This window comes from Tractidigestivibacter scatoligenes (assembly GCF_001494635.1).
GTDB lineage: Bacteria > Actinomycetota > Coriobacteriia > Coriobacteriales > Atopobiaceae > Tractidigestivibacter > Tractidigestivibacter scatoligenes.
In genome coordinates, this window is sequence record NZ_LOJF01000010.1 from 57672 (window position 1) to 114993 (window position 57322).

The 57322-nt window shown below is 61.9% G+C and carries 49 protein-coding genes (2 of these 49 only partly in view); 25 read left to right on the forward strand and 24 right to left on the reverse strand.

Annotated features, from left to right (window positions below; genetic code table 11):
- Nucleotides 1-190 carry the 5' portion of a diphosphate--fructose-6-phosphate 1-phosphotransferase gene (locus AUL39_RS07395; RefSeq protein ID WP_059054960.1) on the reverse strand. It extends 1043 nt beyond the left edge of the window, so the window shows 190 of its 1233 coding nt (coding positions 1-190); the start codon lies at nucleotides 188-190; the stop codon falls past the left edge of the window.
- A 193-nt stretch (nucleotides 191-383) separates the two neighbouring features.
- On the opposite strand from AUL39_RS07395, the gene AUL39_RS07400 reads away from it, so the two are divergent.
- The 3 genes from AUL39_RS07400 to AUL39_RS07410 all read left to right on the forward strand — a co-directional run bounded on the left by AUL39_RS07400 (nucleotide 384) and on the right by AUL39_RS07410 (nucleotide 5415).
- A complete protein-coding gene (locus AUL39_RS07400; protein ID WP_059054961.1) occupies nucleotides 384-2330 on the forward strand; it encodes a YidC/Oxa1 family membrane protein insertase in 1947 nt (648 codons plus the stop codon).
- Nucleotides 2331-2394: 64 nt separating this feature from the next.
- Nucleotides 2395-4455 (forward strand): alkaline phosphatase family protein, encoded by a 2061-nt coding sequence (locus AUL39_RS07405; protein WP_160327049.1) that lies wholly within the window; start codon nucleotides 2395-2397, stop codon nucleotides 4453-4455.
- A gap of 135 nt (nucleotides 4456-4590) precedes the next feature.
- Nucleotides 4591-5415, forward strand: coding sequence for an HAD hydrolase family protein (locus AUL39_RS07410; protein ID WP_059054963.1), 825 nt, complete (start codon nucleotides 4591-4593; stop codon nucleotides 5413-5415).
- 178 nt (nucleotides 5416-5593) lie between these two features.
- On the opposite strand, the gene AUL39_RS07415 is transcribed toward AUL39_RS07410, so the two are convergent.
- On the reverse strand, nucleotides 5594-6802 hold the full coding sequence (locus tag AUL39_RS07415; protein ID WP_059054964.1) for an NADP-dependent isocitrate dehydrogenase: 1209 nt from the start codon (nucleotides 6800-6802) through the stop codon (nucleotides 5594-5596).
- 68 nt (nucleotides 6803-6870) lie between these two features.
- Nucleotides 6871-9000 (reverse strand): DUF3825 domain-containing protein, encoded by a 2130-nt coding sequence (locus AUL39_RS11555; RefSeq protein WP_059054965.1) that lies wholly within the window; start codon nucleotides 8998-9000, stop codon nucleotides 6871-6873.
- A gap of 394 nt (nucleotides 9001-9394) precedes the next feature.
- Here AUL39_RS11555 and AUL39_RS07425 point away from each other — a divergent pair, with 394 nt between their 5' ends.
- Entirely contained in the window at nucleotides 9395-10726 is a 1332-nt protein-coding gene (locus AUL39_RS07425) for an MFS transporter (protein ID WP_059054966.1), read from the forward strand.
- 55 nt (nucleotides 10727-10781) lie between these two features.
- Nucleotides 10782-11708 (forward strand): glycerophosphodiester phosphodiesterase family protein, encoded by a 927-nt coding sequence (locus tag AUL39_RS07430; RefSeq protein ID WP_059054967.1) that lies wholly within the window; start codon nucleotides 10782-10784, stop codon nucleotides 11706-11708.
- Nucleotides 11709-11772: 64 nt separating this feature from the next.
- Here AUL39_RS07430 and trmB read toward each other — a convergent pair whose 3' ends face one another.
- Genes trmB through AUL39_RS07445 form a run of 3 tightly spaced genes read right to left on the reverse strand, consistent with a single transcriptional unit; the run spans nucleotide 11773 to nucleotide 13919 of the window.
- The gene (gene trmB / locus AUL39_RS07435; protein ID WP_059054968.1) at nucleotides 11773-12651 is read right to left on the reverse strand and encodes a tRNA (guanine(46)-N(7))-methyltransferase TrmB; all 879 of its coding nucleotides are present in this window, start codon (nucleotides 12649-12651) and stop codon (nucleotides 11773-11775) included.
- Nucleotides 12652-12661: 10 nt separating this feature from the next.
- Entirely contained in the window at nucleotides 12662-12967 is a 306-nt protein-coding gene (locus tag AUL39_RS07440) for an NADH-ubiquinone oxidoreductase-F iron-sulfur binding region domain-containing protein (protein ID WP_235810799.1), read from the reverse strand.
- Nucleotides 12954-13919 carry a 3-hydroxyacyl-CoA dehydrogenase family protein gene (locus tag AUL39_RS07445; protein ID WP_059054969.1) on the reverse strand — a complete coding sequence of 322 codons (966 nt, stop codon included), beginning with the start codon at nucleotides 13917-13919 and terminating at the stop codon, nucleotides 12954-12956. Before AUL39_RS07445 ends, AUL39_RS07440 begins: the two co-directional genes overlap by 14 nt.
- 121 nt (nucleotides 13920-14040) lie before the next feature.
- On the opposite strand from AUL39_RS07445, the gene AUL39_RS07450 reads away from it, so the two are divergent.
- Entirely contained in the window at nucleotides 14041-15219 is a 1179-nt protein-coding gene (locus tag AUL39_RS07450; RefSeq protein ID WP_059054970.1) for an NAD(P)-dependent malic enzyme, read from the forward strand.
- 393 nt (nucleotides 15220-15612) lie between these two features.
- On the opposite strand, the gene AUL39_RS07455 is transcribed toward AUL39_RS07450, so the two are convergent.
- Together AUL39_RS07455 and AUL39_RS07460 are read right to left on the reverse strand one after the other, a co-directional pair.
- Entirely contained in the window at nucleotides 15613-15870 is a 258-nt protein-coding gene (locus tag AUL39_RS07455) for an HPr family phosphocarrier protein (RefSeq protein ID WP_059054971.1), read from the reverse strand.
- A complete protein-coding gene (locus AUL39_RS07460) occupies nucleotides 15867-16898 on the reverse strand; it encodes a LacI family DNA-binding transcriptional regulator (RefSeq protein ID WP_059054972.1) in 1032 nt (343 codons plus the stop codon). The genes AUL39_RS07455 and AUL39_RS07460 overlap by 4 nt, the downstream gene beginning before the upstream one ends.
- Nucleotides 16899-17095: 197 nt before the next feature.
- On the opposite strand from AUL39_RS07460, the gene AUL39_RS07465 reads away from it, so the two are divergent.
- The 5 genes from AUL39_RS07465 to AUL39_RS07485 all read left to right on the forward strand — a co-directional run bounded on the left by AUL39_RS07465 (nucleotide 17096) and on the right by AUL39_RS07485 (nucleotide 23817).
- Nucleotides 17096-18511, forward strand: a complete 1416-nt coding sequence (locus tag AUL39_RS07465) for an L-fucose/L-arabinose isomerase family protein (RefSeq protein ID WP_059054973.1) — start codon at nucleotides 17096-17098, stop codon at nucleotides 18509-18511.
- Between the two features lies 1 nt (nucleotide 18512).
- On the forward strand, nucleotides 18513-19352 hold the full coding sequence (locus tag AUL39_RS07470) for a transketolase (RefSeq protein ID WP_059054974.1): 840 nt from the start codon (nucleotides 18513-18515) through the stop codon (nucleotides 19350-19352).
- Nucleotides 19345-20322, forward strand: coding sequence for a transketolase family protein (locus AUL39_RS07475; protein ID WP_082667313.1), 978 nt, complete (start codon nucleotides 19345-19347; stop codon nucleotides 20320-20322). The genes AUL39_RS07470 and AUL39_RS07475 overlap by 8 nt, the downstream gene beginning before the upstream one ends.
- Nucleotides 20323-20379: 57 nt before the next feature.
- Complete coding sequence (locus AUL39_RS07480) at nucleotides 20380-22263, forward strand: alpha/beta hydrolase (RefSeq protein WP_059054975.1); 1884 nt, start codon at nucleotides 20380-20382, stop codon at nucleotides 22261-22263.
- Between the two features lie 69 nt (nucleotides 22264-22332).
- Nucleotides 22333-23817: an FGGY-family carbohydrate kinase gene (locus tag AUL39_RS07485; RefSeq protein WP_059054976.1), complete on the forward strand. Its 1485-nt coding sequence runs from the start codon at nucleotides 22333-22335 to the stop codon at nucleotides 23815-23817.
- A gap of 41 nt (nucleotides 23818-23858) precedes the next feature.
- Here the strand turns inward: AUL39_RS07485 and AUL39_RS07490 are convergent, their stop codons facing one another.
- The 4 genes from AUL39_RS07490 to AUL39_RS07505 form a co-directional block, all read right to left on the reverse strand.
- Entirely contained in the window at nucleotides 23859-25199 is a 1341-nt protein-coding gene (locus tag AUL39_RS07490) for a serpin family protein (protein ID WP_059054977.1), read from the reverse strand.
- A 106-nt stretch (nucleotides 25200-25305) separates the two neighbouring features.
- On the reverse strand, nucleotides 25306-26316 hold the full coding sequence (locus AUL39_RS07495) for a DMT family transporter (protein ID WP_201783937.1): 1011 nt from the start codon (nucleotides 26314-26316) through the stop codon (nucleotides 25306-25308).
- A 297-nt stretch (nucleotides 26317-26613) separates the two neighbouring features.
- The gene (locus AUL39_RS07500) at nucleotides 26614-30360 is read right to left on the reverse strand and encodes a phosphoribosylformylglycinamidine synthase (RefSeq protein WP_059054978.1); all 3747 of its coding nucleotides are present in this window, start codon (nucleotides 30358-30360) and stop codon (nucleotides 26614-26616) included.
- Between the two features lie 528 nt (nucleotides 30361-30888).
- Complete coding sequence (locus AUL39_RS07505) at nucleotides 30889-32550, reverse strand: putative manganese-dependent inorganic diphosphatase (protein WP_059054979.1); 1662 nt, start codon at nucleotides 32548-32550, stop codon at nucleotides 30889-30891.
- Nucleotides 32551-32868: 318 nt separating this feature from the next.
- Between AUL39_RS07505 and ettA the strand changes: the two genes are divergently transcribed.
- Together ettA and AUL39_RS07515 are read left to right on the forward strand one after the other, a co-directional pair.
- Nucleotides 32869-34548, forward strand: a complete 1680-nt coding sequence (gene ettA / locus AUL39_RS07510) for an energy-dependent translational throttle protein EttA (RefSeq protein WP_059054980.1) — start codon at nucleotides 32869-32871, stop codon at nucleotides 34546-34548.
- Between the two features lie 181 nt (nucleotides 34549-34729).
- Nucleotides 34730-35710, forward strand: a complete 981-nt coding sequence (locus tag AUL39_RS07515) for an L-lactate dehydrogenase (protein ID WP_059054981.1) — start codon at nucleotides 34730-34732, stop codon at nucleotides 35708-35710.
- 303 nt (nucleotides 35711-36013) lie between these two features.
- Here the strand turns inward: AUL39_RS07515 and AUL39_RS07520 are convergent, their stop codons facing one another.
- A complete protein-coding gene (locus tag AUL39_RS07520) occupies nucleotides 36014-37390 on the reverse strand; it encodes a glycosyltransferase family 2 protein (protein ID WP_059054982.1) in 1377 nt (458 codons plus the stop codon).
- Nucleotides 37391-37531: 141 nt separating this feature from the next.
- Between AUL39_RS07520 and AUL39_RS07525 the strand changes: the two genes are divergently transcribed.
- A complete protein-coding gene (locus AUL39_RS07525) occupies nucleotides 37532-38959 on the forward strand; it encodes an immunoglobulin-like domain-containing protein (RefSeq protein WP_082667315.1) in 1428 nt (475 codons plus the stop codon).
- A 325-nt stretch (nucleotides 38960-39284) separates the two neighbouring features.
- Complete coding sequence (locus AUL39_RS11100; protein WP_143190034.1) at nucleotides 39285-39530, forward strand: hypothetical protein; 246 nt, start codon at nucleotides 39285-39287, stop codon at nucleotides 39528-39530.
- Between the two features lie 28 nt (nucleotides 39531-39558).
- Here the strand turns inward: AUL39_RS11100 and AUL39_RS07530 are convergent, their stop codons facing one another.
- The gene (locus tag AUL39_RS07530) at nucleotides 39559-39807 is read right to left on the reverse strand and encodes a hypothetical protein (protein WP_059054983.1); all 249 of its coding nucleotides are present in this window, start codon (nucleotides 39805-39807) and stop codon (nucleotides 39559-39561) included.
- 318 nt (nucleotides 39808-40125) lie between these two features.
- Complete coding sequence (locus tag AUL39_RS07535) at nucleotides 40126-41049, reverse strand: DMT family transporter (protein ID WP_059054984.1); 924 nt, start codon at nucleotides 41047-41049, stop codon at nucleotides 40126-40128.
- A 154-nt stretch (nucleotides 41050-41203) separates the two neighbouring features.
- Here AUL39_RS07535 and AUL39_RS07540 point away from each other — a divergent pair, with 154 nt between their 5' ends.
- On the forward strand, nucleotides 41204-42061 hold the full coding sequence (locus AUL39_RS07540; protein ID WP_059054985.1) for a LysR family transcriptional regulator: 858 nt from the start codon (nucleotides 41204-41206) through the stop codon (nucleotides 42059-42061).
- 47 nt (nucleotides 42062-42108) lie between these two features.
- Here AUL39_RS07540 and AUL39_RS07545 read toward each other — a convergent pair whose 3' ends face one another.
- From AUL39_RS07545 to AUL39_RS07570, 6 genes are all read right to left on the reverse strand, one after another.
- Nucleotides 42109-42906, reverse strand: a complete 798-nt coding sequence (locus AUL39_RS07545) for a metal ABC transporter permease (RefSeq protein ID WP_059054986.1) — start codon at nucleotides 42904-42906, stop codon at nucleotides 42109-42111.
- Nucleotides 42907-42909: 3 nt separating this feature from the next.
- The gene (locus tag AUL39_RS07550) at nucleotides 42910-43614 is read right to left on the reverse strand and encodes a metal ABC transporter ATP-binding protein (protein ID WP_059054987.1); all 705 of its coding nucleotides are present in this window, start codon (nucleotides 43612-43614) and stop codon (nucleotides 42910-42912) included.
- Nucleotides 43614-44570 carry a metal ABC transporter substrate-binding protein gene (locus AUL39_RS07555; RefSeq protein WP_059054988.1) on the reverse strand — a complete coding sequence of 319 codons (957 nt, stop codon included), beginning with the start codon at nucleotides 44568-44570 and terminating at the stop codon, nucleotides 43614-43616. The genes AUL39_RS07550 and AUL39_RS07555 overlap by 1 nt, the downstream gene beginning before the upstream one ends.
- A 65-nt stretch (nucleotides 44571-44635) precedes the next feature.
- Entirely contained in the window at nucleotides 44636-44962 is a 327-nt protein-coding gene (locus AUL39_RS07560; protein ID WP_059054989.1) for a hypothetical protein, read from the reverse strand.
- Nucleotides 44955-45380, reverse strand: a complete 426-nt coding sequence (locus AUL39_RS07565) for a Fur family transcriptional regulator (RefSeq protein WP_059054990.1) — start codon at nucleotides 45378-45380, stop codon at nucleotides 44955-44957. Before AUL39_RS07565 ends, AUL39_RS07560 begins: the two co-directional genes overlap by 8 nt.
- 167 nt (nucleotides 45381-45547) lie before the next feature.
- A complete protein-coding gene (locus AUL39_RS07570) occupies nucleotides 45548-46357 on the reverse strand; it encodes a MurR/RpiR family transcriptional regulator (RefSeq protein ID WP_059054991.1) in 810 nt (269 codons plus the stop codon).
- Between the two features lie 251 nt (nucleotides 46358-46608).
- Between AUL39_RS07570 and AUL39_RS07575 the strand changes: the two genes are divergently transcribed.
- From AUL39_RS07575 to AUL39_RS07585, 3 genes are read left to right on the forward strand one after another with little or no spacing between them, the layout of a single operon-like run.
- Nucleotides 46609-47091, forward strand: coding sequence for a PTS sugar transporter subunit IIB (locus tag AUL39_RS07575; RefSeq protein WP_059054992.1), 483 nt, complete (start codon nucleotides 46609-46611; stop codon nucleotides 47089-47091).
- 33 nt (nucleotides 47092-47124) lie between these two features.
- Nucleotides 47125-48747, forward strand: a complete 1623-nt coding sequence (locus AUL39_RS07580) for a PTS system mannose/fructose/sorbose family transporter subunit IID (RefSeq protein WP_059054993.1) — start codon at nucleotides 47125-47127, stop codon at nucleotides 48745-48747.
- A 46-nt stretch (nucleotides 48748-48793) separates the two neighbouring features.
- Complete coding sequence (locus tag AUL39_RS07585) at nucleotides 48794-49603, forward strand: BtpA/SgcQ family protein (protein ID WP_059054994.1); 810 nt, start codon at nucleotides 48794-48796, stop codon at nucleotides 49601-49603.
- A gap of 99 nt (nucleotides 49604-49702) precedes the next feature.
- Here the strand turns inward: AUL39_RS07585 and AUL39_RS07590 are convergent, their stop codons facing one another.
- On the reverse strand, nucleotides 49703-50578 hold the full coding sequence (locus tag AUL39_RS07590; RefSeq protein ID WP_059054995.1) for a hypothetical protein: 876 nt from the start codon (nucleotides 50576-50578) through the stop codon (nucleotides 49703-49705).
- 111 nt (nucleotides 50579-50689) lie between these two features.
- Between AUL39_RS07590 and AUL39_RS07595 the strand changes: the two genes are divergently transcribed.
- From AUL39_RS07595 to AUL39_RS07615, 5 genes are all read left to right on the forward strand, one after another.
- Nucleotides 50690-51034, forward strand: coding sequence for a hypothetical protein (locus AUL39_RS07595; RefSeq protein WP_059054996.1), 345 nt, complete (start codon nucleotides 50690-50692; stop codon nucleotides 51032-51034).
- Nucleotides 51035-51271: 237 nt separating this feature from the next.
- On the forward strand, nucleotides 51272-52036 hold the full coding sequence (locus AUL39_RS07600; RefSeq protein ID WP_059054997.1) for a DeoR/GlpR family DNA-binding transcription regulator: 765 nt from the start codon (nucleotides 51272-51274) through the stop codon (nucleotides 52034-52036).
- Entirely contained in the window at nucleotides 52033-52938 is a 906-nt protein-coding gene (gene pfkB, locus AUL39_RS07605; RefSeq protein ID WP_059054998.1) for a 1-phosphofructokinase, read from the forward strand. Before AUL39_RS07600 ends, pfkB begins: the two co-directional genes overlap by 4 nt.
- Before the next feature lie 18 nt (nucleotides 52939-52956).
- Nucleotides 52957-53355 carry a PaaI family thioesterase gene (locus tag AUL39_RS07610; RefSeq protein WP_059054999.1) on the forward strand — a complete coding sequence of 133 codons (399 nt, stop codon included), beginning with the start codon at nucleotides 52957-52959 and terminating at the stop codon, nucleotides 53353-53355.
- 438 nt (nucleotides 53356-53793) lie between these two features.
- The gene (locus tag AUL39_RS07615; protein ID WP_059055000.1) at nucleotides 53794-55170 is read left to right on the forward strand and encodes an FAD-dependent oxidoreductase; all 1377 of its coding nucleotides are present in this window, start codon (nucleotides 53794-53796) and stop codon (nucleotides 55168-55170) included.
- 235 nt (nucleotides 55171-55405) lie between these two features.
- Here AUL39_RS07615 and AUL39_RS07620 read toward each other — a convergent pair whose 3' ends face one another.
- Complete coding sequence (locus AUL39_RS07620; protein WP_235810801.1) at nucleotides 55406-56146, reverse strand: PTS transporter subunit EIIC; 741 nt, start codon at nucleotides 56144-56146, stop codon at nucleotides 55406-55408.
- On the reverse strand, nucleotides 56131-56565 hold the full coding sequence (locus tag AUL39_RS11245; protein WP_160327051.1) for a PTS transporter subunit: 435 nt from the start codon (nucleotides 56563-56565) through the stop codon (nucleotides 56131-56133). Before AUL39_RS11245 ends, AUL39_RS07620 begins: the two co-directional genes overlap by 16 nt.
- Nucleotides 56566-56694: 129 nt before the next feature.
- Between AUL39_RS11245 and AUL39_RS07630 the strand changes: the two genes are divergently transcribed.
- Nucleotides 56695-57322 carry the beginning of an excinuclease ABC subunit UvrA gene (locus AUL39_RS07630; RefSeq protein ID WP_153001592.1) on the forward strand. The gene runs 1916 nt beyond the window's last position, so only the first 628 of its 2544 coding nucleotides appear in the window; its start codon is at nucleotides 56695-56697; the stop codon falls past the right edge of the window.

Consider the following 57322-nt stretch of genomic DNA (forward strand, 5'->3'; position numbering starts at 1 on the left):
GGGCGGGGCTTGCCACATGCTCGTCAAGATTCACGGTACGCCCATCGAGCAGTCCTTGGATGCCATAGCGCATGCCTACCGTGTGCAGGCCGGCTGCGCGCGCGGCGCCCACCACGCCCGCAAGGCTTGCGTTGATTGCGGCCGTGGGTCCGCCGGACTGCCCCACCAGCACGTTGTTGCCCAAAGCCATATATGCCCCTCTCGCAGTGAGTTTTTCCTGCCTCGAGGATACCGCACGACGCCTTCTGGCGGTACAGCTCAGCCTTGCCTGCCGACGGCCGCAACGACTCTATAAGTATGTAATGGAATAGTAATTGTGTCGTTCTCGCGTGGTAAGGTAGCACGGTCCCAATGTCAGCTGAATAAACTGGGAGTCACACATAATGTTCGAGGCGCTTGCAAGCTTCTTCTCGCTTATCGTGCAGCCGGCCTATGACCTTACCGGCAGTTGGTGGGCGGCAATCTTTCTCTTCACCCTGTTCTCCAAGGTCATCCTTATGCCCCTCTCGGTGTGGTGTCAGAAGAACAGCATCGTGATGGTCCAGCTCATGCCCGAGCTCTTCCGCATCAAGTGCCGCTACTACGGCGACCGCGAGACCATCGAGGAAAAGCAGAACGAGCTCTATCACGAGAAGCACTACCATGCGCTGCTCTCGCTCATCCCCCTGGCCATCCAGGTGATCATCCTCTTTGGCCTGGTGGACGTCATCCACTCCATCACAGACTCCGGCGCGCCCGGCACCGAGTTCCTGGGGCTGGTGCCCATCGAGAGCGGTGGTGCATCGCTCATCATGCCGCTTCTTGCCGGACTCTCCGCCGTGATCATGGGCTGGGCCTCCAACCACATCAACCCCCTCCAGCGTGAGCAGTCCCGCGCCGAGAAGAACATGACCAACGGCCTCTCCATCGCGCTTTCGCTCTTCCTGGGCTTCTACGTGGTGTGCGGCATGGCGTTCTACTGGGTGTGCTCCAACCTGCTCTCTATTGCGGTGCAGGCGCTGTGCAACGTGATCGTGAAGCCGCGCGACTACATCGACTATGAGGACCTCAACAAGGCTCGTGACGAGTTCAACGCCATCGAGGAGGCCACCAAGGGCGACCGCAAGTGGTACCAGCCAGATCCGCTGGCCCGTCGCGCCAAGGCAGACTACAAGCGCTTCTTCAAGGTGGACGGCAAGCACCTGGTGTTCTACTCGGAGAGTTCGGGCTTCTACAAGTACTTCCAGGGCGCCATCGAGTGGCTGCTTAACAACTCCGACGTGCGCATCCACTACCTCACAAGCGATCCCGACGACCAGGTCTTTGACATCGCCAAGCGAGAGCCGCGCCTCATCCCGTACTTCCTTGACCAGAAGCGACTCATCACGCTCATGATGAAGATGGATGCGGACGTGGTGGTGAGCTCGCTTGGCGCGCTCGACGTGTACTACATCAAGCGCTCCTACGTGCGCAAGGACATCGAGTACATCTACATGTGCCACCATATGACCTCAATGCACCTTACCTCGACCAAAGAGGAGTACGACAACTTCGACACAGTCATGTGCGTGGGGCCGCACCAGCGTCGCGAGCTTCGACGCATGGAGGAGGTCTATCACACACCAAGGAAGAAGCTCCCCAAGATTGGCTACGACCTTCTCGACCGCGAGATTGCCGACTACGAGGCCATGCCCAAGGTGGCACACGAGAAGCCCGTCATTCTCATTGCCCCGTCCTGGAACCAGGACAACATCCTCGATACCTGCATTGATGACATGCTGGGAAGGCTTCTGGGCCATGGGTACCGCGTGATTGTTCGTCCGCACCCGGAGTATGTGAAGCGCTACCGTCCGCGCTGGGATGCGCTGGTCGAGCGCTATGCCAAGGTGCCCAAGGACGAGCTGGTCTTTGAGGGCGACTTCTCGGGCCACTCCTCCATCCTTGAGTCCGACGTCTTGGTTACCGACTGGTCCTCCATCGCGGAGGAGTTCTCGTTCACCACGCTCAAGCCATCGCTCTTCATCGACACGCCAATGAAGGTCACGAACCCAGACTGGGAGCAGGTTGGGATAGAACCCACCGACATTAGCCTGCGCAACCAGATTGGCCGCTCGCTCGACCCGGCGGATCTCTCTGAGCTCGAGGGCGTCATTGATGACATGGTTTCGAACCCCGCGTCTTGGCATGACAGGATTCGCCAAATTCGCGATAGCTTCATCTACAACCTTGGCCACGGCGGCGAGGCTGCGGGCGAGTACATCCTGAGGGAGGTTCTCGCCAAGCAGGAGGGTAAGGACATTACGGCTGCCGGTGCTATGGCAGAGAATGGCGGTGTGCGTGATGGTCGCTAGGCATGCGTGTGATGGACGCGTTGCGCGTTGCTTCTCGAGGGGAGTCATCGTTGTCTGGGATGTCTTGAGCATTTCTGCGATAAGCGCCTGCCTGCTCACGGCCATGGCGACGCCGGCGCTTGCCTACGTGGACCCCTCGGTCATGACTTATACGATTCAAGCGCTGGCCGCGGTTGCTGTTGCGCTCTCCGCGGTCCTGGGCGTGGCCTTCAGGCGCACCCGCAAGGCGCTCATGAGGATCCTGCACATTGATGAGGGCGCCAAGCGCGTGGCGGAGCCGGCCGTATCGCGCATCGACCCAGCCGGGAAGCCCGCGGCAGACGCGTCGGCACGCGAGGATCTTGCCGCCATGGGCGGGTCCGCACTTGGCGGCTCCAAGCGCCGCACGACCAGTTTGCCGTGGGGGCGTCGCCTTGTGCTTGCGCTTCTCGCCTGCGCGCTTCTCGTCCTTACGGTGCTCGTGGTGGCGCCGCTTGAGCTTGTTGCCGGCAGCTCCGACAGCCTCCTTTTTGGCATAAAGCAAGTATGGCAGGTTGTGGTGGTGGCGGGTCTCGTCGTTTCCGTTGTTTCCGGCCTTGCCATTTCGGCAGTTCGTGGGCGCGCCTTTGACGTGGTTGTTGCCATAGTCGTGGCGTTTGGCGTGGGCGCCTACGTGCAGGTGCTCTTTATGAACTCGAGCCTGCCAGTTGCCGATGGCAACCTTGTAGACTGGACCCAGTACAACAAAATCACTGCTATCAGCCTGCTCGTGTGGGCAACCATTCTTGTTGCATTTTTGGTGTTTGCGGTCAAGCGTCCACGTATCGAGAGGGCTGTTTCCGCAGTGTTGAGCGTTGCCCTCATCATTGTGCAGGTGACTGGCGTCGTGGGCATCGTGACCAAGGCGGCATCCGAGCCAGAGTCCATCACCATTACCGAGAAAGGCCTCTTTGACGTCTCTGGCAAGAAGAACGTGGTGTGCTTTGTGCTGGACATGACCGACACCGCGGATGCCAAGCAAGCCTATGCCGACAACCCCAACATGCTTGACGGTTTGGATGGCTTTACCTGGTACCAGAACAGCACGGGGTCGATGATTCCCACGCGCTATGGCATTCCGTCTCTGCTCACGGGCGCGCGGCCGCAGAAGGGCGAGGATGCGGCGGATTTTCTCTCGTCCATGTACACAAACAGCCACTTCTTGGATGATGTGGCGGCTCAGGGCTACACCACGGACATCTACTCTGACTCTGCGGATTGGATCGATGGCTGGAGTGAGTACCTGGGACAGCATGCTGAGAACTTCGAGAGTACCTCGGACGTTGCCAAAGGTGCCCTTGATCGGCAAGGTACGCTTCGCATTCTGTACCAGTGCGCGCTTTATCGCGACATGCCGTGGATTGCCAAGCCATTCTTCTGGTTCTACACGGACCAGATCAATCAGGGCATGACCGCAAGTACGAGCGGGACATCTCCTGACCTGACGCCCTATATCATGGATGACCCTGCCTACTACCAGGCGCTCAAGGAGAATGGCCTTTCCATCAACGACGAGGATGCCTCGTTCCGCTTCATTCACCTTGTTGGTACCCACTGGCCCTATACCATGGATGCCGACGGCAACAAGGTTGCGGAGTCTAGCGACTGGGAGTCGCAGATGGTTGGTGCCTTCAAGATCGTGCGCACCTACCTTGACGAACTCAAGCGTTTGGGCTTGTATGACAGCACAACGGTGATTATTACAGCAGACCATGGTGTGTGGTATCTCACACCAGACGTGTTGGACGGCGTTTCGACGCCAATCATCTTTGTGAAGCCTGCACAGTCTGCCGAGGCGGACACCGTGCCGTGCCAGATTTCCCAACAGCCAGTGAGCCACTACGATCTTCAGGCAACCATGCTTAAGGGTATGGGTGCCTCGCAGGATGTGCTTAATCACTACGGCGAGTACAACCAGGCAATTGAGGATCGTAGGGACCCTGCAGATCGCCTGCGCTATTACCTCATGACGACGAGTAACGGCAAGTTCGACACCGGTTGGCGTGAGTACCAGATATCCGGCGACTCTCAGGACTTCGCGAACTGGCACCTCGACGGGAACGATTGGACTATCACAGACGATGACGCCAAGCGCATCTGGCACTAATTGTCTTCTGAGGTGACGTTTCTATGCTGCAAGTGGCGCCACCGCTCATCTTGGGCGGTGGCGCCCTTGCTTTTCAACGGCGCCTGAGCCGGCCGCGGTATGATGGCAGGGTTGCGTTATTGAAGGGAGCTGTTGATGACGGGTGCTGGCTTTGCGGGAAGGGCGATGGCGAGCGACTTTGACGGAACACTCTTCTTTGGCATTGGCGGCAGGGCGCATCCGCTTCATCGGTTCCTCCCGCGCGACATTGAAGCTATCCGGACGTTTCGCGCTGGGGGTGGACTCTTTGGCGTGTGCACCGGGCGTCCGCTTGGCGCCGTTCTTGCGGATGCGGGAAGAGACCTGAGCTTTGACTTTGCCATCACGAGCAGTGGAGCGTGCGTGAGCGACGGGGCGGGGAACACGCTGTTCTCGCGAGAGATTCCCGATGACGATGTGCGTGCGCTTCTCGATGCGACGCGTGGGCAAACCGCTCGCCCGCCGTTTATAGCGTTGGAATCTGGATACCTGGTGCTGGGTGGTGCCAGCATTCCCGGGCTGCCAAAGGGGTTTCTCAAGCGTCTTAGGGTTGTGAGCTCGGTTGACGAGGCCTTGTCCATGGGCCATGGCGGTGACGGCGTGCAGGTTATCTCGCTGGGGTTTGGTACCCAGGAGCGCGCCGCGCGTTTTGTGGCTGGAGTGGGGGAGTTGCTTGGGGGCAGGGGTTCCGCTTTCCAGAATCTCGATTCTGTAGACGTGGTGCCCACAGGGTGCTCAAAGGGCGCCGGTCTTGCCGTCGCGCGTCAGCAGCTGGGGCTTGGCTTGGTTGGCGGTATTGGCGATTCCTTCAATGATCTACCGCTCCTTGACGAAGCTGATGTTGCATACACCTTTAATCGCGCGCCCGAGGCGGTGCGCGAGGGCGCCGATGTGCTAGTGGACGACGTTGCTGGAGCACTTGCGGATCTTGAGCAGCGATAGGCGGGTTCGAGAGGCAGTGGCTTAGCCGTTTCCGCCCCTGGTCCTGGCACAAAAACCGTAGCCCAACCGTCGAATTGCGCCAGGTCACGCATGCAGGCGCTTGTGGAATTCCCAAAGAGCAGAGGAGGGGGCGAGACTATGGCCTCGCCCCCTCCTGCCTTGATTCGATGCGGCGTCTCTACACGCCGGCTTCAAGCTCGTCGCGAATGGCAAGGATGAAGTCACGCGTGTTGAGCTTGGTGGGGTTCTCTAGCGTGGTGATGCGCGCAAGGTCGCCCGTCATGCGGCCGTCCTCGATAGTCTTGACGGTCGCGTGCTCCAGGCGCTTGGCAAAGTCCACAAGCTCCGGCGTGCCGTCCAGCTCGCCGCGCTTGGCGAGTGCCCCGGTCCACGCAAAGATCGTGGCCACCGAGTTGGTCGAGGTCTCCTCCCCGCGCAGGTACTTGTAATAGTGGCGCTGTACGGTGCCATGTGCCGCCTCGTACTCGTACTGGCCGTGGGGTGATACCAGCACCGAGGTCATCATGGCAAGCGACCCAAACGCCGACGAGAGCATGTCGCTCATCACGTCGCCATCGTAGTTCTTGCATGCCCAGATGAAGCCGCCCTCGCTCTTCATGATGCGTGCCACAGCGTCATCGATGAGGGTGTAGAAGTACGTGATGCCCGCCGCCTCAAAGCGCTCGCGGTACTCGTTCTCGTACATGTCCGCGAAGATGTCCTTGAAGCGGTGGTCGTAGATCTTCGAGATGGTGTCCTTCGAGGCGAACCACAGGTCCTGATGGGTGGAGAGCGCGTACTCGAAGCAGCTGTGCGCGAACCCCTCGATGGAGGAGTCCACGTTGTGCATGCCCTGGATCACGCCCGGCTGGTCAAAGTCGTGAATCAGGCGACGCTCCTCGTGGCCCTCCGTGTCGGTGAAGACCAGCTCGGCCTTGCCGGCGCCGGGTACGCGATACTCGACGTTCTTGTACACGTCGCCATACCCGTGACGCGCGATGGTGATGGGGCGCTTCCAGCACTTCACCACGGGCTCAATGCCCTTGACCACGATGGGCGCGCGGAAGATGGTGCCGTCGAGCATCGAACGGATGGTGCCGTTGGGGCTCTTCCACATCTGGTGCAGGTGGTACTCCTCGACGCGCTGCGCGTTGGGGGTGATGGTCGCGCACTTGACAGCCACGCCCAGGCGCTTGGTGGCCTCGGCGGAGTCGATGGTCACCTGGTCGCCCGTCTCGTCTCGGTGCGTAAGGCCCAGGTCATAGTACTCGGTCTTAAGATCGAGGTACGGGCAGATAAGCTCATCCTTGATGATCTGCCAGATGATGCGGGTCATCTCGTCGCCGTCCATCTCGACGAGTGGGGTCTTCATTTCGATCTTCGACATGCATGCCTCCAGCGCGGTCTAGTTGCGGCCCTTCGTTGCCTTTGTGGTTCAAGTCTACCCGAGCAAGGCTACAGGACGATTTCCGGCGAGAGCCATGTGGGCTGGTCTCGGCTCACGACGCGCGCGCAGGCATAAGCGCGCGGCAGCGAGAGGATCGCTGCGCCACGGTATGCACCGGACGGCATGAGCTCAAGCGACATGGCGCAGTCGGCCACACCATCGTCTACCAGGCAGAGCGGCAGCAGGAGCCGCATGGTACTGGTGGCGGGGTCAAATGCCGGCGCTGCCATGCGATAGCTTGCCTGCGCTAGGCGTAGCGAGAGGGTCGTGGCATCCTGGAGCGCGCGACCCATGCGGCGGTAGAGGCTGGGGTCTCCCTTGATGGTGCGCGCCAGCTCCCGGCATGCACTGCGCCCCAGGCGACCGTTGCCGGCATCCATGCCGTCACGCAGCAGGCGCGATGCCTCGGGGCTTCCGGCCAGCTGATCGGCGAGGAAGGCGCGCGGCAGGCGGCCGACCTTCTCGCCCAGAAGCGCTTCGGTGTCAAGGATGAGCATGTGCCCCGGCTGGCAGACAACGTCCTCGACGCGCTCGAGGTAGCTTGCCGGCTGCGGCAGCTCGGGAAGCGTCGCCACAAGGCGGGCGCCCAACTCCCCCGAGCCCGCAGTGGCAAAGCCGTCGAGCTTCCAGGGAATGTCGCCGAAGTTGGGCGAGAAGACTGCGTAGACGTCCTCGCCAAAGGGGGTGAGCAACCCCGTGTTATAAGCAGCGAGTGAGCTGTCCGTCGCCGTGGCAATGCGTCCCTGCTCAACGGCACGATGGAAGGTCACAGTGAGGTACTCGCGCAGGATGCCATAGCGAGAGGGACCGCCCACGCCCTCGCCGGGGAAGTTCCAGCGCTCCGGCGTCGCCATGGTGGCAAGCGTCCCAAGCGTGCGCTCCCAGGAGCCGATGACTGCGAACTGCGCAAACTCGCGAAGCGGGCTTACGGCCGGAGAGCCCGTATCCTGCTGCGGCGCACCGGCTAGGTCGCTCCACGCGCCCTCGTCAGCCGCGGGAAGGCCCTCAAGGCCAACCTGCTCGTGAACCGCACCGGTTCCGTCGTCGCCATCCACCAGCGCGAGACTCCACTGCTTGCCGGACGTTGGCCGTGACGTGCGACGGATTGTGACCTCAACTGGACCAGAACCGTCCTCGTGGAGGTAGCGGAGCGGGAACGTGACGCGGCTCCTTGTGCCCGAGAGGGTCCCGGTCGAGCGGGCCACGCGCCAGTCCTCGTCGAGCGTGCGAGTGACGTCGGCGTCGATGGGGAGCTTCTGGTAGAGCACACGGAGAAGCTCGTCCTTGCAGTGGACCTCTTCCGAGAAGCGCTCGGGGAGGTTCTGATGGGGGAGCTGCTGCGAGTTTGGCGCGGGGGTGGGTGCGGCCGCCGGCGCAGGTGCCGAGACGGGCGTAGGTGCTGGGGCGACGGGCGCCGGGGCTGCAGCCGGTGTTGGCGCCGTGGGCTGTGCCTGGGCAGCGGCTGCGAGGTCTGCCTCCATGTCCTCGTAGGGGTCGTAGGTGATGGTGAGGTTGATGCCAGAGCTGGCGGGCGTCTCGGGCGCCGGCTGCTCGCGGGTCTCGGCTCCAGTGGCTTCTACCTGCGGCCCGTTTGGCTCTTTGGGGGTCTCGTCGGCCGGGGAGGGCTGCGGCGCCGGCGCAGGTGCTGGCACCGGTTCGGGTTCCGGCACGGTTACGGTTTCAGGCCCCGGCTCCGGCGCGGATGCCGGCTCTGGCTCGGCCGCAGCTTCCGGCTCCGGCGCGGGCTCCGGCTTGGCCTCGGCCTTCTCGACGTGGCGCGGCTTTGTCGGCTTGGGGTCGTGCGAGCCCTTGCGACGCTTCCACGGCTTGCTCTTGCTTCCCTTCTCGCCTGCGCTGTCGGAACCAGACTGTCCCGCGCGCTCGAGGTAGCCGTCGTACTCCTCGTTGGGCACGATCGTTGCGTAGACGCGTCCCTTTTTGAAGACGGTGAGCCGAACGAACTCGGGAAGCGCCTCCATAAGCGATTGAATGTCCTCCTGCCCAAGGTCCTGCGGCGCAATGCCGTCCTCCAGAAGCACCTCCTCGACGCGCGAGAGAAGCGCCTGGCGGTTGGTCCCAAGGGTGGACGAGAGAAGCTTGTACAGGTAAAGCCTGTTTCCTGGTGTGATTCTAGGCATCGTTTGCGGCCTTCCTTCAAGGGCTCCCGAGAGCGGGGGCTGAGTTTGCAAGTTTCTACAGTATCACCCGCGGGTGTCGGCGCACAGCGGATTCGGCGCGGATGGGGCTTGCGCCGACGAGAGTGGTTGCTTGTCGCCGGAGCACGCAATTTGATGCACTGTGCACCATTTGGCCACTTCCGGCGACATTTTGTCGCCGGAGCGGGGGGTTATGTTGCAAATGGCGAAAATATAGCTCTTCCGGCGACGGGCGAGAAGGGCGCCGACGGGCGAGGGGCGCGCCGCCGGGCGAGGAGCGCGCCGCCTGCCAGACCGCCGGCGGCCGACGGCACCTCCGTCCCTCGCGCCAGCTAGCATCAAAGATGTGCGGCAACCCCGGCGTTAGGAGGAACCCGTGAAACTCAACGTGCGCAGGACCGTCCTTATCGGCTTTGCGTTCTTCTCCATCTGCGCATTCTGGCAGATGTACAACAGCGTGATTCCGCTCATGCTCACGAACACGTTCCACTTGGACGAGACGTTCTCGGGCATGATCATGGCCGCCGACAACGTCCTCGCCCTCTTCCTCCTGCCGTTCTTTGGCTCGCTCTCGGACCGGTGCCACAGCCGCCTAGGCCGCCGCATGCCCTTCATCCTCGTGGGTACGGCGCTTGCCGTGGTTGGCATGATCTTCCTGCCCATCATCGACAACGCGTACTATGCGGACGGCTCGGGTGCCCTTCTCGCCGCGTTCATTGGCGTGCTGCTCTTTGTGCTTGTTGCCATGGGAACCTACCGCAGTCCAGCCGTGGCGCTTATGCCAGACTGCACGCCCAAGCCGCTGCGCTCGCCCGCAAACGCGATCATCAACCTCATGGGCGCCGTGGGCGGCATCATCTACCTGGGGATTGCCTCCGTGCTCTACAACAAGGGCCGCACTGCTGGTCTCGATCACGTGGACTACCTGCCGCTCTTTGTGATTGTGGCTGCCATCATGGTGGTCTCGGTAGCTATCGTGTTTCTCACCGTAAAGGAGCCCAAGCTCGAGGCCGAGGTCGCGGCATACGAGGCCAAGCACCCCGAGGAGAACCTTGTCGAGAAGGACGCCGCCACGGGCAAGGAGGTGCTTCCCGCGCCGGTCAGGCGCTCGCTGGGCTTCCTTCTCGCATCCATTGCCCTGTGGTTCATTGGCTACAACGCCATGGAGACCTGGTTTACCACGTATGCGCAGGCAGAGTGGGGCATGGCGCTGGGCGAGGCAAGCCGCTGCCTCATCGTGGCCAACGTTGGCGCCATTGTCTCGTACATTCCCGTGGGCGCCATCGCCAGCCGCGTTGGCCGCAAGCGCACCATCCAGGGCGGCATTGTGCTTCTCGGCGGAGGCTTTGCGTTTTGCGCCGCCTGGACCTTTGCCGGCATGGGCTTCTCGCCCGTGCTCTACGTGGTGATGATCGTCCTTGGCATGGGCTGGGCCGGCATCAACGTGAACTCGCTGCCCATGGTGGTCGAGATGTGCAAGGGCTCCGACACCGGCAAGTTCACGGGGCTCTACTACACCTTCTCGATGGCCGCGCAGACGGTGACGCCCATCGCCGCGGGTTGGCTCATGCACAACGTGAGCTATCGGTCGCTCTTCATCTACGCCACGGTGTTTGTTGCCGCGAGCTTCGTTACAATGCTGTTCGTGCACCACGGAGACTCGAAATTGGTCGAGAAAAGAGGGCTCGAATCGTTCGACGTCGACTAGCGCGCCGCCGGCTCGGCGTGCCTGGCGTTGTCGACGCCTGGATGGAGGATTGTCGATGGCAAACTGCATCATTCGCAAGCATCCGGCGCTCTTCGCTGCCGGCATTGCCGCAGGTCTTGGGGCTGCTGCCGTGTATGGCATGGCACCCCGTACGGGCAACAAGACGGTTGACGAGCGCTGGGACGAGTTTGCACGCTACCGCTATGCACACCGCGGTCTCCACGACGACTCCCTTGACGCTCCCGAGAACTCGCTTGCCGCCTTTAGGCGCGCCCGCGAGTACGGCTTTGGCGTTGAGCTTGACGTGCACCTCACCGCGGACGACCGCCTGGTTGTCATCCACGACTCCGACCTCAAGCGCATGACGGGCAAGGAGGGCACCGTCGAGGAGCTTACGCGCCCGCAGCTCGAGGAGTACCGCCTCAACGGCACCGACCAGGGCATTCCCACGCTTGCCGAGGTCCTGCGCATCTTCGAGTGGGACGGCGAGGGCCCCATGCCCGCGCCGCTCATCATCGAGATCAAGACCTACTGCGAGAACGCTGACCTTCTCACCAGCCGCGTCATGGAGTGTCTGGACACCTTCGACGTGCGCTACTGCATCGAGAGCTTCGACCCCGCCGTGCTGGTGTGGCTGCGCCGTAACCGCCCCGAGGTCATCCGCGGACAGCTCTCGATGGACTTTCTCGCCGAAGATGCCGGTGCAAGCGCCAAGGCCCTGCCGCTGCCGCTGCGCGTGGGGGCAACCGCGCTTCTCGGCAACGTGGCCACCAAGCCGGACTTCATTGCGTACCGCTTTGACGACCGCGAGCAACCCGCAGTGCGCCTAGTGTGCGGGACTCTCGGCGGCAAGCTGGTCACGTGGACCATTCGCAGCGAGCGAGACATGCTGGCCTCCGAGGCCGAGGGCGCACCGGTGATCTTTGAGGGCTTTGTGCCTGCGCCGCAGTCCTGCGTAGCCGCACACTGGGCCACGGCATAAAGGCGCCAAGGATACGGACTTCTAGCTGCGCCGCCTTGCTTGCTGCAGGGCGGCGCGCTTCTCGTTAGTTGGCCTTTTCGACACCGCCAGCAGTCCCGCTGCCCTTGTGGCCCTTTGCCCAGAGCTTTGCCTCGCGGTTGCGCATGTTCCACACCGTGGCCTCCATGCCCAGCGGCACGTAGTCGAGCTTCTCGAGGTCCTGGGGGAGGTACTCCACCAGACCGCGCTGGGGCGTGGGCGAGAAGTGCGCGGGCTCTGGTCCGGGCGTCGCCTCCAGCGCGAAGACCTTGGCGCCGTTGGCAGCAAGGCGTTCCTCGTAGCCGCTTGTGGGCTCGTTGGGGAAGTCTGCCCGGGCGTCCTCGCTTGTCCAGAGAACCTGATAGCCTGCGGCGTCAAGCTCCTCGAGCGTGAAGAGGTAGAGGGGGCGGCTGTCCGTCTTGAGCCGCAGCGTGCCGTCCGGTGCAAGGATGCGGCGGTACTCCATGAGGCAGGTGGCATCCGTGAGGCGGCGGCGCGCCTGTCGCTTGCGCGGGAACGGCGTGGGGAAGTTGAGGTAGATGCGCGAGAGTTCACCGGGGGCGAAGGCCTCGGTTACGCGATGGCCGTCCCAGGCGAGAAAGACGACGTTCTCAAGGCCGCTCTTCGCGGCGAGGCCACCGGCGTAGGCCATGCAGAGCGGCTCGCCGTCCATGCCGAGGAAGAGCACGTCTGGCTCGCGACGGGCGGACTCCACCGTGAAGGCGCCCTTGCCGCAGCCCAGGTCAAGGTGGACCTCGCGAAAGCGCCCGGCGCCCGCTGCGCCGCCAGCGGCGGTGGTGCCGCCCAAGGGGTAGCAGGCCTCGGCCCAGCGACCGGCGTAGTCCTGCGGCGCAGGCTCGATGAAGTCCGCGTAGCGCTCAAGGCGCTCCTCGAGGACAAAGTGCTTGGGTGTGCGTGCGTGCATGGGGCCTCGGCTATTCTTTGCTCGTCTCGGCGCTAGATGCGGATGCGATGTCTGCGTTTCTCCCGCCACCCAGCGTGAACGTGGTGGCGGCGTGCAGCATGTTGACCTCTGCCAGCTCGAGTTTGCCGTCGATGTAGGGCTGGTACATAGCGTCAATCGAGCCCACGCCCATCGAGCAGCCGCTGCACTGCTCGCACGAGCCGTCGCCGCAAAAGCTCAGCCCGCGGCGCACGATCTCCTCGCGCTCCTCTCGCGTGGTGTCCTTGATGAGGACGCTCTGTGTTGTCATGCGTGTGCGCTCCCTAGAGCTTGCCATGGAGCTTGAGCTCCTCGATGAGCATGTGGTCACGGTATGCTGCGAGGGTCTCCGGAGTGTTGCCCGTCTCGGGGGTACGGTGCGAGAGCTCCTCGTCAACGCCCCTTTGGGCGATGTCAGACCACTCGGCTGGGAACTCCTTCCAGTCTGCCATGTCCTGGAGCCAAAGCGTCGTGGAGTCGTGCAGGTGGTTCATGAGTCCGGAGACGCCTCCCTTGCCGCCGCCAAGCTCGAACACAAGAGACGGTCCCATGATGCCCCAGCGGATTCCAGGTCCAAAGGTCACTGCCTTGTCTGCGTCCTCGACCGAGCACACGCCGTTCATCACGAGATCCGCTACCTCGCGGTAGAGTGCCATCTGGAGTCGGTTGCAGATAAAGCCCAGAGCCTCTTTTTGGAGCACGACGGGCTCCATGCCAATGCGCTGGTAGAAGTCCTTGGCGCACGCGACAGTCTCCTCTGCGGTCTTCTCGCCGCGCGTTATTTCAACGAGGGGGATGAGGTGAGGCGGATTGTAGGGGTGCCCGCCGCAGAAGCGCTCGGGATGCTTGGCGTTCTTTGCGATTTCGGTCACGAGGAGACCCGAAGTGGAGCTCGCAATGATTGCGTCGGGGGCTGCGGCGGCCTCGATCTGCTCAACAATCTTCCACTTGACCTCATAGTGCTCTGCCGAGCTCTCCTGGATGAACTGCGCGTTCTTCACTGCCTCGGAGACGGAATTGGTGTAGTGGATGCGGGACGCGATTTCCTGCGCTTGATCCTCAGTGTAGACGTTGTTGGTAACAAGGGAGTTCAAGCTCTCGTGTACACGCTGCTGTGCAAGCTTGCTGGACTCCGGCGTGCGGTTTTGTGCCCAAACCTCAAGACCTGCCATTGCGAACTTGAGTGCGTAGCTGTAACCGATGACACCCGCGCAGATAGACGCAGCTACCTTGATGTCGTTTGCTTTCATGCCAATCCTTCCGACACGTGTTTGCCAAGAAGTATAGGCCGCAGAGGTCGGGCAGGCACGCCGCGTGAAGGCTTAAGATAGACAGGTCGTGTAAGTGTCCTCAAATGTCAAAGGAGCCAAGATGGCTGACGATGCAAAGCAGCACGCGCTTGACGCACACAAGGAGTGGCACGGTAAGATCGAGGTCGTGAGCAGGGCCAAGATCAGCACGCCGGAGGAGCTTGCCGTTGCCTACACGCCAGGCGTCGCCGTTCCCTGCCTGGAGATTCAGAAGGACCCGAGCCTCTCGTACGAGTACACCCGTCGCTGGAACCTGGTTGCCGTTGTGACCGATGGCTCCGCGGTTCTCGGCCTGGGCAACATTGGCCCCGAGGCGGGCATGCCCGTCATGGAGGGCAAGTGTGCCCTCTTCAAGACCTTTGCCGACGTGGACGCCTTCCCCCTGTGCATCCGCTCCAACGACGTGGATGAGATCGTGCGCACCGTGCAGCTGCTCGCCGGCAGCTTTGGCGGCGTGAACCTCGAGGACATCTCCGCGCCGCGCTGCTTCGAGATCGAGCGCCGCCTCAAGGAGACCTGCGACATTCCCGTCTTCCATGACGACCAGCATGGCACCGCGGTCGTGACCTGCGCCGCGCTGATCAACGCGTGCCGTCTCACCGGTCGTGATCTCGGCGACGTCAAGGTGGTCTTCTCGGGCGCCGGCGCCGCGGGCATCTCCATCGCTCGCCTCATGAAGCGCATGGGCGTGAAGGACATCATCATCTGCGACCACACGGGTGCCATCTATGAGGGCCGCGACGGCCTGAACCCGGTGAAGCAGGAGGTCGCCACCTGGACCAACACCGAGAAGGTCCAGGGTTCGCTCGCCGACGCCCTCAAGGGTGCGGACGTCTTTGTGGGCGTCTCCAAGCCCAACCTGGTCTCGCAGGATATGGTGCGCTCGATGGCAAAGGACCCCATCATCTTTGCCTGCGCGAACCCCGTGCCCGAGATCATGCCCGACGAGGCGCTGGCAGCCGGCGCGGCCGTGGCGGCAACGGGCCGCTCGGACTTCCCCAACCAGATCAACAACGTGCTGGCGTTCCCCGGCATCTTCCGCGGTGCGCTTGACGTGCGCGCGAGCGACATCAATGACGACATGATGGAGGCCGCTGCCTACGCTATTGCCGGCCTGGTGGACGACGAGCACCGTGCGGCGGACTACATCATCCCTGGTGCCTTCGACAAGCGTGTTGCGCCCGCCGTTGCTGCAGCCGTGGCCGACGCTGCGCGCAAGAGCGGGGTTGCGAGGATTTAGCTTCGGGCGTTCGAGTACTTGAACGAACGGATTTGAGAGGGCGGGCCTTTGGTCCGCCCTCTTTTCGTGACGAAGCTGCACGTTATCCTGGCGGAGGTGTCTCTCCTTGGGTTGCGGGGTCGCCATTTTCGTCTGATGGCTGCATCGAACTGCCCTACGTTACACATCGAGAGGATTTCGTGCGCCGAACTGTCCTTCGTTGCACGCCATTTCGCGGACCCCTTGAGTAGTCGTCTGCTGCGCTGCATGAAAATCCGCAAGTAGAGCCATGTATAAACTATCAAAGTGAATTGCCAGACGGGCATTTCCTCAGAATTGGCGTGCAACGAAGGCTAGTTCGATGCAATCGCGGACCAATTCATGTAACGAAGGCGAGTTCGATGCAGGGCGCGTCTACACAGACATCCCTGCTACGCGAGCCACCGCGGTGCAGGCCATGTCCTCGTCTGGCCCCTCCGCCTCAATGCGCACCAGGTCATCCTCGCGTATGTCGAGAGCCATGAGCCCCAGCATGTCATCTGCCTGGGCACTGTTGCCCCCAAAGACAATGCGCACCGAGCTCTGATAGTCGCTCGCGGTCTTGGAGATCTGGCTCGCAAGACGAGCGTGCAATCCAAGCGGATCGGTGATGCGCTGGGTAAGGCATTTCACTTCGAGTCCTCCTTGCGTGCAACGCTGTCGCGTTCAACTACGGTGGGCAGCACTGCCGTGCGAATGACTTCGCCCTGCGTCTCCCCGCGAATGAGCTCGACCAGCCGCTTCACAGCCAGCTCTCCCATCGCACTCTTGGGAACAACCATCGTGGAGAGCCTGGGGGTCACGAGCTCGCAGTAGGAAGTGTCGTCAAACCCAATGATCGAAACCTCCTCCGGCATGCGAACCCCGTGCTCCGCGAGTGCCTTCATACAGCCTACGGCCACGATATCGTTGTCAGCAAAGTATGCGGTGCAAAGCTCGGGGTTGGTGTCGAGATAAGCGCACATGTCATCGTAGGCGCTCTGAACCGTGGATCCAACGCGTACGATGTGGGCGTTCGCTGCCTCGTCCGGCTCGATTTCGCGCATGGCAGACATGAAGCCGGACTGTCGCTCGAGAAAGTTCCTGATGTTGACCCCGGCATGCAGGTACCCAATGCGCTTGTGTCCCGCCTTCGCAAGGTAGTGAACCGCCTCGAACGACGCGCGCGAGTTGTCAATCACGATGCTGTCGAGCCGCTTCGAGGGAAACCAAGAGTCGAGAAGAACGACAGGCACACCTAAGCGCTCGAACTGCGCAATGTCGCCCGCAAGTGCCTCGGTTGCAAGAAGAATGATGCCTGCGCACTTAATTGAGCGAATGGCCTTTAGTTGCTCGGTTCGGCTCTCGGTTGCATAGAAGTACGAGACGGAAAGCCTGTGGTAGCCGTGCCGGTAGGTGGCGTCGGACACACCCTTGATCAGCTCCTCGAAGAAGGGGGTGTCTCCAACCACCCGCCCGTGCCGCTTGTAGACAACCAGGAGAATCGTGCTGGTAGGACGCTTCTCAGGGGAGGACGTGTACTCGAAGCCAAGCTTTTTCGCACACTCCAGGACCCGCTCACGCGTTTCCTGTCCAACCCCTGGTTTTCCTCTGAGCACAAGCGAAACGGTGGCGGGAGAGACATTCGCCTCTCGTGCCACGTCGCGGGCGGTAATTGACATTTGGCTCCTTCCCACAGCGATGACAGGATACCCCAGGTACTAAATGAAGATATGAACAGACTAAATTGTTTAGTAAATCTCTAAGTCAGTTCAGTAGGTGTCACCACCCCCATATGATTAGCCCCGGAAGACAGGGGAGGTTGGCTGCGCTTGGAAGCAGACCGCTTGGCGCAGTACGGTAATGGAGGGGAGCAGGGATGGACACTATCAAGCTGGGATATGCACCAACGCGCCGCAGCATCTTCAGCGCACCGGATGCCCGCAAGTATCGCGCAATCATTGCGGACAAGCTTCGCGAGCTCGGCGTCGAGTTCGTGGACATCGATGACATCAACGAGGAGGGGCTTCTCTACGACGAGGAGAGCCGCCTTCGCGTGCTGGAGAAGTTCCGTGCCGAGAAGGTCGACGGCCTCTTTCTGCCGCACTGTAACTTTGGCACCGAGTTCATCTGCGCGCGTCTTGCGCGTGACCTGGGCAAGCCGGTTCTCCTCTGGGGTCCGCTGGACGAGCGTCCGCTTCCCGACGGAACCCGCCTGCGCGACACGCAGTGCGGCCTCTTTGCCACTGGCAAGGTCCTGCGCCGGTTCCAGGTGCCCTTCACGTACATGACCAACTGCCGTGTGGACGATCCCGTCTTCGAGCGTGGCATTCGCGACTTCCTCGCCGTCTGCAACGTCGTGAAGGTCTTCCGCTCCACGCGCATCCTGCAGATTGGTCCGCGTCCCTACGAGTTCTACTCGACCATGTGCAACGAGGGCGAGCTTCTCGAGCGCTTTGGCATCGAGTGCGTGCCCGTACCGCTTCCCGAGCTCACCCGCGGTGTTAAGGCGGCAAAGGCGGAGGTCACCGGCGACGGCAACTCTGACGTTGAGCGTCAGCTGGCGTGGATGGAGGAGCACTTCCGTAAGAACTGCACCACTGAGCAGGAGCTTACGGTTGCCGCCATGGCGGTTGCCATGCGCCGCCTGCTCAAGAAGTACGGTTGCAACGCCGGCTGCATCCAGTGCTGGAACGAGCTCCAGCACGAGCTTGGCATCATGCCCTGCGCCGCGAACTCGATCCTCAACGAGGAGGGCACGCCCATCACGTGCGAGACCGATGTCCATGGCGCCATCACGAGCCTCATGGTCGAGGCCGCGGACATGGGTCGCAAGCGCTCGTTCTTTGCTGACTGGACCATCCGTCATCCCGATGACCCCAACGGCGAGTTGCTGCAGCACTGCGGTCCCTGGCCCTGCTCCGTGGCACGTGAGAAGCCCACGATCACCACGCCGCTTGCCTTTGACCACAACGGCGCCCTTACCGCCGAGGCCAAGCACGGCGAGGTGACCCTTGCCCGCTTCGATGGCGACAACGGCAGGTACTCGCTTCTGCTGGGCAACGCCGAGGGCATTGACGGCCCGCGTGGCATGGGCACCTACCTGTGGGTTCGTGTTCAGAACATCAAGCGCATGGAGGCCAAGATCGTCGAGGGCCCCTACATCCACCACTGCGCCGGTATCCACGACAACGTTGTTCCCGTCCTCTATGAGTCGTGCAAGTACCTGGGCATCGAGCCCGACCTGTACGACCCGATCGAGGAGGACGTCAAGGCCTATCTGAGGGGAGAGTAACATGGCGACCGTCTCTGAGCTCAAGGCTCTGCGCTGGGACCTTCGCCAGCGCTGCGTCGACATCATCATGGCTGGTGGCGGCGGTCACATTGGCGGTGACATGTCCGTGATCGATGCGCTGATGGTGCTCTATAAGAATCATCTCAACATCACCCCCGAGACCCAGAACGATCCCAACCGCGATCGCTTTGTCCTCTCCAAGGGCCATGCCATGGAGGCCTACTACGCCATTCTCTGCGAGCAGGGCTTTCTCGATTTTGATGACGTCAAGGCCCGCTTCTCGAAGTTTGATAGCCCCTATATCGGCCACCCCAACAACAAGCTTCCTGGCATCGAGATGAACTCCGGCTCACTTGGCCACGGGCTACCCGTGGCAGTGGGGATGGCGCTGGCGGCGCGCATGGACGGCCGCAGTTATCGCACCTATGTCGCGATGGGCGACGGCGAGCTTGCCGAGGGCTCCGTGTGGGAGGGGGCTATGGCCGGGTCCAACTTTGGCCTGGACAACCTCTGTGCGCTCATCGATCGCAACCGTCTGCAGATCTCTGGCTCGACGGAGAGCGTGATGAAGCAGGACAGCCAGGAGGAGCGTTGGGCGTCCTTTGGCTGGAACGTCCTCTCCATTCCCGGCAACGACATCGAGGCAATAGACGCGGCGCTCACGCTTGCCTCCGAGACTAAGGGCAAGCCTACGGCAATCATCCTGAACACCACAAAGGGCTTTGGCTCCCCACTCATGGAGAACAAGGCAAGCTGGCATCACCACCTGCCCACTCAAGAGGAATACGAGCAGATCTCGGCAGACTTTGCGGCACACAAGGAGGCCGATATCCGTGGCTAACACAATTGCGAACAAGAAGGTCATCTGCGACGTTCTCATGCAGGCCGCAAAGACGGACCGCGACCTTGTCGTTCTTTGCTCGGACTCCAGGGGCTCGGCATCCCTTACCCCGTTCTTCGAGGCATACCCCGAGCAGTCCGTCGAGGTTGGTATTGCCGAGCAGGACTTGGTCGGCATCGCCGCAGGTCTTGCCAGCTGTGGAAAGAGGGCTTTTGCCGCAAGCCCTGCGTCTTTCATCACCACGCGGTCCTACGAGCAGTGCAAGGTCGACTGCGCATATTCCGATACTAACGTCAAGCTCATTGGTATCTCCGGTGGCGTCTCGTATGGGGCCCTTGGCATGAGCCACCACTCTTGCCAGGACATTGCGGCGATGAGCGCCATTCCCAATATGCGTGTCTATCTGCCCAGCGACCGATTCCAGACCGCCCGTCTGGTGCAGGCGCTGCTTCAGGACGAGAAGACTGCCTATGTGCGTGTGGGCAGAAACGCGGTGGATGACGTCTATACCGAGGAGAACTGTCCATTCGAGATGGACCACGCTACCTGGGTGCGTGGGAACGCCGACCAAGAAGTGGACGTTGCCCTTATTGCCTGCGGCGAACTTGTGAGGCCTGCGGCTGACGCGGCGGACATGCTGACGGAAGCCGGGGTCAAGGCGAGCGTTCTCGACATGTACTGCGTGAAGCCCCTAGACGCCAACGGTGTGCTCGCTGCCGCGAGTCACGCGAGGGTGGTTCTAAGCGTGGAGGAGGCAAGCCCCTACGGTGGCCTTGGCTCCCAGATTGCCCAGGTTGTGGGGGAGGGCTGCCCGCGCCCCGTGCGCACCCTGAGCCTGCCTGACGCCCCCGTGGTCACGGGCACCTCGAAGGAGGTCTTTGCGCACTATGGGCTCGACGCGCAGGGCATTGCGGCATCTGCCAGGGAGTTTCTAACAGCGGCAGAGAATCAGCGGGGGAGGGCGAACTAGTAACAACCAGTCAAGGACAAGCGTCGACTACGCAAGGTACTAGGAAGGGGAAGTGCAATGGAAGCGGTAAGGAAGAAGGCCAAGGTGTTTCTTGTCATCGCAATTGCGATGATGCTCGTGAGTGGCATTGTGGTCTCTCTCGTCCAGACGTCCTTTGGGCACGTCACGGTGAAGCACGTCTACTGGGAGGCCGACAACGGCATTGGCATCAGCGGTAACCTCTACATTCCGGATACTGCCACTGCCGATAATCCTGCTCCCGCGGTGGTAACGAGCCACGGTTACCTGAACAACAAGGAGATGCAGGACATCAACGGCGTCGAGCTGTCTCGTCGTGGCTATGTAGTTCTTGCCATCGACCAGCCGGGGTCTGGTGAGTCTGACACTGCTGACTGGCAGAAGCAAAATGGCACAGGAATGAACTTTGTTGGCGTCTACCAGGGAGTTCTCTCCCTTTCCCGGATGCCGTTCGTCGATGACTCGAGGATTGGTGTTACTGGCCACTCCATGGGTGGCATGTCCTCGAACTTCGCCGTGCTCCAGGACAGTCAGAGCGAGAAGCCGCTCATCTCTGCAGTCCTTCTCAACTGCATCGACGCTATGTATACCGATTCACCCAACATCATCGGTGGCATTGCTGCATCTGATGCCGATGGCAACTACGTCAACCTCTATGGCAATCGTAGCGTGGGCATCATTGCAAGCCAGTACGACGAGTTCTTCCACAAGCGCACTGATGCCAACGGGGTCCATCATGACGCTCCCGACTACATGGACCCTGACAACATGGACCCACAGTCGTTCCTCAACTTTGGCGAGGATCCAACCGGCAAGGACTATCGCGAGGCGGGTACCTACTATTACAAGGATGTCGATGGCAAGGAGTGCTTCCGCGTCATCTACAACCCTGCGCAGATTCACCCCTGGTCCCACTTCAGCGCGCGCTCTGCCACCGCGACCATCGACTTCTTTGACACCGCGTTTGGCAGCCCCACGCCCATCGCCTCGAGCAACCAGATCTGGCAGGTGAAGGAAGCCTTCAACTTCGTCGGCATGCTTGGCTTCGTGATGTTTGTCATCTCGTTTACGACGACGATGCTCTTTACCTCGACGTTCTCCGAGCTTCGCGCTGGTGAGGTCGTACAGGCGATGACCGCTGACAAGAAGGGCATTGCCTGGTTTGCCGGAGCGACTGCAGTCAGCACGGTAATCAGCATTCTCACGTTCAATCCCGTCGTGAACTTTGGCAAGAGCCTTCCGATTGCTCAGCAGGTCATGATGATGGGCATCGGGCTCTGGGCGTGCCTCTGCGGACTTGTAACCATCGCGACGCTCTACCTGTCTTACCGGTTCTACGGCAAGAGTGCCGGCATCGACCTTGCCGACCGTGGGGTAAAGATCAGCGGACGAAAGCTGGGCAAGACCGTCGTTCTCGCCATCCTGGTCTGCGCCGTCTCGTACCTGTGTGTCTTCCTCGACGACTACTTCTTTGTTGCGGACTTCCGAATCTGGAACGTTGGCTTCAAGATTGTTGACTCGGAGATTCTGGGACTCTCGCTCTTCCCGCATGGCGTCCTGTTCCTAGTCTTCTACATTGCCATGTCCATTGCGAACAACAGCTTCAACTTCACGACAATGGGTGGAAAGAAGTCCTGGCAGAACAACCTTCTGCTCATCATCTGCAACCTTCTGCCCATGATCATCATGCTGGTCTTCCAGTACGGCACCTACGTTGCGACTGGCCATGAACCCATTCAGGGCGATGCCATGAACGTTGCTCAGCTGTTCGCATTCCTGCTTATCGTGACGGGCGCATGCGTGATTGACAGGGTTCTCTACCGCGTGAGCAAGAACCCCTATCTTGCAGGCATCATCACCGGTATTTTGGTCTCGATTGTGAGCTGCGCAAACACCACTACCGGCCTGATCATGCTCTCCTAGTACTGCCGATAACGTGAAGGTAGGGGGCGGGCAATGTCCGCCCCCTTTTTCTATTGATGGGACTTTGATATGAGAAGCATCGTGCTGGCTATCGACCAGAGCACCCAAGGGACAAAGGCGGTGCTGTTCGACTCGGACGGAAACATGCTCGCCAAGCGGACTCGTCCGCACGACCAGCTGATAAATGACAAGGGCTGGGTGAGCCACGACGCCGAGCAGATAATGACAAACGTGCTCGCTACTGCCAGGGATGTCTGCAAGGCTGCAGGTGTGAGGCAGGGAGAAGTTCGCGCGGTTGGTATCTCGAATCAACGTGAGACCTGCCTTGCGTGGGATCGCGTTACGCGAGAGCCACTTGCGCCGGCTATCGTGTGGCAGTGCGGTAGGGCTACCGAGCTGTGCCAGGGGCTGGTGGCAGCTCACCCGGGAGTCGACGGTCTTGTCAAAGAGCAAAGTGGCCTCTCGCTGAGCCCGTACTTCTCAGCTGCGAAGATGGCATGGCTGCTGCAGAATGTGCCGGAGGTCATTGCGGCAGCTGACCGAGGAACCCTTTGCCTGGGAACCATTGACTCGTGGCTGGTCTTCAAGCTTACGCAGGAGCACGCCTTTCTCACCGAGCCTTCGAATGCCTGTCGCACGCAGCTTCTGGACCTGCGTACCGCCGAGTGGAGTCCCAAGCTGCTACAAGTGTTTGGCGTGCCTCGGGGGGCGCTGGCTACCGTCTGCCCGTCCGATTCCGTGTTCGGGCACACAACCATGGGCGGGCTGTTCGAAACGCCTGTGCCCATATGCTGTGTCCTAGGAGATTCTCAGGCAGCGCTTGCAGCACAGAATTGCGTCAACCCCGGAGACCTCAAGGCTACGTATGGGACGGGCTCCTCGGTCATGATGCAAGTTGGTGCGGACCCCGTTGTGAGTACCCACGGACTTGTATCTTCGATTGCATGGCAGTTTGGTGACAAGCGCAGCTACGTCCTTGAGGGCAACCTTAACTATACCGGTGCCGTCATCAGCTGGCTCAAGGACCAGATGGGGCTCATCGATGACCCGTCGGAGGTCGAGGGTATCATTTCCCAGGCCAACCTTCACGACCGTGCCTACTTTGTTCCGGCTTTCACAGGTCTTGGTGCACCGTGGTGGGCGTCGGATGCAACTGGCATGCTCACGGGCGTAACGCGCACCACTGGTCGCGCGGAGATGGTCAAGGCGTGCGCCGAGTGCATTCCTTATCAGATAGCCGACGTCGTGGGCGCGCTGCAAGGCGATACTGGGCTTGTCGTGCGTGAGCTGCGCGCCGATGGTGGGGTGACGGCGAACGACTATCTCATGCAGCTGCAGGCAGATCTTGCAGACGTTACCGTAGTCACGTCGAGTCTCAAGGAGCTTTCCGCTGCTGGCGTAGGGTTTGTTGCCGGTCGAACGGCCGGCATCTACAAGGGCAACGCAATCTATGGGAAGGTGGGTCATGGGCGAAATGTTCCAGCCATGTCTGCAGACGAGCGCTCGGAGCGCCTGAATGGCTGGCACGACGCGCTACGAAGGGTCATGGCATAGGGAGGGAAATATGCGAGCTGCGTCGCCGCGACTTACAGTGCCTACTCCACGTGCGTCAGAACACCCACAAACAGTGGCGTCAGGGTCATGTTGTCGATGATGAAGTAGACGAATGGCCGGTCTAGGATGACCTCCCGGACCTCGGGTTCATCTGGCGTTGCCGTTGAACCGGCTTCGCCTATCGCGGTAACCGCTGCCGCCTTTGTGCCTGCCTCATTTACGTCAATGAAGGTCTTTTGGAGCACGGTGCTTATGGCAAGGTTGCCGTCCTTGAGGGTAGCCATGCGAGAAAAGTCGGCGAGGTTTGGGTCGAAGGCATCGCGAACGCCCATGGCTACCAGCTGGTCGTTGAGTGTGGTCTGGTAGTCAAGCGAGAACTTGGGGAGTCCGGCTGACACCTCGATGTTGGGGACGGGGTTGGTGATCATGTCGTGTAGGGATGTTCCGTCTAGCGATGCCACAAGGTCTGCGAGCTGCACACCCTGCTTGGGGAGCAGCGCGACAAAGGCAAAGTTGTGGTTCTCATACGGCTTCAGGAAGCCCTCTGCAAGGCTGTTCTCGAGGTAGGCAGTCTCATGCGAATGCATCATGCGGACGCTCTGCTCGTCTCCTTTCTCGGTGGTGAAGGTGTCGCCCTGCACGTCGCCTTCCTCGTACGGCTCTTGCCAAACATCATCAAAGGCCAGGGCGTTAATGAGAAAGAGCTGATCATCTGCGGTGATACGTTCCACAAGCCGGTCAATCATGCCATCAGTCTTGGAACTGACCCAGGAATTTATGTCGTCGACGGTAGTGGAGTCGAACGGAGCTGAGAACGCCTGCGCGTCAAGGGTGCCTTTGCAGGTGGCGAGGTAATCATCCGAGACGCTGAGGTCATCTGACGACCTCAGCCAAATGGAGTTAGCGCACTTGAGGGCAAGGGCGTCGCCCTTCTGCTGCGTATCGTAGAGGTCCTCGCCAGAGATGCGTCGGGCGTAAGCGCCCAGATAGGTCGCAAGCGAGCCGATATCCATGCCCGTTGCGGTCTCTAGCTGGGAGAGCGTATCGCCTGCGGCACCGGTTTCCGCGAGGGCCAGGGCAAAGAGCGCCGAGAGGGGAGAGACAAGCACGTTTGCCTGCTGGTCTGTGGGATAGGTGCCCTGAAGCAGGAGAGAAGTGAAGTCAAAGAGTGCGTGCGTTGTCGTTTGATCTGTGAGGGCATTAGCGATGGGCTCTTGCGTGAGCGCAGCGTCCTTTACGTCTGCAGTGAGGTCCGTGGCAGAGATGGCTGGCGCGCTATCCTGCGCGTTCTTGCTACAGCCCGTGAGCACCGAGCCAAGCGAGAGCGCTGCGGGCATACCGAGGAGAGCGAGGGCAGTGCGTCGTTCAACGAGGCGTTCCATGGGGACTCTCTTCGCATTGCGTAACTCAATTATACGTAGAGGAGTCCTAGGGAATCGCCTGCGAGCTGGCGAACGAGAGGGTTTGTACGGGTTTGGAAACTGGTTCCTAGTGCTTCTCGCTTCCGGGGGTGCTCGTTGCGCTCCCGGCACGTGCGCCCACGCGGTTGACTACCACAATGCCGGCGCTCACCAGCACCAGGGCGCAGATGGAACGCACGGGGTCAACCAGCTGGTGCTCACCGAGAAGTACCGCAGAAAGAACGAAGCCAAACACGGGGTTCAAAAAGCCATAGACCGAGATGCGCGAGACCGAGTTCACAGAGAGCAGGAGCGACCACACGCTGTACGCTGCAGCTGAGATAAAAGCCATGTATGCGAGCAACGCAATGGCGCTCGGCCCCGTCGGCGAGAGCGTTCCGCCGCCGGCCACGCCCATCGCCATGAGACCAAGTCCGCCCACCACAAACTGCCACCCGCTGAGCAGCACCGGGTCGTGCCATTTGGAAAGGCGCTGGATAAGGCATGATGACGTTGCCGAGCAAAGTGCGCTGAGAAGAATCATCCCCTCGCCGTCAGGCGAGAAGGAAAACGAGAAGTTGCCTAGGCTCCCGCCAAGATTGATGAGGACCACACCCGCAAATCCCAGCAGGCAACCCGCTACCTTTCTGCCGGTAAGCCGCTCCTGGCGAAACGCCAGCGCCGAAAGCAGGATGGCAAAGAAGTTGGCGCTCGCCTCGATGACCGAGCTCGTGGTTCCCGCGGCGTGTGCAAGTCCCAGGTAGAAGAAGGCATATTGACCGAAGGTCTGGAAAAGCGCCAGCAGGCAGATGGCGCCAACGTCCGTGCGCTTTGGTGCCAGCAGCCTTCTCCGGGCAATACTCACAAAGACGATGACCATTGCCCCGGCAAGAAGAAAGCGCGTTCCCGCGAAGAGCATCTGGGACGCGGTGTCGGTGCCCGCGATGTCAAACAGCGCATAGCCAATCTTGATGCAAGGGAACGCCGACCCCCAGAGAAGGCAGCAGAACGCGGCCGCGAGCAGGGCTCCCCACGTGCTCGTAAGGAGGCGTTCCTGTCGCTCGCCCATGTGGAACACTGCGCTGTCTTCTCGTGCCATGCTGCTCCTCTCGCGTAGCCGGCGAACCAGTATACGCGGGACGGCTGCCGCTCGCAGGCAGCCGCAAGACGACGTGCCGCGCGAGGACAGCGGGGCAAATTCCGGACGTTCTGGAGCCGAGAAGCCCGGGAAAACGTCCAGATTTAGCCCCGCAGCCCCCGCGACCACCTCAGGTTACGTCAGCAGGTAAGGAAGCGACCCCCGGAGGGGCCGCAGCCGGCCTCCCCCGAGGGTCGTGTCCTTGATGCTCTTCGACCATCGGGGGAGGCCGGCTGCGGTAACCCCCTCTGGCTGCGCTTACGCGAAGTAGCTCACACCGCCTTCGAACAGCGGCTGGTACGCGTTGCCGGGCACGTTCTTGTAGAGGCCCGCACCACTGCGCTCGGTGTGGCCCATCTTGCCCAGCACTCGGCCGTCGGGTGAGGTGAGGCCCTCAACCGCCATGAAAGACCCGTTGGGGTTGGAGCGCAGGTTCATTGACGGCAGCCGGTCGGCGTTCACGTACTGCGTGGCGATCTGACCTGCCGCCTCAAGGCGTCCCAGCTCCTCGGTGGTGCACACAAAGCGTCCCTCTCCGTGGCTGATTGCGATGTTGTGCACGTCGCCCACCTTGCACTTGGAGAGCCACGGCGAGATGGTCGACGCCACGCGCGTGCGCACGAGGCGGCTCTGGTGGCGCCCAATGGGGTTGAAGGTGAGGGTGGGGGAGTCCTCGCGCGCGTCTACGATGTCGCCGTAGGGAACGAGCCCCAGCTTGATGAGGGCCTGGAAGCCGTTGCAGATACCCAGCATGAGGCCATCGCGCGCCTGGAGCAGGTCGCGCACCGCCTCGGTGACGGCAGGGTTGCGGAAGAATGCCACGATGAACTTGGCCGATCCGTCGGGCTCGTCGCCGCCGGAGAAGCCGCCGGGGATGAAGACGATCTGGCTCTCGCGGATGGCACGCACCATGGCGTCGACGCTCTCGGCGACGGCCTGCGGCGTGAGGTTGTTCACGATGATCGTCTGCGGCTCGGCACCCACGCGCTCAAACGCCCGCGCTGAGTCGTATTCGCAGTTGTTGCCCGGGAAGACGGGAATCACCACGCGCGGCTTGGCATAGCTGGCGCCGGTCGTGTGCCGCGTGGGCGTGACGCCGGCCTTCTCAGCGTCAAACGAGAGAGGCGCGCATGCCGGGCCATCGGCCTTGCCCAGGTACGGATACACGCCGGAGAGCGCATTCTCCCAGGGCTTCTGCAGGTCGTCCAGGATGGACATGCGCTCGCCGCAGGCGTAGAGCGCGTACTCCGCAAGCGTCTGGCCAAATGCCGCAACGGTGACGCCCTTCGGGGCCTCCGGCAGGCTGGCGCCCTGCGCAAGCTCGATTACAAAGCTGCCGTACGCGGGGTTGAGCAGTGCCTCCTGGGTGAACTCGGGGCGCACGCGCAGGCCAATGAAGTTGCCCACGCACATCTTGAACATGGCCTCGGCCATGCAGCCGTAGCCCGGCGTGCTCACCGCGCGCGCGGCGCCGGAGCCAATGAGCTTCTCGACGTAGTCAAACGCGGCGAGAAGGGACTCCGCCGTGGGCGTGATGCCATCGTCGGCGTACTCCGGCACCACAACGATCACCTGGTCGTCGGCGTGCTTGAACTCCGGCGAGGTCACGCGGTCGACCTTGCCCAGGCCGGTGGCAAACGAGACAAGCGTGGGCGGCACGTCGAGGTCCTCGAACGAGCCGGACATGGAGTCCTTACCGCCAATGGAGCCAATGCCCAGGTCGAGCTGGGCCATGAGCGCACCGAGAAGTGCGGCCGTGGGCCTGCCCCAGCGCTTGGGGTCGTCGCGGAGCTTCTCGAAGTACTCCTGGAACGTGAGGTAGAAGTTCTTGTGCTCGAAGCCCATGGCCACAAGCTTGGAGACGGACTCAACAACGGCCAGGTAGGCGCCTGTGTACTCGTCCTCGCTCATGAGATAGGGGTTGTAGCCCCACGCCATGCCTGAGCACGTGGTGGTCTCGCCGTCCACGGGGAGCTTCGCCGCCATGCCAAGCGCCGGCGTGAGCTGTGTTGTGCCGCCAAACGGCATGAGGACGGTCGCGGCGCCAATGGTGGAGTCGAACCTCTCGGCCAGACCCTTGTTGGATGCCACGTTGAGGTCGCTCACCAGCGATACCATCTTCTGAGCAAAGGTGTCGCCTGCCCACTCGTGGTGGTACTCGTGCGGCGCGCAGACGCGCACCGAGGTGGACTTGGGCGCGCCGTTGGACGAGAGGAACTCGCGGCTCACGTCCACGATGGTCTTGCCGCGCCAGGTCATGCGCAGGCGGGGCTCCTCGGTGACCTCTGCGACAACCGTGGCCTCGAGATTCTCCTCGCGCGCGTAGCCCAGGAACTCGTCCACGTCCTCGGGGGCCAGCGCCACGGCCATGCGCTCCTGCGACTCGGAGATTGCTAGCTCGGTGCCGTCGAGGCCGTCGTACTTCTTGGGCACGCGGTCAAGGTCGATGAGAAGGCCGTCGGCAAGCTCGCCAATGGCAACCGAGACGCCGCCGGCGCCAAAGTCGTTGCAGCGCTTGATGAGGCGGCACGCGTCGCCGCGGCGGAAGAGGCGCTGCAGCTTGCGCTCGGTGGGGGCGTTGCCCTTCTGGACCTCGGCGCCGTCCTTCTCGAGCGACTCCACGTTGTGCGCCTTGGAGCTGCCCGTGGCGCCGCCGATGCCGTCGCGGCCGGTACGGCCGCCGAGAAGCACGATCTTGTCGCCCGGGGCGGGGCACTCGCGGCGCACGTGGTCCGCGGGCGTGGCGCCCACCACGGCGCCAATCTCCATGCGCTTGGCCACGTAGCCGGGGTGGTAGAGCTCGGAGACCTGGCCGGTGGCAAGGCCGATCTGGTTGCCGTAGGAGGAGTAGCCGGCGGCAGCCGTGCGGCAGATCTTGCGCTGCGGGAGCTTGCCGGGGAGCGTGCTCGACACCGGTGCCGTTGGGTCGGCCGCGCCGGTCACGCGCATGGCCTGGTACACGTAGCTGCGGCCCGAAAGCGGGTCGCGGATGGCGCCGCCAATGCAGGTGGCCGCGCCGCCAAAGGGCTCGATCTCGGTGGGGTGGTTGTGCGTCTCGTTCTTGAAGAGGTAGAGCCAGTCCTCGTCGTGGCCGTTGACATCGACCTTGGCCTTCACGGTGCAGGCGTTGATCTCCTCGGACTCGTCGAGACCGGTGAGCTGGCCCGTGTGCTTGAGCCACTTGGCACCAATGGTGCCCATGTCCATGAGGCAGACGGGCTTGTTGTCGCGGCCAAGCTGGTGGCGTACATCCATGTAGCGACGGAACGCGGCCGCTGCCTGGGTATTGTCGAACTGGATGTCGGTGAGGGCGGTGCCAAAGGTGGTGTGGCGGCAGTGGTCGGACCAGTAGGTGTCGATCATGCGAATCTCGGTGATGGTGGGAACGCGGCCCTCGCGCGCAAAGTAGCCCTGGCAGAACTTGGCGTCCGCCACGTCCATCGCCAGGCCGCGGTCGCGTACAAAGTCCTCGATGCCCTTATCGTCCAGGTCGAGGAAGCCATCCAGGACCTCGACGTCCGCGGGCTCCGGGTACGTGGTTGCGAGGGTCTCGCGCTTCTCGAGCGACGCCTCGCGCGCCTCGACCGGGTTGATCACGTAGTGCTTGATGGCCGTAAGGTCGTCGTCGGTGAGTGCGCCCTCCAGCACGTAGACCTTGGCGTTTCTTACCGTAGGACGCTCGCCCTGAGAGACGAGCTGGATGCACTCGGCCGCCGAGGCGTCGCGCATGTCAAACTGGCCGGGCAGGGACTCCACGGCAAAGACGCGCGCGCCCTCCGCAACCTCGGGCATCTCGCGCGTGGCGCGGTCGGTTTGGGGCTCGGAGAAGACAACGGGCACGCACTGCTCGAAGAGCTCTTCGGAGATGCCTTCGACGTCGTAGCGGTTGATGATGCGCAGGCCTGTGAGCGACGAGATGCCCAGCATGTGCCGCAGCTCGTGGCTGAGCGCCCGCGCCTCCCCGTCGAATCCGTCCCTTTTCTCAACGTAGATGCGCGAGACCATCGAGGCCACCTTTCATGCTGGGTGTGGGCTGGGCGCGCCGCGGGTGCGGCGCCAAAGGACCGCTCACCATTCTACGGCAGCCGCGACGCCTACGCCGGAAGGTGGCGTGCCCGTCACACATTCGTTGCCGAACGCGTTACGGGGCGTCACGCATTGGGGGGCTGAGAAAAACTGTGGCAGGTTCGACTTGCGCGGCTAAGCCTCACACGTGAGGTTCGACTTGCGCGGCTAAGCCTCACACGTGAGGTTCGACTTGCGCGGCTAAACCTCACACGTGATATTTCTTTTTTGATATATAACGACAAAAGCCCAGGTGAAGTTACGCGTACATCAAAGAAGAAACAACACGTGTGAGGTTGTGTGGCTTGCCCAGCATAGGGTTGGGTTGGCCTGTCTCCGGAGCGCGCGATCCTTGCTGATCGATGAGCCGCCTGGTGCCGAGAAGGACCTCGCGCCGAGAAAAGCAGCCGCCCCGGTCGCCAGCATGTCGGCGGCCGGGGCGGCATCAAGCGCGGGGGGCGAGAATTGCTAATCGTCCTCGTCGATCTTCTGGAGCGTTGCCATGATGGGCGGGATGATCTGCTTCTTGCGGCTCACAACGCCCTTGAGCAGCGCCATGCCGTCCTTGGGCGTGACGTCAAAGGCCTGCGCCACCACGTCCTCGGCGCCGTTGCCGTAGATCATGAGGTCGGTGCTCTGCGACTTAACGTCGGTGAACATGTAGAAGATCATGGGCAGCTCCTCGGCCTTGGCGGCCTCGGCGAGGAACGGCCGCACGAGGTTCTCGGCAGCCACGCGGCTGTTCTTTGTCATGTAGCTGCCCTGGCCCACGCCAAACTTGGCGTTGCCGCGGCTGAAGACCTTGAAGTCCTGGTGGAAGACCTCCTCGGCGGTGCGACCCGTGAGGTCGGCGCCGGCCTCGAACATCGAGTCGGCGTACGTCTCGATGTCCTCGCCGCAGATCTTGGCCAGCTCCTCGGCCGCGTGACGGTCCTTGGCCGTGCAGGTGGGGGAGCGGAACGTGAGCGTGTCGGAGAGAATGGCCGAGAGCATGAGGCCCGCAATGTTGGGCGGAATCTCCACGCCGGCCTCGGCGTAGGCGCTGTAGATGATCGTGCAGGTGCAGCCAACGGGCTCGGCGCGGTAGTAGACGGGCGCGTTTGTCTCGATGGTGCCAATGCGGTGGTGGTCGAGGATCTCCATGATCTCGGCCTGGTCAAGGCCGTCCACGGCCTGCGAGCGCTCGGAGTGGTCGACGAGAATGACGTGCTTGCGCTTGATGTTGATGAGGTTGGGTGAGCTCACCAGGCCAAAGTAGGAGCCGTCCTCGTCGATGACGGGGAAGAAGCGGTGACGCGACTTTGCCATGATCTTGCGCGCGTCGTCCACGGACGTGTTGACCGAGAACTGCAGGATGCCCTTGCGCAGCATCTTGGCGCGCACCGGCACGGACATGCCGATGAGGCGCGCAGCGGCGAAGGTGTCGTACGGCGTGGTGATGATGGTGCAGCCGTGGCGCTCGGCGGAGGCGATTACGCGCTTGGACACGTTGGCGCCGCAGCAGATGACCAGGCAGCCGGCGTCGCACTCGACGGCGAACTGCTGGGTCTCGTAGCGGTTGGTGACCAGCACGATGTCGCCGGCCTTGATGGTGTCCTCCATCATCTCGGGCGTGGTGCCCACCCGCACGTTGCCCTTGGTCACGCGGCCGTTGGGGTCGCCCAGAAGCAGCGTGCCGTTGAGCGTCTCGATGATGTTCTTGTAGGAGGTCTGCGCCTCGGAGAGCATGGCGGTGTCGAAGATGTCCATGTTCGCGTTGGCAACGTCCTTCACTGCGATGAGGCCTTCGAGGTGCTTGTCCTCATCGGTGATGCAGAGCGTATCCACCTTGGTGTCCTGCATCATGTTCCAGGCAGCGAAGAGGCTCATCTCGGCGTCGATGCCAGGCTGCTTCTGCACCACGATGTCCTTGATTTGTGGCGTCACCGAGGTGATGAGCGGCGGCTCCTCGAAGCCAAAGTGCTTGAGCACAAATGCCGTCTCGCGGTTGATGGCGCCCGCGCGCCTGGCCTCGTAGATTGGCTCGTCAATCTGGTTCTTGAGGTAAGCGTAGGAAATGGCGGCGCAGATGCTGTCCGTGTCCGGATGCAGGTGGCCGATAACGTTGACCTTGCGGATTGCCTCTGGCATGAATCCCCCTCAGTTCTCTTTGCACCATGCCCGCCGTCAGAGCGGTCGCGGCCGTACAGGTGTATCCCATCCCCCTCGATTGTGCCACCGGTAGTAACAAAAAAGATGCACGCATGGGCGAAACCGCAGGTTTTGGGCATGCAACGGCATCCGATTGTGCATAAACGTTGAAGGGCGCGGCCCCGTGCGCCGCCGCCCGCGGGGTCGCCCACACGCCCTCCCGTAGAATGGGAGCATACACACGCCCGTGGCGAGCCCTTCTCGCCGCATGCGGCACCCCTCACCCAAGGGCACGTTTGGCCCCAGACAGGAGCAGCAATGGCAGAGTTCGTGTACCAGATGTACAAGGCCCGCAAGGTCGTGGGCGAGAAGGTCATTCTCGACGACGTCACCGTGGGCGTCTATCCCGGTGCCAAGATCGGCGTGGTTGGCCCCAATGGCATGGGCAAGTCAACGCTTCTCAAGGTCATGGCCGGCCTCGAGGACGTCTCCAACGGCGAGGCCCGCCTTACGCCGGGCTACACGGTGGGGCTTCTCCAGCAGGAGCCGCCCCTCGATGAGGACAAGACCGTGCGCGAGAACATCGAGATGGCCTTCTCGGACGTGATCGCGAAGGTCAACCGCTTCAACCAGATCGGCGAGGAGATGGCGAGCCCCGACGCGGACTTTGACGCCCTCATGGCCGAGATGGGCCGCCTCCAGGACGAGATAGACGCTGCCAACGGCTGGGACTTGGACTCCCAGCTCTCGCAGGCCATGGACGCCCTTCAGTGCCCAGACCCGGACGCCCCGGTGACCCAGCTCTCCGGTGGCGAGCGGCGCCGCGTGGCCCTGTGCCGTCTGCTGCTCGAGGCGCCTGACCTGCTCCTTCTCGACGAGCCCACCAACCACCTGGACGCCGAGAGCGTGCTGTGGCTCGAGCAGTTCCTGCACAACTACCCCGGTGCCGTCATGGCCGTCACGCACGACCGCTACTTCCTGAACGACGTGGCGGGCTGGATCTGCGAGGTGGACCGCGGCCAGCTCTACCCCTATGAGGGCAACTACTCCACCTACCTGGAGAAGAAGGCCGCCCGCCTGGAGGCAGAGGGTCGCGAGAACGCCAAGCGCGCCAAGAAGATGCGCTCAGAGCTCGAGTGGGTGCGCCAGAGCCCCAAGGCGCGCCAGGCCAAGAACCGCGCGCGCCTGGAGCGCTACGAGCAGATGGAGGCCGAGGCCAGAGCCACCAAGAAGCTCGACTTCTCCGAGATCCAGATTCCCGTAGGCCCGCGCCTGGGCGCCAAGGTGCTTACGGTGGAGCATCTCACCAAGGCGTTTGGCGACCGCATCCTTATCGACGACCTCTCCTTTGACCTGCCGCGCAACGGCATCGTGGGCGTGATTGGCCCCAACGGCGTGGGCAAGACCACGCTCTTCAAGATGATCGTTGGCCAGGAGCAGCCCTCCTCGGGCACGCTGGAGCTGGGCGAGACGGTCAAGCTCTCCTACGTGGACCAGATGCGCGCCGGCATCGACCCCAAGAAGAGCGTCTGGGAGGTTGTCTCGGACGGCAACGACTACATCACCGTGGGCGACACGGAGATTCCCAGCCGCGCCTACGTGGCGACCTTTGGCTTCAAGGGCACGGACCAGCAGAAGCCTGCCGGCGTGCTCTCCGGTGGCGAGAGGAACCGCCTGAACCTGGCCCTTACCCTTCGCCAGGGCGGAAACCTCCTCCTGCTGGACGAGCCCACGAACGACCTCGACACCGAGACGAGCGAGAGCCTGGAGGACGCCCTCGAGCGCTTCCCCGGCTGCTCGGTGGTCACGAGCCACGACCGCTGGTTCCTCGACCGCGTGGCCACGCACATCCTGGCCTGGGAGGGCACGGACGAGAACCCCGGCTGCTGGCACTGGTTCGAGGGCAACTTCGAGGCCTACCAGGCCGACCGCGAGCGTCGCCTGGGCCCGGAGGCGTCCAAGCCCCACCGCCTGCACCGCAAGCTCACCCGCGACTAATGAGACAAAGAGAGTTTCCCTTTGTCTCATGCGCGGGCTGCCAGAAGGGCGGTTCCCCGACTCATTCAAACAAGTCGGCGAGCGGACGGTCGCGAGGCCGCCCGCTCGCTTTCTAGTGACGTATCATTTCCCCTTGGTGAGTAGTTGCACAGTAGTTGTCCGTCCATCAAGGAGGAAAGCAATGCCTATTGAGAAGCCATTCCAGACGCGCAAGGTTGTCATTATCGGCGCCGGTCGCGTTGGCAGCCACGTTGCACTGTGCCTGATGTTTCGCCACCTGGTAAACGAGATCGTGTTTCTCGACGTCAACCGCGAGGCCGCTGAGGCTCAGGTCATGGACCTCGAGGACCTCGCCTCCGGCATGGGCGACTCGTTCAACATCCACGTTGGCGACTACGCCGACTGCGCGGACGCCCACTTCATCGTCCTCACCGCGGGCCGCAGCCGCAGGCCGGGCGAGACCCGCCTCGACATGCTCGGCGGCACCATGAAGGTGCTCGAGGGCATCGTGGGCCCCGTGCGCGACTCCGGCTTCAATGGCATCGTGCTAAGCGTCTCCAACCCCGCCGACATCGTGACCGAGTACCTGTACCGCAACCTCGGCCTGCCGCGCGAGCACGTCTTTGGCACCGGCACCGCGCTCGACTCCGTGCGCCTGCGCCGCATCCTCTCGGGCATCATCGACGTTGACGCTAAGCAGATCCAGGCCTTCTGCATGGGCGAGCACGGCGACTCCTCGTTCATCCCTACCTCGCACGTGACCGTTGGCTCCATCACGCTCCGCGAGTACCTTGCGATGAACCACCACTCCAACTCCAACATCGACTTCGACGACGTCAAGCGCATGGTCAAGGAGTCCGGCAGCAAGATTGTGGGCGGCAAGGGCTGCACCGAGTTTGGCATCGCCTCGGTTGTCGCCGAGATCATCACGGCCATCCTGCACAATGAGAAGCGCATGCTGCCCCTCTCGGTGCACCTTGAGGGCGAGTACGGCGAGAGTGGTATCTCCGCTGGTACGCCCTGCATCGTGGGCTCCAACGGTATCGACGCCGTGCTCGAGATTGACCTCTCTTACGACGAGCGCCGCGCGATGCGCAACTCGTGCTCCATCATCCGCGGGTACGTCGACCAGGTCATGCCTGAGGTTCCCGCGCAGGAGTAGGGAAGGGCTTCTCGGCGCCTGGCGCGGTGCTTGAATGGCGCTGTGCCGGGTGCCTGCGCTACAGATTCGCACCCGAAGTTGTATCGCGCGCAGGTTGATACAGGTTTGGGTGCCGAATGTGTAGCGCCAGGATACACGTTCGAACCCGATTCGGTATCGCGCGCAGGTCGATACACAATCGCATCCCGAATGTGTGGCGAACCGAATGCGTTGCAAACGGGCCGGCCGTGCGGGAATCCCGCGCGACCGGCCCGAGCCGTAACGGTGCCGAGAAGCCCCGGCCGCCGAGAAGCGCCATCCGCCCTACGCAAGGGTGCGCCGGATGCTCTCGAACGCCTTCATGCGGTCGCTCCTGTAGCGGTTGGCCTCGTCCTCGTCCATGGACGAGCAGCGCACGCGATCGCAGTCGCGAAGCGCCTGCACGATGGCCTCCATCACGGGCTGCGCCTGCTCGGTGGGCGTGACCACGAGGAGCTTGGTCTTCGTGGCCCCGGTGGCCGCGGCGGCACCGGGAGCTGCGGCGGCAACGGCAGCGGCCTCGTCGCCCGCCTCAGCGCGCTCCACGCGCGTCTCCACGGTGACCAGGCGCTTTGACTGCAGCCGCTGCAAGGTGCGCGCCAGCTGGAGCGTGGAGAGGCCGCAGTAGTCCGCCAGCTCTTCTCGGCCCGAGAAGACCGTGCCCAGCCGCACGAACGCAAGAAGCCGTACGTCGCGCGGGGTGAGGGCAAACCGCGCCGCCACAAGCTCGAGGTTTCTCTCGATAAGCTTCTCCTCGAGGTACAGCCCCAGAAGCGTGTCAGCCTCCATCTCGGGGTTCACGTAGACGGGCACGCGCTCCTCGCCCAGCTTGGCCGAGCGCTGCCACGGCATGATGTCGCCGTCGCCGGCGGACTCGATGTAGAAGCGGTAGATGTCGGGGCGGCGCGCGCGGTAGTCCTCCTCGTCAAAGACCTGCTTGTAGAAGTCGTTGTAGTACTCGATCACGTTGAGCTTCATCTGGACGACCTTGGCGGGGTTGGCGCCCTGGCTGGCCAGCGAGCCCCTGGTTCGCACGTAGTAGTAGACGGGGACCTGCAGCGGGTAGATGCGCTTGCAGTGCAGCTCGTACTCCATGTTGAAGATGAAGTCCTCGCACCAGCTGAGCGTGACGTCCATGCGCAGGTGGTACTTCTCGATGATGTCGCGGCGGTAGAGCTTGTTCCATACCACGCCAAAGTAGAAGTCCGAGGGGTTCTGAATCATGTAGTCGCCAAACTCCTCGCGCGAGAGCACGCCCTCGGCGTCGATGTCGCCCTTGCGCGAGACCTTGCTGCCAATCACGCGGTAGAAGTCTGCGATGACCATGTCGCAGTCGTTGTCCTCCATGGCGCGCACGAGAAGGCGCGTGGCCTCGGGGGCAATCCAGTCGTCCGAGTCGAGAAACTGCACGTAGTCTCCTTGCGCGGCATCAAGCGCCTTGTTGCGCGTGTCCGAGACGCCGGAGTTCTCCTTGTGGAGCACGCGCACGCGGCTGTCCTTCTCGGCGTACTCGTCGCAAAGGGCGGGTGAGGAGTCCGTGCTGCCGTCGTCTGCCAGGATGAGCTCGTAGTCGCGATACTCCTGCCCCAGGATGCTGTCGACGCACCTGCGCAGCGTTTCCTGGGCGTTGTAGACGGGAACGATGATGCTTACCTTGGGCATGACGCCCCTCTCGACGAGACCGATGCCTGCGTGCGTGCCTCCTGTTGGGTACGCAGGGCTCAATTGTAGCCCACGGCGTTTGCTATCCTTTAAGCTCGAGAAGGCCGGGTTGGGCGGCCTCGATCGGATTGGTGATGGCTCATGGCAAACAGGGAGAACAACTACAAGGGTCGCGAAGGGCGTGACGACATTCGCGTTTCGCGCTACGTGCCAGAGGATCCGGTCGAGAAGGTCGCCGGCTCCGGTTCCGCGAGCGACGCCCAGAGGCGCGCGCAGCAGCGCGGGCAGCATCGTCGCCAGCCGGCAGGTGACGTGCGCGTGCTGCGCCCCGGGGACGGGTATCGCACGCAGCCTCCCGCCAGGGCCGAGCAAGCCCGTGCGTACGCCGAGCGTCACCGCAAGGAGCAGCGCTCCCGTGCCGTGCGCCGTGGAGTCATTATCGCCGTTGCCTGCGTAGCCGCGCTTGTCATTGGTATTGTGGTTGCCCGTGGAGGAGCGGGGCTGGCGCTGCCGTCCCTTGGCGGCTCTGGAAGCGGCGATGCTTCCGCTACACAGGGCGAGCAGGGAACGGATTCCTCGCAGGATGCGGGACAGGCCGCACAGGCCACTGTTCTCGAGAATGACGGCAGCATCGTGATGACGCTGGGGGGCAGCGCGGACACCTACGTCAAGCGGGGCGAGGATTACGTGGACGGCGGCTGCTACGCGCACGACGGCACCGACGGCATGATTACGGACAAGGTCACTGCCACGGGCGAGGTCGACACCTCGACACTTGGGGACTACACCGTTACCTATACCGTCGAAGACTCCGCTGGCATGGTGGCCACGGCCACTCGCACCGTCCACGTGGTGGATGACGTTGATGGAGGCTGGGATAGTGACGGCATTTCGGTCTTCATGTACCACGACGTCTACGATGCGGCAAACCCTCCCGAGGGTGCCTCCGAGGATCAGAACCTTATTTCCACCACCCTGCTTGACCAGCAGCTCTCTTGGCTCAACGAGAATGGCTACTACTTCCCGTCCTGGGCCGAGATACGCGCGTACATTGACGGTGGCCACTCGCTGCCGGCAAAGTCGGTGGTGCTCACCTTCGACGACGGATCCGATGGTTTTCTCACCTATGCGATTCCCCTGCTTGAGAGCCACAAGATTCCCGCGACCTCGTTTGTCATCTGCAGCGACAGCGACATTCAGGATAAGCTTTCGAACTACGCCAGCCCGTACGTCGACTTCCAGTCGCACTCGTACGACCTGCACCGCGCGGGTACCTCGGGCAAGGGCCATGGTGGGCGCATCTACGACCTTACCTCTGCCGAGATCTCCGAGGACCTCAAGCAGTCCGCGGATATTCTCAAGACGAGCGACGCATTTGCGTATCCGTACGGCGACGTCTCCGACGCTGCACCTTCCGGGGTCAAGCAGTCGGGCTTCCTGCTCGCCTTTACCACGCAGTATGGGCAGGTGCATGTGGGCGACGACCCCACGCAGCTCAAGCGCATGCGTGTGTTTGGCACCTATGAGCTTGGCAGCTTCGAGTACCAGGCGGCTCATGGCGTAGGGTAGGGTGTGCGGTATGGCACGTGGCCGGCTGCCCGAGTGGGACGGCCGGCCGCTTGGCTTGGCCTCAAGGTATTTGTCTGCGAGCCGTAGGTTGCGTGGTGGCGGTTTGTCTCGCCGCCTTTCCCGGTATCATCACTGTGCAGATGGTGCGCTTGTTTTGGCGCGCCACATAGATGGGGCCAGCTGCCCCGAGGGGCGGGGGTCTCTTATGGCTTTGTTCGACAGGAAATCAAAGGGTGCGCGCTCGGCATCTGGTGCTGTGCACGTTCCTCCAACGGCATCGCGCCATGATGGCAATACGGCAGATCGCGACGGCCGGCGGCGGCGCGTGGCAAGCGTGACACCTGCATCGCCGGTTTCTCCGGCTGCGGCCCCCGCAGGGCATGGTTCATCTGCGCCTACGTATGAGACGGGCAGCTACGGCGCCATTGACGCACGCGATGCAGAGGCGCAGGTCTACGCAAGGCGCCGTCGCGAGCAGGCGCGGCGCGATACCCTGAGGGTTGTGGCAATCGTTGCAGTAGCCGTGGTCGTACTTGTTGTCGTGCTGGTGATTTCCGGACTGCTGGGATAGGGCGCTGTCCGTTTGAGGAGCTTCTCGGCTAGTGGTGGTACTTGGGCAAGGAGCTTGCCGCAGAGGGGGATGCGATGAACATCTGCGACACGGCGGCGATGGCAACTATAACCAGAGCACAAGCCACAATGATAAGCAGTACGTAGATAAGGGTGCGGCTGTCGATGTGGCCAACGTTAGCCATCAGGTTGGAGAGGCGCGAAGGCTTGCGTGAGCTGGAAGTCGAGGGAGTATTGCCCTTCTCGGCATGTGTCCTGTCTTCTGTCCCAAGCCCCATCGCGATTCCCTCATCCCAATTCGCGCCTCTCAAGACAATTAAGTATGAGCCAACTTAGCTTTCAGCTGCCTTGTCTTTCAAGTTCTCTTGGGAATCTCACGGAGCTTGAGGTGTAGGGAGATTGACAATCCGACCACGTGCCCCACCGGCGCTATATGCGTCCTCGGTGCGGTGGGCGTCCAAATTATCGCGCGAAAAATCAGACCAGGAGAACGTTTCCGCAGTTGAACAAAATGCGAGCAGAAATATCGTTCAATAATTGGCTGCGAGGCCCTGTGCTGCGATGTCCTAGGCTGCGAGGTCCTGTGCTGCGAGGCCCTAGGCTGCGAGATTGCCAGCAGAACGGCTCCCCGCAAGGCGACGGCTGGTCTTCTCGGCGCCACGGCGCTTGCCGGCGACCTCGCAGAAGATGGCACCACCCAGGATAAACACCGTACCGGCAACGTTCGCGGGCGTGAGTGCCTCGCCAAGAATGAGCGCCGAAAGGATCACGGCAGAGAGCGGCTCGAGGTAGCCCCACACTGAGACGCGCTGCACAGGCAGCTGGCCCATAGCGGAGAAGTACAGGTAGCAGCCAAGGCCCGTGTTCACCAGGCCCAGGCAGAGAATGGCGGGCCAGTTTGCCGAGAGGGGCACGGCCAGCTCGGAGCCATGGGCGACAAGCGCAAACACGGCGACGGCGGCAAAGCTCGCAACCAGCTGGATTGCAGAGGCCTCAATGCCGGCTACGGCGTTGGATGCGCGCTTGCTGCAAACGACCATCACCGCGTACATGACGGCCGACATGCCACCGCACACAAGCCCCCATGGCGAGAGCGCCACGCCTTTGCCCTGCGCCACTACGAGAAACGCACCGCAGATAACGGCTGCAAAGCCCAGCAGCTTGGCGGGGGTGAGTCGCTCGTGGAAGAGGACCGGCGAGAGCGCCATCACGATGACCGGCCCACAGTAGTAGGCAAGAGACGCAATGCCCACGCCAATGAGCTTGTATGCCTCAAAGAGGAAGATCCAACCCACGCCCAGCGCCGCGCCGGATGCGGCAAGGTAGGCGGCGTCGCGCGGGTGGTCGAGAAACGCAGGACGCTTGCGGGCGCCCAGCACGATGAGGGCAAGCAGCGTGCCGCCAAGCAGGGTGCGGAGCAGGACGATCTGCCAGCTGGGAAGCGAGATCTGGCTAGCAATGATGCCGTTCGAGCCAAAGACGAGCAGTGACAGCAGGTACTTCCTCGACGCGCGCGACATGCATGACCTCCCATGGCCCCTCAATTTCCTCAAACACTTTCGCAGAATGTGTATGCTGATAAAAGCGAATGTTTATCATGAGATATATGAGGATTCATCATGCAATCGGTGTCAGCGGCTTGCAGCGCCGCACCGTGTGCCGCAAGGGGGCTCCATGGACGCAAACATCCAGAAGTACCAGGCATTTGTCGAGACCGTACGAACGGGTAGCTTTACGCGGGCAGCGCGCTCGCTCTCGTACACGCAGTCCGGTGTGAGCCGCATGATCGCCGACCTCGAGCGCGACTGGGGCATGACGCTTCTCGAGCGCAGCCGCGCGGGAGTGACGCTCACCAGCGAGGGGCGCGCGGTGCTGCCCTTCGTGGAGGGCGTGTGCGACGACTACCGCCGCCTGGAGTCGCAGATAGATGACCTCAATGGGCTTGCCGCGGGCAGTATCCGCATAGGGACCTTCTCGTCTGTGGCCACACACATCCTGCCCAAGGTCATCGGCCGCTTCCAGAAGGACTACCCCGCCATCGAGTACGAGCTGCTCATGGGCGACTACACCGAGATCGATGGCTGGGTGGCGTCCGGCCGCGTGGACTTTGGCTTCCTCCCGCGTGTGCCGCGCTACTCGGGACTCGCCGAGCGCGTGGTTGAGCGAGACGAGCTCATGGCGGTGCTCCCGGTGGGCCACCGGCTGGCGGGGGAGGCGTCCGTGCCCGTCTCGGCGCTCTGCGAGGAGCCGTTCATCGTGCTCGAGCGCGGCCAGGACGACGAGATAACCCCCATCTTCGAACGCGCGGGCCTCTCGCCCAACGCGCGCTTTTCCACCTGGGATGACTACGCCATCATGTCGATGGTCGAAAGCGGCCTGGGCCTCTCGATTCTGCCGGCGCTCATCCTGCGGAGAAACCCCTACGCCATCGTGACCAAGCCGCTCGAGCCGGCCACGTACCGCGACATTCGCGTGGTCTATCGCGAGGGCGCGCTGCCACGTGCCGCACGTCGCTTCCTCGAGTACCTGTGAGCGGGGAGGGGCGGGCCCCGTGCGATGGACCGCCGCCGGCGAAGGCCCTACGCTCCTCTCGCCAGCCGCCTGGAGGCAAACGCCACCAGTAGGAGCGCAATCGCCATAAGGACTATGGTCCCGCCGGGCCGCAGTCCCAGGTAGTAGGAGGCGACAAGGCCAAGCGCGCTGGCCAGCACGCCGGCGAGGCTCGAAAGCAGGCACGCCTGCCGCCAGCTGCGTGCAAGTTCCAAGCCGCAGGCAACGGGGACTACCATCATTGAGGAAACGATGAGCGAGCCCACCGTGCGAGATGCCACGGCAACCACCAGAGCAACCACCATCATGAAGGCAAGGTTGACTGCCCCTACGGGCACGCCAGCCGTACGCGCCTGCCGCTCGTCGAAGGACATGAGGAAGAGGCTTCTCCGCAAGACGATGCGGGTCACGACGGCCACGGCACACACCACGACGATAGTCGCGACCTCGTCGTCGGACATGGTGAGAATGCTGCCAAACATGTAGCTGTTGAGGCTCGAGGCGTTTGGCACAAAACCCGAGAGCACACCAGCTGCGCCCACGCCCGCTGCCAGAATGATGGCCACGGCAAGCTCGGACTGCTCGCGCGCCCGCCTTCGCACGCCCTCGATGCAAAGCGACCCCACGAGGCATGCCACGATGGCCCCGGCAACCGGGCTTACGCCGCCAACTAGGCCGGCGGCAACGCCCGCAAGCGACGCGTGAGACAGTGCGTCCCCAATCATGGACAGCCTGCGCTGGACAACCGTCATTCCTACCAGCGGGATCACGGCGCCAAGGAGCAGCCCGGCGAGAAGCCCGCGCTGCATGAAGGAGAACTCGAGCATGGGCTAGGCCTCCCTTCTCACAATGCGGCCGTCCTCAACAAGAAGGACGCTGCCGCCAAGGCTTCTCAGGACGCGCTGGTCGTGCGTGACGAGAAGCACCGTGAGCCTGCGCTTGGCGTGCGTGGAGGCCACCAGGGAGCAGAGCGCTTCGCGGCTTTCGCGGTCAAGGCCGTTCGTTGGCTCGTCCAGGACGAGAAGTCCCGGCCCGTTTACCAGCGCACATGCTAGGCGCACGCGCTGGAGCTGGCCGCCAGAGAGCTCGCGCACCATCCTCGAGGCGTGGGCGTCCATTCCCACCCGCCCCAGCGCGTCAAGGCTCCGCTCGCGGCGCTCGGCGCGCGAGAGTCGCCGGCCCCGCGCGCCTGCGCCCTGGAAGGCGCTTACAAGCTCGAGTGCCGTGGCGGGAAAGCGCGAGACGGCCTCCGGCGGAAGCTGCGGCACGTAGCCCACGAGGTTCCACCTGCCAAAGCGAGCGGGATTCTCGCCAAAGAGGCGAACGGTGCCCGCCGTGGGCGCAAGCTCTCCCACGGCAAGACGCGCGATGGTAGACTTGCCGGCGCCGTTGTCTCCCACAATGGAGCAGATCTCGCCTGCGCCAACCACCAGGCCAACGCCATGGAGCACCTCCTCGCGACCGTACGAGAAGCGCACGTCACGTAGCTCGACCGGTGGTGCGGCCGCCTCCGGAGTCCCAAGTTCCACGGCCATTACGCCAGCGCCTCCCTCATTGCCGCGAGGTTCTTGCGCATCACGGAGAGGTAATCCTCCCCTGCGGCAAGCTCCTCGTCCGAGAGGCCTTCAAGTGGGTTGAGCTCCTCGACTGTGGCCCCGGTCTCGCTGGCGATGGCCTGGGCGACCTTTGGGCTCACGAGCTCTTCGGAGAAGATCGTCTTCACGTTGTTCTCGCGCACGAACTGGGCAATTTCGGCCATCTGCCGTGCGTTTGGCTCGCCCTCGGCGTCGATGCCCGCAATGGCTACCTGCGTGAGACCGTAGGCGTCGCAGAGGTAGCCAAATGCCTCGTGGGACACCACGAGGTTCCTGGTCGAGAGGTCCGCAAGGCCTTCCACAAACTCGGCGTCGAGCTTCTCGAACTCCGCCGCCCAGCGCTCGTAGTTCGCGTCATAGGTCTCGTGTCCATTGGGATCGAGCAACACGAGCGCGTCGCGGATGGCTTGAAGCTCGCGCTTGGCGTTTCTCGGCGAGAGCCAGACGTGTGGGTCGGTGCCAGAGTCGCTTTCCCCTGCCTCGCTTTCGGGCAGCTCGCGCAGGTCCAGGCCGTCGCTTGCGCATACGAGGACGGGTTTCTCGCCCGACAGGCCGTTTGCCACGTCAGAGACCCAGTGCTCCATGCCGGCGCCGTTGTAGACGAGCATGTCGCAGGTGGTAATGGTGCGGATGTCTGTGGTCGAGGGTTCCCAATCGTGCGGCTCGGTGCCCGCGGGCACCAGGCAAGTAACAGTCGCACGGTCACCGGAAATCTTGCTCGCAAAGTCGTACATGGGATAGAAGCTTGCGCAGATCGAGAGCGCGGACGTGCCAGGGCCGTTGCCGGTGGCGTTCGAGCAGCCCGCGATGGCAGCCCCGGCCGAGATGGCGAGAAGGCCGAGAAGGGTGCGTCGCCCCATCACGGGGTTTCGGCGCGGTGCTATGCAGTTGTCCATGGAAGTGTCTCCTGGTCTCTAGTCTGGGTGCTATGCAGATTGCGGCATGAGGCAGTCCGCTTCCATCAGATGTCGAGACGGACCCCCAGAGAGACGGGGGAGGATGCGACAAGGACAACGCTGGTAAGGGGCGTGATCCATGTGGAGGCAATGCGTGCCGAGGGGATGTACGGCGCGGGTGGTGCCGCCGTCGAGCTGCGGCCAACAACCTTCGCCGCGCCAACCATGAGCCGGCAGACGGGGCAGGTGTCGCCCGTGCACTGGTGGTGGACCTCCTTTCCCAGCGCTATCGCCGAGAGGAACGTGCCCACGGCGAGAAATGCTGCCAGCGCGAGCGTGGCCACCCGGAGGGTGGCTGCTTGGCGGACCGTGTGGCGCATGGCGTCATGCATGGGCCGTGACCTGCCCCTTCGCGCAGAGGGGACAGCGGCCGTAGAGCACGGTCCGGGAGAGGTCGATGGCAAAGCCGTGGACCGTGCGCACGTGGTGGGAGAACTCCTGGAAGGCGTCGCAGTCGATGGTGGAGACGCGGCCGCACTCTACGCACACCAGCTGACCCGCGTCCTCCTCGCCCTTGTTTACCAGGCGATAGAGGGCGACCTCACCGCGAGGGGCAACAACCTTTGATGCCATGCCCTCACCTGCGAACGCCTCGAGGGTGCGATAGATGGTCGAGCGGCCAATCTCGACCCCCCGCGACTTTAGGGCTTCGAAGACGCCGTCGACGCTCGTGTAGCGGTCAGTGTGCGCGGCAAGGTAGTCGAGGACTGCCTGGCGCTGGCGAGTGTTGTAGGAACCCCTGGTGGCCATGTGTGTCTCCCCATCTTCCAACGCTGCCGCAATACGGAGTGCGGTGGGTTTTACGAATTGAAATTGAAACTCAATTTCAATTTAAGCCTACAGGGAGGAGCCGGGTGCGTCAAGCTGAGCGTCAAAAGAGAGGCCTTTGGGACGATAACCCGTATCCGACAATTCGACTAAGTGCGTCTCCTCCTGCCGTTCACAATGGGGGGTAGCATCTCGGGATCCGATCCCGTTCGTTTTGACACTTCGACCATAAGGATGCTGCAAAACGCAAGCATGGACGTCATGGGCTCAATGTAGACGGGGTATCGCTCGGTTTGCCAGGTGGGAAGAAGAATAAACTCGTCCGCCATCTTGCGCAGTGGGTGCGCTGCAGTGTGAGAAATCATGACGGTATGAGGTCGCTTCTGGGATGACATTTCCTGAATAACGTTGAGTAGCATGCGCTGTGTGTCGTTTTTCGATGAGAAGATCACGATTAAGTCATCTGGGGTTGCAACGTGCATGTAAATCATCTCCTGTCCGCTTTGCATGCAGTAGCAGGGGACTTTGTACTTGAGCAACTCCATGGAGAGCATAAGCGCAGGTGGTGAGCTCAGACCGGCGCCAGCGGTGTAGACGGTCCTGGACGAGAGTACCCTCTCTGTCAATCCAGCAATGACGTCCTTGTTGAGAGCATCGTTTGTGGCCCTCATCATGTCACAGAGATAGTCGATGGGCTCTTGGCTTTCTCGTTGGCTCGACGTGGGCGTGCTGCTCGAGAGTGAGAGCATAAGGTTCATTCTGAAGTCGCCAAAGTTTTCATAGCCAACCTTCTGGCAGAAGCGACTGACCGCACTTTGAGAAACACCAATCTGCTGTGCTGCCATCGTCGTCGTGCTTTGGAGGATTCCTTCGGGGTTGTCCATGACAGCATCCAGAACCCTTCGCTCGGTAGGCGTAAGGTCCTCGGCGTGTAGTCTCATCTGTTCGAAAGCGTCCATACGCTACTCCAGAATGTTGAATGAACTATCCATTCAAATAATAAAGCAATGTCCCCCTATCGCTTATCACGTAAGTGATGTCCAAAAAGATATCGCAGAATATTTACGCTCACCGGTACAGTTCTACCGTTCATGGTGAATCATCCATACAAGAACGAATGGATGTTTCCATCAATTTAGAATGATTCATGCAGCAATCAGCTACAAGACGGGTACCGCAAGCAAGATGCGCGGAGGCGACAGGAGGCACCATGAACGTTGTTGCAACGAGAGTTGACGAGCGTCTGATACATGGACAAGTCATGGCATCTTGGTCAAAGAGATTGCAGCTCACACGCATTGTCGTTGTAGACGATCAGATTGCCAAGGACGACTTCATGAGGACAGTGCTCTCGATGTCGGCTCCTGCTGGAATGCAGATTGACATCCTGTCGGTAAAGGATGCGGCAACTATGGTGAAGCTGGATACGGATTCCGCGAACACCATGCTGCTCTTCAAGAGGATATCTGCCGCCCTTGAACTTGCGCGCGAGCTTCGCGGCGGCTCCTACGAGATGGCTGAGCTCAACCTTGGAAACCTCGGTTCCGTGCCCGGCCGCGTCCAAGTGACAAAGAACATCTTCCTCTCAGAAGAGGAGCGAAAGCAAATTCGCGAGCTGCAGGGCCTGGGGGTGAACGTCTTCCTGCAGATGCTCTACACCGATCCCAAAGTCCCAGTCGATGACGTTCTCTGAGCAAATATGGTAACGACTTAGGAGTGTGACAGTATGTTGGCATTGCAAGCGCTCATTATCGCGCTCTGCACATGGTACGCTGCGACTGCCTGCCCAATGTGGCTGCGGTGGTCTGTGTACTTTGGCGCCCCCCTGGTCGCGGGCCTGGTCAATGGCCTGCTTCTTGGCAACCTAACCTACGGTTTGGCAGTGGGTTCCAATGTGATGATGGCCTATATCGGCATGGTTGCTATCGGCGGATCCCTTCCAAGCGATTATGCTCTCGCGGGTTACCTTGGCGTTGCCATGACAATGCTCGCCGGCGCGGATCCCTCGGTTGGCCTCACCATTGCAGTACCCCTTGGCCTTCTTGGGCTGCTTAGCTTTAACGTCAAGATGTCGCTCAACTCAGTCTGGGTGCATAAAGCAGACAAGTATGCTGAGCAGGGCAATACCCGTGGCGTAGTTGCCATGAACCTCTTTGCCTCCCAGATTTTCCCGTTCATTACGTATGCAATCCCCTCGTTCCTGTGCGTGCTGTTTGGCTCCTCTGCTCTCGAGTCGCTCATGGCGGTGATTCCTTCTCAGGTGACCTCGATTCTCTCCCTTGCGGGTCACTTGATTCCCGCACTTGGGCTGGCAATGCTCATGAGCGTTCTCTATAAGGCGTCGCTGCTCCCGTTCTTCGCAATTGGATTTGCCCTTGCTGCCTATCTCCAGCTTGGCACTATGCCCATCGCCATCATCGGCGCAGCAGCAGGCGTACTGCATCTCATCTATACCTCCAAGGAGGGCGTGAACGTTTTCGAGGGATTCTCCTTCGGCCCTGAAGAGGCGTCTGACATCGCCGATGAGGCTGCTGCAGGACAAAAGCGCCTAAGCAAGAAGACTCTCCGTAAGTCCTGGTTCATTTGGCAGAGCTGGGGACAGATTTGCTACAACTACGAGCGCATGATGGGTCTGGGTTTCTGCCACTGCATGGTGCCGGTCCTGGAAGAGCTCTATGGTGACGATCGCGAGGCGATTGCAGCAGGCCTCAAGCGTCACCTTGCATACTTCAACACCGAAAACACCTGGGGCTCCATCATCCCGGGCATCACCGCGGCAATGGAGGAGGAGCGAGCGAACGGCGCCGATATCGACGACGACATGGAGAACAACCTCAAGACCGCACTCATGGGTCCCATGGCAGGCATTGGTGACTCTGTTACTCAGAGCCTCGTCAAGGTGGTTCTCCTCTCGATTGCAATTGGCCTCGCATCTCAGGGAAGCGCGCTTGGTCCTATCCTGCTTATCGTTCTCTTCAGCATTTATGCGCTCGGCGTAGGCTACTTCTGCTACAACGCGGGCTATCACTTTGGAAAGAACGCTGTCACTAAGCTACTCGCCGGTGGTCTTGTCAAGCAGCTCACTGAGGGCCTTGGCGCCATGGGCATGATGGTACTTGGCTGCCTTGTCGCCACCGTGATTCCCATTACCTGCCCGCTCACCTTTGACTTGGCTACGGGGACCATCGAGATTCAGTCGATTCTCGACACCATTCTCCCCAAGCTGTTGCCGCTCGTCTCGTTCTTGGTTACCTACCACTTCATCAAGAAGGGGGCAAAGCCAACGACCATCATCATCGCGATGTTCGTGATAGCCATCATCCTCTCTCCGCTTGGCATCCTCTCGTAACACAAAGCATGCAAGTGGCATCGATTACCAAAGAAGGAGAAACAGCATGTCCTCACTGATGGAGAAACACCTCGAGACGTTTGGGGTACCTAAGCCGGTCATCGGGTGCCTGCACATGCAGGCGCTGCCTGGAACCCCTTATGCCGATGATGGAATGACTCTTGAGGAGCAAATTAGGCGTCTGAAGCAGGATGCACGTGTGCTGCAGGATGCGGGTTTTGACGCCCTTGTGTTTGCAAACGAAGGAGACAGACCTTACCTCACCCCCGTTGGCCCCGAGACGGTGGCGAGCTATGTGCGGATTGCTACAGAGGTTGCCTCTGAAATTCACGTTCCCTTTGGCTGCGGAGTATTGATCGATCCCATTGCGACACTTGCTGTAGCAAAGGCGATTGGCGCAAAGTTCGTGAGGACCTACGTGAGCGGTTCCTTCGAGGGCCTATTTGGGTCCCAGAAGTTTAACCCTGGTGAGATATTCCGTTACCAGCGTCGCATTGGTGCTGATGATGTAAGGGTGTATACATACTTCGAAGCCCATGCGGGAACATGCCTTGATACGCGCTCAAGTGAGGAGATGCTTGAGGCAGGGGTTGCAAACATGCCTATTGCGGGGGCACTCTTTGGCGGCGCGCACGCGGGGCTTCCGCCGGAGGAGTCACACATTGTCCACTTGAAGGAGCGTTTCCCTGAAGTACCCATCATCATTGGTAGTGGTGGAAGGGTGGACAACATTGGAGACCTGCTGCCCCATGCGGATGGCGTTATCGTTGGCACCAGTATTAAGCGCGACGGGGTTCTCTGGAACAACGTAGACGCAAACCGTGCTCAGGCATTCATCAAGGCAGCTAAGGGATAACGGGTTTCGCTGTTTCGCGTGAGGGCCCTGCAACCACAGGTTTAGTTTGAAAGCCTTGTGGGTGTGGGGCTCTTTTCATGCGGCTTCTTTGGTAACTGCCTACTCTCCCGTCGCTTCGCGGAACTCCTGCGTGCCGGCATCGGACCACGAGGTCTTTCCAGATGCGATGACCTCGCCAGTCTCGTACACGTAGGCGTACTCGTCGAGCAGCGTGGCCTCTTCAATCGACCAGCTGCCGTAACCCTCCACGGGGCAGCTCTCCAGCGCAAAGAGCGCACACGCGCCATTAGCGGACTCGCGGTCGTAGATGAGAAGCACGACCTTCTCGCTGTCCTGGGAGAGAATGACCCGCTCGTCCCCCTTGGTGCTGTACGTCACCTGGTAGCCGTAGCCCTGCGACTTGAGTGCCGCGTCGTAGACGGCCTTGTAGCCGGCATCGATCTGCTCGGCTTCTTGCTGGGCAACCTCAGAGGATATCGCCCCGCCATCGGTTGGCGCGGGTGACGTATCCGTCTCCGCGTCTGGCAGCTCTCCCAGGCTCTCATCCGCAGCGGCCCGCCCTGTTGAGACGCTGCCGTCAAAGCCCATGGTCACAAGCTCGTCGTTCTGCTCGGATCCCCTAAGGCGCACCTCAACACCGTCGTCTTCCCAGCTCACTTGCCAGCTTGTGGGGCGCACCTGCCCGCCATCGTCTGAGATTTGCGTGTCCATGCGCGAGACCTCGTAGCGGTCAAACTTGAGGACAAGGCGCGCGCCCGCGGGGGAGAAGAACATGGGCTCGCCAACGGACTGCAGCTCAAGCGTGTAATTGCCGTCTGGTGAGACCGACGTGTCGACGGTGCTCACGGCATAGTTGAGCTCGTACACCAGTGCCGCTGCGAGAAACGCCATAACCACGACAACACCGCCCACAACGGCAAGCACGGTCTTTGCCACATGGCGGGCGCGATGCTTCTTGCCGTGCTCGGATGTCATGGCGCCTCCTCTTACGTTGCGTGGTTAGGCAAAATGCTAGCAGGACTTTGGTGTGGGACGGCAGGGCGCTGTCGCCCCTCTTGGGATAAAGTGTCTTTGAGAGGGGGTGCCATGGAAGATAAGCTGCTTAAGCTAGTTGGGTTGGCCTTTGGGGTGTTCGTTGCCATTGCGATTGTCTTCCAGATTGCCGAGCAGCTGGATGCCTTCGCCCGTGGCATCGCGTGCGCTGCAGGAATCGGCGTGATGGTTGGACTTCCCATCTGCGTGCTACGCACCTTCTTTGGGCCAGACGCACAGCCCAGGCCCGGCACTTGGGGCGGACTTGTCGCGGTGATTGCCATTTTCGCGTTCTCTCTCCTCTTCTACGGGATGTCTGGCCAGCTTGATGGTGGAGCCGCAGCAGCCATGGTGCTGCTTCCCGGATTCGTGACCTTCCTGGGCATCTTGCGAGGCTAAACAGACTCTGAGGAGTGCGGCGCCATCTCCGCTGCTATGCGTAACTTGATTGAAATTGACGTAAACTGATTGAAATTGATTGAATTTGCGAGATAATCATTCCACGCGCGAGGCCCGTACGGCGATTCATTGGGGGAGCGTGCGGGTCTCGCGCCTGTACTGCATTACCATGTTGGCAGAGTGTTCTACCTGCTCTGACATTGCTGTTGGTTTAGGCGAGCCGTGGGGGTGGCGCGCATGCTTGCGCGTGAGCGACAGGACATCATCATTCGGCTTGTGCGCGAGCGCGGTTCTGTCACCACGTCAGAGCTCATGGCCATGCTCGGCGCCTCCGAGTCAACTGTCCGTCGTGACCTAGAAGTTCTCGACAAGCAGCACCAGCTCAGCCGCGTGCGTGGTGGTGCCACGGCGACGATCTCCCGCGCGCGGCTCATCCTTCACGATGCTTCAGTTGCCCAGAAGCGCGATGTCAACACCGTTGCCAAGCGTGCCATTGGCGCCCGAGCGGCTGCGCTCGTTGGTCCGGACGACTTTGTCTACATCGACGCGGGTACCTCGACCATGCAGCTTGCGGAGGCCATCACCCAGACGGAGGCAACGTACTTCACCAACTCGATTCCCCATGCGCAGCTTCTTCTTGCGAAAGGGTGCAAGACCTACCTTCCTGGCGGGATGGTGAAGCCACTCACGGAGGCGCTGGTGGGGGAGGCGACCATTGCCTCGCTTGAGAACCTCCACTTTACGCTGGGCTTCTGGGGCACCAATGGCATTTCGCGCGAGGCTGGCTTCACAACGCCGGAGTACAGCGAGGCCAAGGTCAAGGAGGTCAGCATGGTGCATACCCTGCGTCGCTACGTGCTGGCCGACCAGAGCAAGTTTGACCAGGTATCTCTCGTCACCTTCGCGTCCTTCGAGGACGCGACCATACTCACCGACCAGCTCCCGTCTGACGGGAGCTTTCAGGATGCAGACAACGTCGTGGAAGTGGGGAGCAGCTCATGATTTACACCGTAACGTTCAACCCGTCGCTCGACTACATCGTTCGTCTCGACGACCTTCGCCTGGGCGAGATTAACCGAGTGAACTACGAGCAGGTCCTGCCCGGCGGCAAGGGGATCAACGTCTCCATTGTGCTCTCCAACCTGGGGCACAAGTCCACGGCGCTGGGCTTTGTCGCCGGCTTCACGGGTAGGGAGATTGAGGCGCGCATGAGCGCCTACGGTGCCACCTGCGACTTTATCCAGGTCAAAGAGGGCATGAGCCGCATTAACGTGAAGGCAAAGGCCAAGGAGGAGACGGCGATTAACGGCCTTGGGCCTAAGATCACGCCGCAGGATATCGACGCGCTCTACGCCAAGCTCGACGCCCTTCAGACCGGTGACCTGCTCGTTATTGCTGGGAACGTGCCGTCGATGCTGCCCTCCGACATCTACGAGCGCATCATGAGCCGCCTCGACGGTCGCGGCATCGACATCGTGGTGGACGCCGAGCGCGACCTCCTTGTGAACGTCCTTCCGTACCATCCGTTCCTGGTAAAGCCCAACAACCACGAGTTGGGAGATATCGTTGGCGCTACCATCTCGCATCGCGACGAGGTCGAGCCCTACGCGCGCATGTTGCAGGAGCGCGGTGCCAGAAACGTGCTGGTCTCCATGGGTGGCGAGGGCGCGGTGTTGGTTCCCGAGAAGGGCGACGTGATCATGAGCGAGGCGCCCAAGGGGACCATGGTCAATACCGTGGGGGCGGGCGATTCGATGGTCGCCGGCTTCCTCACCGGCTGGATCGAGAGCAACGGCGACTACGAGACGGCCTTCAAGATGGGTGTCTGCACAGGCTCTGCCAGCGCGTTCTCAGATAATCTTGCCACGCGCCCCGAGGTCGAGGCCCTGCTCGCAAAGATTTAGGCGTAGGGAGAGCTTTGCATGGCAGACGACACGCTCGACCAGATACGCGAGAAGTTCTCACACGACCGCTTTGCGACTGATGCCTGCGGCTGCAGGGTGGACGAGGCCCGCGCGGGTCATGCGGTTTGCTCACTCGATATCACGCCCAAGCACATCAACGAGAAGGGCGTCCCCATGGGTGGCGCCATCTTCACGCTGGCGGACTTTGCGATTGCCGTTGCCTCTAACCTGGGGCGTGTTCCCACGTTTTCCGTCTCGTGCAACATCGAGTTTCTCAACGTAGCCAAGGGGAACCGTCTGATTGCGACTGCAGACGTTGATCGCGCAGGTCACACGCTGGGGTTCTATACGGCTGTGGTGACCGACGAGCTGGGCACGCTGGTCGCAAAGATGACGTCTGTCGGGTACGGCAAGTAGGCAAGCCTGCGACGTTTATTGGCGGGCGGCTGTAGCCACGGCCGCCCGCCTGCATCGAAACCGCCTTCGTTACACGATTTTCCGGATTCTTGCGCCAAACTACCCTTCGTTACATGGGTTTGGAGAGACTCAGAAGTATCGAGGTGTCGGGATACTCAACATGTTGGGGTTATGCTGCTCACGACCACAACATGCATACCTCTCTACTTCACCATCCTTCGAAACTACGTGTAACGAAGGGCAGTTCAGCGCATTTGTTCGCGAATTTGTGTAACGAGGGCGGTGTCGATGCAGGTGGAGCTGTACATCACATTCAGGCATCTGACACTCCGTGCCCCGCTCGCCCAATAGTCGGCTGCACCTCGATTCCGTCGGTATATCATCGAAATTACGTGAATTTGTTTGCTTTCGAGCAATTTACTTCGAAAGGTGGGCACGGTGGACAAAAACTCCAGCATCTGCATTGTTGGCGGCGGCCCCGCGGGACTTTCGCTGGCCATGTACCTTGAGAAGAACGGCTACAACAACTACCGCATCTTCGAGCGCGCAGACCACGTGGGCGGCAAGGCATTCTCGCCGCTCATGAAGGTCAAGAACGCCAACGGCGACTGGGAAGACCGCACCATCGAGATGGGCGCGGTCATGGGGTGCGACACCTACTTTGCCGTCCACGAGTGCGAGGAGTTCGGCGGCACCACGCACGAAGATGGTCCCAAGATGGGCCGCAAGTTCATGAACACCGACGGCACGCCGCTCAAGTCCAAGAAGATTGACCTTCTCAAGAAGGTCATGAAGATGAACAAGCTGTCGCGCCTGCTCGACAAGAAGTACAAGGGCTATGACGTCAATGGCCACCGCGGCGTTGCGCAGGGTCGCTACGAGGGCCCGTGCCCCTCACCGGAGCTCAAGCTCGCGCACATCGAGGGCGAGAACCCCAACCTCAAGGACCTTTCGATGCCGTTCTCGGAGTTCCTCAAGAAGAATGGCTGCGAGGACGCCGAGCTGGTCTGGAAGGGCCCCTTCACCTCGTTTGGCTACGGCTACTTTGACGAGATTCCCGCAGCTTACGTCCTCAAGTATCTGGACGCCTTCACCGTAAGGCAGTTCCTCTCCACCGGCAAGCTCTGGACCTGGAAGAACGGCACCCAGTCCATCTGGCAGGGCGTGAACGACCACCTCAAGCACCCGGCCGAGCTCAACAGCACCATCACGGCCATTCGCCGCACGCCCGAGAAGGTCTACGTCACCGTGAATGGCGGCGAGGAGCAGGCCTTCGACAAGCTGGTCATCTGCACGCCGCTCGAGCTCTTCCTGGAGTACGGCGACGCCAACCAGGCCGAGCATGAGCTCTTCTCCAAGATTGTGCACAAGGAGTACTTCACGATGGCCGTGCGCACGGAGGAGGAGAAGGCGCCCGAGATCTCGTACTACTACTTCGACAACATGACGCCCGAGACCCGCGGCCACCTCATGGTCTTCTACCACCGCTGGCCGGACGCCGGCCCGCAGCCGCTGGTCACCTTCACGCTGCGCAACCACGAGGGCATGGAGGACGTGCCGTTTGACGAGGCACGCGACACCACGCTTGCCGACATGGCAAAGTCCGGCCTGCCGGTGACCAAGACTGAGCGCATCGACGACTGGTACTACTTCCCACACGTGAGCTCGAAGGACTACGCGGATGGCTGGTACGACAAGGTCGAGGCCATGCAGGGCGAGAACAACACCTTCTACGCCGGCGAGGTCATGGCCTTTGGCGACATGGAGGAGACGGCTGAGTACTCTCGCGACCTGGTGAGAAGGTTCTTCTCATAGGGTACGCTGGGTGAGTGCAACGCGGCGGCGCCGGGGTCCATTGGGGCCTCGGCGCCGCTTTTCGTAGGGGTTCATGGGCGCGAGGTTCTCGTCATGCGTGTTCTCCGGTGCTTCTCGGCACGCGAATTACGCACGGTCGAGCGCAGTGCGGACAAAAGCCCAGCACTACACAAAGCTGAATCGCGACCATGCGTAGTTCGGCGGGAGAGAAGAGGCCCGGCGGTTGCGGAGGCCCCTACCCGCGGCTCTGGGCAGTGCCGTCGCACCACGTGGCGTAGGTCACTGCTGACGCAATACCCATCGCAAGCAGGTCAGATATCCCTGCGTTCACGGTGTTGAGCACGCCGCCGCCTACGTAGCCCAGAATCGAGAGGAAGCTTGACGATCCCATGATGTAGGCCGTCACGTGCGTGGTGCCCGCCCAGACCCCGCCGACAAATCCGCCCACGGCAAGGCCGATGAGCGGCCGGCGGTAGCGAAGGCCCAGCCCGTACAGCGCCGGCTCCGTGACGCCTCCCACAATGCTCGAGACAAAGTAGCCCAGCGCCTCTCCGCCCTCCGTGGTGCCGCGTAGCCGCAGGAAGCCGCCAAGTGCCATGCCAAATGCCGCCCAGATGGCGACGCCTGCTCCCACCAGCACAAACGAGTCCGTCCCCACGGCGAGCATGTTGGCAAGCCCAAGCGCAAGCAAGAGCGAGCGCATCCCGGCTATGACGAGAAGCTCCCAGCTGGCCGCGATGATACCCACGCCCAGCACCGTGACCAGCCCGCCCTGGTCGCCCAGCGAGAAGAGCGCCGCCCCCAGTGCGTTTCCACACCAGGAGCGCAGGGGGCCCAGCGCGCAGAGCGCGGCGGGCAGCGTTATGGCCATCGCCAGCAGCGGCGCGAACATGGGGGCAAGGACCTTGGGGAGCACCTTGCGCAGGTGGACCTCAAGCACCGCGAGAAGTGCGGCGGACATTACGATTGGAAGCACTGTGCGGCTGTAGTCAACGGGCGTGCAGGGGATGCCGTACACAGCGAACGCGGCGCCGTCGCCCGCAAGCTGGGCAAAGCGGGCACCATCATGATGCCGCCGACCAAAGACCCCAGCACGGGCGTGCCGCCGAGCTTCTCGGCGCACGAGTATCCCAGGTAGATGGGCATGAAGTAGAACCCGGCGTCGTAGACCATGCCGAGAAGCGCGTAGAGGTTGTCCGTCTCGTCAACAAGGCTCAGCATGGAGGGGCCAATCAGCGTCTGCGCGGTCTTGAACATGCCGCAGACGAGAAGCACGGGGGTCATCTTGACCATGGCGCCAGAGAGGTAGTCCAGTGCCGCCTTGCGCGCTTGGCGGATTGGTCTGCGCGCGGGAGCTGCTGGGGAAGGTGCCGTGGGCTGTTCGGTTTCACTCATGCGCGCCCGCATTCACTCGTAGAGAGTAATAACGGACACAATATACGCAATGTGTTGGGTGAGCGACCGCCGGCATGCTTTCCGCTCCTGCAGTACCATACGATGCAGCAGCAAGAAAGGGGTCCAAACATGTCTCGCAGCAACTCCGCTCCGCGCGCCATCGAGGTGCGTGGTGCGCGCGTGCACAACCTCAAGAACGTTGACGTATCCGTGCCGCTTGGAGAGCTTGTGGGCATCGCCGGGGTCTCTGGCTCCGGCAAGTCGAGCCTGGCGCTAGGCGTACTCTACGCTGAGGGCAGTCGCCGCTACCTCGAGGCGCTTTCGACCTACACGCGCCGCCGCCTCACGCAGTCCGCCCGCGCCGACGTCGACCTGGTCGAGCACGTGCCCGCCGCCCTCGCGCTGCGGCAGCGCCCTGGTGTGCCCGGCGTGCGCTCGACCTTTGGCACCTCGACCGAGCTCCTGAACGGTCTGCGGCTGCTCTTCTCGCGCGTTGGCTCGTATACCTGCCCAAACGGCCACCGCTGCCCACCCACCATGAGCGTGGCGCTCGAGCAACCCATCGTGTGCCCCGTCTGCGGCGAGAAGTTCTTTGGCCGCGGCGCCGAGGATCTAGCCTTCAATTCGACGGGTGCCTGCCCTACCTGCGGCGGGACGGGCGTGTCTCGCGTGGTCGACGAGTCCACGCTCGTGCCAGACGAGAGCCTGAGCATTGACCAGGGGGCAGTGAAGCCCTGGGGAAGCCTCATGTGGAGCC

Excerpts from the sequence above, each read along its gene's own strand:
- AUL39_RS07400 (WP_059054961.1), top strand. The coding sequence starts at position 384 with ATGTTCGAGGCGCTTGCAAGCTTCTTCTCGCTTATCGTGCAGCCGGCC.
- AUL39_RS07410 (WP_059054963.1), top strand. The coding sequence starts at position 4,591 with ATGACGGGTGCTGGCTTTGCGGGAAGGGCGATGGCGAGCGACTTTGAC.
- AUL39_RS07415 (WP_059054964.1), bottom strand. The coding sequence starts at position 6,802 with ATGTCGAAGATCGAAATGAAGACCCCACTCGTCGAGATGGACGGCGAC.
- AUL39_RS11555 (WP_059054965.1), bottom strand. The coding sequence starts at position 9,000 with ATGCCTAGAATCACACCAGGAAACAGGCTTTACCTGTACAAGCTTCTC.
- AUL39_RS07430 (WP_059054967.1), top strand. The coding sequence starts at position 10,782 with ATGGCAAACTGCATCATTCGCAAGCATCCGGCGCTCTTCGCTGCCGGC.
- trmB (WP_059054968.1), bottom strand. The coding sequence starts at position 12,651 with ATGCACGCACGCACACCCAAGCACTTTGTCCTCGAGGAGCGCCTTGAG.
- AUL39_RS07440 (WP_235810799.1), bottom strand. The coding sequence starts at position 12,967 with ATGGCAAGCTCTAGGGAGCGCACACGCATGACAACACAGAGCGTCCTC.
- AUL39_RS07445 (WP_059054969.1), bottom strand. The coding sequence starts at position 13,919 with ATGAAAGCAAACGACATCAAGGTAGCTGCGTCTATCTGCGCGGGTGTC.
- AUL39_RS07450 (WP_059054970.1), top strand. The coding sequence starts at position 14,041 with ATGGCTGACGATGCAAAGCAGCACGCGCTTGACGCACACAAGGAGTGG.
- AUL39_RS07460 (WP_059054972.1), bottom strand. The coding sequence starts at position 16,898 with ATGTCAATTACCGCCCGCGACGTGGCACGAGAGGCGAATGTCTCTCCC.
- AUL39_RS07465 (WP_059054973.1), top strand. The coding sequence starts at position 17,096 with ATGGACACTATCAAGCTGGGATATGCACCAACGCGCCGCAGCATCTTC.
- AUL39_RS07470 (WP_059054974.1), top strand. The coding sequence starts at position 18,513 with ATGGCGACCGTCTCTGAGCTCAAGGCTCTGCGCTGGGACCTTCGCCAG.
- AUL39_RS07480 (WP_059054975.1), top strand. The coding sequence starts at position 20,380 with ATGGAAGCGGTAAGGAAGAAGGCCAAGGTGTTTCTTGTCATCGCAATT.
- AUL39_RS07485 (WP_059054976.1), top strand. The coding sequence starts at position 22,333 with ATGAGAAGCATCGTGCTGGCTATCGACCAGAGCACCCAAGGGACAAAG.
- AUL39_RS07490 (WP_059054977.1), bottom strand. The coding sequence starts at position 25,199 with ATGGAACGCCTCGTTGAACGACGCACTGCCCTCGCTCTCCTCGGTATG.
- AUL39_RS07495 (WP_201783937.1), bottom strand. The coding sequence starts at position 26,316 with ATGGCACGAGAAGACAGCGCAGTGTTCCACATGGGCGAGCGACAGGAA.
- AUL39_RS07500 (WP_059054978.1), bottom strand. The coding sequence starts at position 30,360 with ATGGTCTCGCGCATCTACGTTGAGAAAAGGGACGGATTCGACGGGGAG.
- AUL39_RS07505 (WP_059054979.1), bottom strand. The coding sequence starts at position 32,550 with ATGCCAGAGGCAATCCGCAAGGTCAACGTTATCGGCCACCTGCATCCG.
- ettA (WP_059054980.1), top strand. The coding sequence starts at position 32,869 with ATGGCAGAGTTCGTGTACCAGATGTACAAGGCCCGCAAGGTCGTGGGC.
- AUL39_RS07515 (WP_059054981.1), top strand. The coding sequence starts at position 34,730 with ATGCCTATTGAGAAGCCATTCCAGACGCGCAAGGTTGTCATTATCGGC.
- AUL39_RS07520 (WP_059054982.1), bottom strand. The coding sequence starts at position 37,390 with ATGCCCAAGGTAAGCATCATCGTTCCCGTCTACAACGCCCAGGAAACG.
- AUL39_RS07525 (WP_082667315.1), top strand. The coding sequence starts at position 37,532 with ATGGCAAACAGGGAGAACAACTACAAGGGTCGCGAAGGGCGTGACGAC.
- AUL39_RS07530 (WP_059054983.1), bottom strand. The coding sequence starts at position 39,807 with ATGGGGCTTGGGACAGAAGACAGGACACATGCCGAGAAGGGCAATACT.
- AUL39_RS07535 (WP_059054984.1), bottom strand. The coding sequence starts at position 41,049 with ATGTCGCGCGCGTCGAGGAAGTACCTGCTGTCACTGCTCGTCTTTGGC.
- AUL39_RS07540 (WP_059054985.1), top strand. The coding sequence starts at position 41,204 with ATGGACGCAAACATCCAGAAGTACCAGGCATTTGTCGAGACCGTACGA.
- AUL39_RS07545 (WP_059054986.1), bottom strand. The coding sequence starts at position 42,906 with ATGCTCGAGTTCTCCTTCATGCAGCGCGGGCTTCTCGCCGGGCTGCTC.
- AUL39_RS07550 (WP_059054987.1), bottom strand. The coding sequence starts at position 43,614 with ATGGCCGTGGAACTTGGGACTCCGGAGGCGGCCGCACCACCGGTCGAG.
- AUL39_RS07555 (WP_059054988.1), bottom strand. The coding sequence starts at position 44,570 with ATGGACAACTGCATAGCACCGCGCCGAAACCCCGTGATGGGGCGACGC.
- AUL39_RS07560 (WP_059054989.1), bottom strand. The coding sequence starts at position 44,962 with ATGCATGACGCCATGCGCCACACGGTCCGCCAAGCAGCCACCCTCCGG.
- AUL39_RS07565 (WP_059054990.1), bottom strand. The coding sequence starts at position 45,380 with ATGGCCACCAGGGGTTCCTACAACACTCGCCAGCGCCAGGCAGTCCTC.
- AUL39_RS07570 (WP_059054991.1), bottom strand. The coding sequence starts at position 46,357 with ATGGACGCTTTCGAACAGATGAGACTACACGCCGAGGACCTTACGCCT.
- AUL39_RS07575 (WP_059054992.1), top strand. The coding sequence starts at position 46,609 with ATGAACGTTGTTGCAACGAGAGTTGACGAGCGTCTGATACATGGACAA.
- AUL39_RS07580 (WP_059054993.1), top strand. The coding sequence starts at position 47,125 with ATGTTGGCATTGCAAGCGCTCATTATCGCGCTCTGCACATGGTACGCT.
- AUL39_RS07585 (WP_059054994.1), top strand. The coding sequence starts at position 48,794 with ATGTCCTCACTGATGGAGAAACACCTCGAGACGTTTGGGGTACCTAAG.
- AUL39_RS07590 (WP_059054995.1), bottom strand. The coding sequence starts at position 50,578 with ATGACATCCGAGCACGGCAAGAAGCATCGCGCCCGCCATGTGGCAAAG.
- AUL39_RS07595 (WP_059054996.1), top strand. The coding sequence starts at position 50,690 with ATGGAAGATAAGCTGCTTAAGCTAGTTGGGTTGGCCTTTGGGGTGTTC.
- AUL39_RS07600 (WP_059054997.1), top strand. The coding sequence starts at position 51,272 with ATGCTTGCGCGTGAGCGACAGGACATCATCATTCGGCTTGTGCGCGAG.
- pfkB (WP_059054998.1), top strand. The coding sequence starts at position 52,033 with ATGATTTACACCGTAACGTTCAACCCGTCGCTCGACTACATCGTTCGT.
- AUL39_RS07610 (WP_059054999.1), top strand. The coding sequence starts at position 52,957 with ATGGCAGACGACACGCTCGACCAGATACGCGAGAAGTTCTCACACGAC.
- AUL39_RS11245 (WP_160327051.1), bottom strand. The coding sequence starts at position 56,565 with ATGAGTGAAACCGAACAGCCCACGGCACCTTCCCCAGCAGCTCCCGCG.